Origin of the sequence: Pseudomonas sp. RGM2987 (assembly GCF_022952855.1) — a bacterium.
Taxonomy (GTDB): domain Bacteria; phylum Pseudomonadota; class Gammaproteobacteria; order Pseudomonadales; family Pseudomonadaceae; genus Aquipseudomonas.
Genome location: NZ_JALJDX010000216.1, coordinates 56,090 through 112,349, shown reverse-complemented (window position 1 = coordinate 112,349; position 56,260 = coordinate 56,090). Strand labels below are relative to the sequence as shown.

The 56,260-nt window shown below is 59.4% G+C and carries 53 protein-coding genes, 1 tRNA gene and 1 pseudogene (1 of these 55 only partly in view); 32 read left to right on the top strand and 23 right to left on the bottom strand.

The genetic code is table 11. The annotated features are described in order from the left end of the window. The 3 genes from RGM2987_RS22385 to RGM2987_RS22375 all read left to right on the top strand — a co-directional run. Positions 1-1,043, top strand: partial view of a DUF1329 domain-containing protein gene (locus RGM2987_RS22385; RefSeq protein ID WP_245144987.1) — the 3' portion only. Its footprint begins 322 nt before the window's first position; 1,043 of the gene's 1,365 nt are visible here — the last part of the coding sequence; its start codon lies beyond the left edge, outside the window; its stop codon occupies positions 1,041-1,043. A 373-nt stretch (positions 1,044-1,416) separates the two neighbouring features. Then, positions 1,417-4,152 (top strand): LuxR C-terminal-related transcriptional regulator, encoded by a 2,736-nt coding sequence (locus tag RGM2987_RS22380; protein ID WP_245144986.1) that lies wholly within the window; start codon positions 1,417-1,419, stop codon positions 4,150-4,152. A 193-nt stretch (positions 4,153-4,345) separates the two neighbouring features. After that, the gene (locus tag RGM2987_RS22375) at positions 4,346-4,846 is read left to right on the top strand and encodes a methylated-DNA--[protein]-cysteine S-methyltransferase (protein WP_245144985.1); all 501 of its coding nucleotides are present in this window, start codon (positions 4,346-4,348) and stop codon (positions 4,844-4,846) included. Positions 4,847-5,109: 263 nt separating this feature from the next. Here RGM2987_RS22375 and RGM2987_RS22370 read toward each other — a convergent pair whose 3' ends face one another. Together RGM2987_RS22370 and RGM2987_RS22365 are read right to left on the bottom strand one after the other, a co-directional pair. Next, positions 5,110-7,017, bottom strand: a complete 1,908-nt coding sequence (locus RGM2987_RS22370; RefSeq protein WP_245144984.1) for an alkaline phosphatase D family protein — start codon at positions 7,015-7,017, stop codon at positions 5,110-5,112. Between the two features lie 236 nt (positions 7,018-7,253). Further along, on the bottom strand, positions 7,254-8,249 hold the full coding sequence (locus RGM2987_RS22365) for a TRAP transporter substrate-binding protein (protein WP_245144983.1): 996 nt from the start codon (positions 8,247-8,249) through the stop codon (positions 7,254-7,256). A 376-nt stretch (positions 8,250-8,625) separates the two neighbouring features. Between RGM2987_RS22365 and RGM2987_RS22360 the strand changes: the two genes are divergently transcribed. The 7 genes from RGM2987_RS22360 to RGM2987_RS22330 all read left to right on the top strand — a co-directional run bounded on the left by RGM2987_RS22360 (position 8,626) and on the right by RGM2987_RS22330 (position 15,941). Next, the gene (locus RGM2987_RS22360; protein ID WP_245144982.1) at positions 8,626-9,780 is read left to right on the top strand and encodes a mandelate racemase family protein; all 1,155 of its coding nucleotides are present in this window, start codon (positions 8,626-8,628) and stop codon (positions 9,778-9,780) included. Between the two features lie 71 nt (positions 9,781-9,851). Next, a complete protein-coding gene (locus RGM2987_RS22355) occupies positions 9,852-11,474 on the top strand; it encodes an ABC transporter substrate-binding protein (RefSeq protein ID WP_245144981.1) in 1,623 nt (540 codons plus the stop codon). A gap of 34 nt (positions 11,475-11,508) precedes the next feature. Beyond that, the gene (locus tag RGM2987_RS22350; protein WP_245144980.1) at positions 11,509-12,549 is read left to right on the top strand and encodes an ABC transporter permease; all 1,041 of its coding nucleotides are present in this window, start codon (positions 11,509-11,511) and stop codon (positions 12,547-12,549) included. Further along, positions 12,546-13,454 carry an ABC transporter permease gene (locus RGM2987_RS22345; protein ID WP_245144979.1) on the top strand — a complete coding sequence of 303 codons (909 nt, stop codon included), beginning with the start codon at positions 12,546-12,548 and terminating at the stop codon, positions 13,452-13,454. Before RGM2987_RS22350 ends, RGM2987_RS22345 begins: the two co-directional genes overlap by 4 nt. 11 nt (positions 13,455-13,465) lie before the next feature. Next, entirely contained in the window at positions 13,466-14,305 is an 840-nt protein-coding gene (locus RGM2987_RS22340) for an ABC transporter ATP-binding protein (protein ID WP_245144978.1), read from the top strand. Positions 14,306-14,315: 10 nt separating this feature from the next. Continuing rightward, complete coding sequence (locus RGM2987_RS22335; RefSeq protein WP_245144977.1) at positions 14,316-15,083, top strand: ABC transporter ATP-binding protein; 768 nt, start codon at positions 14,316-14,318, stop codon at positions 15,081-15,083. A gap of 135 nt (positions 15,084-15,218) precedes the next feature. Next, positions 15,219-15,941 carry an oligogalacturonate-specific porin KdgM family protein gene (locus RGM2987_RS22330; RefSeq protein ID WP_245144976.1) on the top strand — a complete coding sequence of 241 codons (723 nt, stop codon included), beginning with the start codon at positions 15,219-15,221 and terminating at the stop codon, positions 15,939-15,941. Between the two features lie 211 nt (positions 15,942-16,152). On the opposite strand, the gene RGM2987_RS22325 is transcribed toward RGM2987_RS22330, so the two are convergent. Beyond that, positions 16,153-16,896 (bottom strand): FadR/GntR family transcriptional regulator, encoded by a 744-nt coding sequence (locus RGM2987_RS22325; protein WP_245144975.1) that lies wholly within the window; start codon positions 16,894-16,896, stop codon positions 16,153-16,155. 97 nt (positions 16,897-16,993) lie between these two features. Here RGM2987_RS22325 and RGM2987_RS22320 point away from each other — a divergent pair, with 97 nt between their 5' ends. Next, a complete protein-coding gene (locus tag RGM2987_RS22320) occupies positions 16,994-17,704 on the top strand; it encodes a FadR/GntR family transcriptional regulator (RefSeq protein ID WP_245144974.1) in 711 nt (236 codons plus the stop codon). 140 nt (positions 17,705-17,844) lie between these two features. On the opposite strand, the gene RGM2987_RS22315 is transcribed toward RGM2987_RS22320, so the two are convergent. After that, entirely contained in the window at positions 17,845-18,261 is a 417-nt protein-coding gene (locus RGM2987_RS22315) for a VOC family protein (protein WP_245144973.1), read from the bottom strand. Positions 18,262-18,437: 176 nt separating this feature from the next. Continuing rightward, positions 18,438-18,863 carry an EamA family transporter gene (locus RGM2987_RS22310; RefSeq protein WP_245144972.1) on the bottom strand — a complete coding sequence of 142 codons (426 nt, stop codon included), beginning with the start codon at positions 18,861-18,863 and terminating at the stop codon, positions 18,438-18,440. A 199-nt stretch (positions 18,864-19,062) separates the two neighbouring features. Here RGM2987_RS22310 and RGM2987_RS22305 point away from each other — a divergent pair, with 199 nt between their 5' ends. After that, positions 19,063-19,608, top strand: coding sequence for a DUF4256 domain-containing protein (locus RGM2987_RS22305; protein ID WP_245144971.1), 546 nt, complete (start codon positions 19,063-19,065; stop codon positions 19,606-19,608). 24 nt (positions 19,609-19,632) lie between these two features. On the opposite strand, the gene RGM2987_RS22300 is transcribed toward RGM2987_RS22305, so the two are convergent. Together RGM2987_RS22300 and RGM2987_RS22295 are read right to left on the bottom strand one after the other, a co-directional pair. Beyond that, the gene (locus RGM2987_RS22300) at positions 19,633-21,135 is read right to left on the bottom strand and encodes a hypothetical protein (RefSeq protein ID WP_245144970.1); all 1,503 of its coding nucleotides are present in this window, start codon (positions 21,133-21,135) and stop codon (positions 19,633-19,635) included. Between the two features lie 182 nt (positions 21,136-21,317). Continuing rightward, positions 21,318-21,722, bottom strand: coding sequence for a DUF488 family protein (locus tag RGM2987_RS22295; RefSeq protein WP_245144969.1), 405 nt, complete (start codon positions 21,720-21,722; stop codon positions 21,318-21,320). A 246-nt stretch (positions 21,723-21,968) separates the two neighbouring features. Between RGM2987_RS22295 and RGM2987_RS22290 the strand changes: the two genes are divergently transcribed. The 3 genes from RGM2987_RS22290 to RGM2987_RS22280 are packed head-to-tail and all read left to right on the top strand — an operon-like array spanning position 21,969 to position 27,512. Further along, a complete protein-coding gene (locus tag RGM2987_RS22290; RefSeq protein ID WP_245144968.1) occupies positions 21,969-22,760 on the top strand; it encodes a helix-turn-helix domain-containing protein in 792 nt (263 codons plus the stop codon). After that, positions 22,760-25,162, top strand: a complete 2,403-nt coding sequence (locus tag RGM2987_RS22285) for a 7TM-DISM domain-containing protein (protein ID WP_245144967.1) — start codon at positions 22,760-22,762, stop codon at positions 25,160-25,162. Before RGM2987_RS22290 ends, RGM2987_RS22285 begins: the two co-directional genes overlap by 1 nt. Position 25,163: 1 nt before the next feature. Continuing rightward, positions 25,164-27,512, top strand: coding sequence for a TonB-dependent receptor (locus RGM2987_RS22280; RefSeq protein WP_245144966.1), 2,349 nt, complete (start codon positions 25,164-25,166; stop codon positions 27,510-27,512). Here RGM2987_RS22280 and RGM2987_RS22275 read toward each other — a convergent pair. After that, positions 27,496-28,581, bottom strand: a complete 1,086-nt coding sequence (locus tag RGM2987_RS22275) for a sensor domain-containing diguanylate cyclase (RefSeq protein ID WP_245144965.1) — start codon at positions 28,579-28,581, stop codon at positions 27,496-27,498. The two genes, RGM2987_RS22280 and RGM2987_RS22275, sit on opposite strands and share 17 nt — an antisense overlap. Positions 28,582-28,932: 351 nt before the next feature. Here RGM2987_RS22275 and RGM2987_RS22270 point away from each other — a divergent pair, with 351 nt between their 5' ends. After that, entirely contained in the window at positions 28,933-29,163 is a 231-nt protein-coding gene (locus tag RGM2987_RS22270) for a DUF6429 family protein (RefSeq protein ID WP_245144964.1), read from the top strand. A gap of 118 nt (positions 29,164-29,281) precedes the next feature. On the opposite strand, the gene RGM2987_RS22265 is transcribed toward RGM2987_RS22270, so the two are convergent. Both RGM2987_RS22265 and RGM2987_RS22260 read right to left on the bottom strand, forming a co-directional pair. Further along, on the bottom strand, positions 29,282-29,536 hold the full coding sequence (locus RGM2987_RS22265) for a colicin E3-like toxin immunity protein (RefSeq protein ID WP_245144963.1): 255 nt from the start codon (positions 29,534-29,536) through the stop codon (positions 29,282-29,284). 8 nt (positions 29,537-29,544) lie between these two features. Further along, complete coding sequence (locus tag RGM2987_RS22260; protein ID WP_245144962.1) at positions 29,545-30,762, bottom strand: colicin E3/pyocin S6 family cytotoxin; 1,218 nt, start codon at positions 30,760-30,762, stop codon at positions 29,545-29,547. Positions 30,763-31,042: 280 nt separating this feature from the next. On the opposite strand from RGM2987_RS22260, the gene RGM2987_RS22255 reads away from it, so the two are divergent. Further along, positions 31,043-31,318, top strand: a complete 276-nt coding sequence (locus tag RGM2987_RS22255; RefSeq protein WP_245144961.1) for a DUF2442 domain-containing protein — start codon at positions 31,043-31,045, stop codon at positions 31,316-31,318. A 111-nt stretch (positions 31,319-31,429) separates the two neighbouring features. Here the strand turns inward: RGM2987_RS22255 and RGM2987_RS22250 are convergent, their stop codons facing one another. From RGM2987_RS22250 to RGM2987_RS22235, 4 genes are all read right to left on the bottom strand, one after another. Next, positions 31,430-31,651 (bottom strand): hypothetical protein, encoded by a 222-nt coding sequence (locus RGM2987_RS22250; RefSeq protein WP_245144960.1) that lies wholly within the window; start codon positions 31,649-31,651, stop codon positions 31,430-31,432. A gap of 81 nt (positions 31,652-31,732) precedes the next feature. After that, the gene (locus RGM2987_RS22245) at positions 31,733-31,987 is read right to left on the bottom strand and encodes a colicin E3-like toxin immunity protein (RefSeq protein WP_245144959.1); all 255 of its coding nucleotides are present in this window, start codon (positions 31,985-31,987) and stop codon (positions 31,733-31,735) included. Between the two features lie 7 nt (positions 31,988-31,994). Then, the gene (locus tag RGM2987_RS22240) at positions 31,995-33,218 is read right to left on the bottom strand and encodes a colicin E3/pyocin S6 family cytotoxin (RefSeq protein ID WP_245144958.1); all 1,224 of its coding nucleotides are present in this window, start codon (positions 33,216-33,218) and stop codon (positions 31,995-31,997) included. Between the two features lie 459 nt (positions 33,219-33,677). Beyond that, positions 33,678-34,655: an AraC family transcriptional regulator gene (locus RGM2987_RS22235; RefSeq protein WP_245144957.1), complete on the bottom strand. Its 978-nt coding sequence runs from the start codon at positions 34,653-34,655 to the stop codon at positions 33,678-33,680. A 408-nt stretch (positions 34,656-35,063) separates the two neighbouring features. Between RGM2987_RS22235 and RGM2987_RS22230 the strand changes: the two genes are divergently transcribed. Further along, entirely contained in the window at positions 35,064-36,026 is a 963-nt protein-coding gene (locus RGM2987_RS22230; protein ID WP_245145020.1) for an aldo/keto reductase, read from the top strand. A 30-nt stretch (positions 36,027-36,056) separates the two neighbouring features. Here RGM2987_RS22230 and RGM2987_RS22225 read toward each other — a convergent pair whose 3' ends face one another. Next, complete coding sequence (locus RGM2987_RS22225) at positions 36,057-37,124, bottom strand: SDR family oxidoreductase (protein WP_245144956.1); 1,068 nt, start codon at positions 37,122-37,124, stop codon at positions 36,057-36,059. A gap of 73 nt (positions 37,125-37,197) precedes the next feature. Between RGM2987_RS22225 and RGM2987_RS22220 the strand changes: the two genes are divergently transcribed. From RGM2987_RS22220 to RGM2987_RS22210, 3 genes are all read left to right on the top strand, one after another. After that, the gene (locus RGM2987_RS22220; RefSeq protein WP_245144955.1) at positions 37,198-37,587 is read left to right on the top strand and encodes a MerR family transcriptional regulator; all 390 of its coding nucleotides are present in this window, start codon (positions 37,198-37,200) and stop codon (positions 37,585-37,587) included. Positions 37,588-37,804: 217 nt separating this feature from the next. Continuing rightward, positions 37,805-38,500 (top strand): hypothetical protein, encoded by a 696-nt coding sequence (locus RGM2987_RS22215; RefSeq protein WP_245144954.1) that lies wholly within the window; start codon positions 37,805-37,807, stop codon positions 38,498-38,500. Positions 38,501-38,982: 482 nt separating this feature from the next. Next, positions 38,983-39,342 (top strand): DUF6124 family protein, encoded by a 360-nt coding sequence (locus tag RGM2987_RS22210; protein WP_245144953.1) that lies wholly within the window; start codon positions 38,983-38,985, stop codon positions 39,340-39,342. A 76-nt stretch (positions 39,343-39,418) separates the two neighbouring features. Here RGM2987_RS22210 and RGM2987_RS22205 read toward each other — a convergent pair whose 3' ends face one another. After that, positions 39,419-39,751, bottom strand: a complete 333-nt coding sequence (locus RGM2987_RS22205) for a type II toxin-antitoxin system HicB family antitoxin (RefSeq protein ID WP_072346904.1) — start codon at positions 39,749-39,751, stop codon at positions 39,419-39,421. Then, a complete protein-coding gene (locus RGM2987_RS22200) occupies positions 39,748-40,002 on the bottom strand; it encodes a type II toxin-antitoxin system HicA family toxin (protein WP_238961460.1) in 255 nt (84 codons plus the stop codon). Before RGM2987_RS22200 ends, RGM2987_RS22205 begins: the two co-directional genes overlap by 4 nt. Before the next feature lie 402 nt (positions 40,003-40,404). Here RGM2987_RS22200 and RGM2987_RS22195 point away from each other — a divergent pair. The 3 genes and pseudogenes from RGM2987_RS22195 to RGM2987_RS22185 form a co-directional block, all read left to right on the top strand. Further along, positions 40,405-40,758: pseudogene (locus RGM2987_RS22195) on the top strand (DUF6124 family protein); the annotation flags it as partial. Positions 40,759-40,995: 237 nt separating this feature from the next. After that, positions 40,996-41,334, top strand: coding sequence for a hypothetical protein (locus RGM2987_RS22190; RefSeq protein ID WP_245144952.1), 339 nt, complete (start codon positions 40,996-40,998; stop codon positions 41,332-41,334). An 84-nt stretch (positions 41,335-41,418) separates the two neighbouring features. Further along, entirely contained in the window at positions 41,419-43,710 is a 2,292-nt protein-coding gene (locus RGM2987_RS22185; RefSeq protein ID WP_245144951.1) for a GGDEF domain-containing protein, read from the top strand. Positions 43,711-43,947: 237 nt separating this feature from the next. Here RGM2987_RS22185 and RGM2987_RS22180 read toward each other — a convergent pair whose 3' ends face one another. The 5 genes from RGM2987_RS22180 to RGM2987_RS22160 form a co-directional block, all read right to left on the bottom strand. Continuing rightward, positions 43,948-45,285: a hypothetical protein gene (locus RGM2987_RS22180; protein ID WP_245144950.1), complete on the bottom strand. Its 1,338-nt coding sequence runs from the start codon at positions 45,283-45,285 to the stop codon at positions 43,948-43,950. A 107-nt stretch (positions 45,286-45,392) separates the two neighbouring features. Then, positions 45,393-45,887, bottom strand: coding sequence for a hypothetical protein (locus tag RGM2987_RS22175; RefSeq protein ID WP_245144949.1), 495 nt, complete (start codon positions 45,885-45,887; stop codon positions 45,393-45,395). A 1-nt stretch (position 45,888) separates the two neighbouring features. Beyond that, positions 45,889-46,182 carry a hypothetical protein gene (locus tag RGM2987_RS22170; protein ID WP_245144948.1) on the bottom strand — a complete coding sequence of 98 codons (294 nt, stop codon included), beginning with the start codon at positions 46,180-46,182 and terminating at the stop codon, positions 45,889-45,891. 50 nt (positions 46,183-46,232) lie between these two features. Next, a complete protein-coding gene (locus RGM2987_RS22165; RefSeq protein ID WP_245144947.1) occupies positions 46,233-46,562 on the bottom strand; it encodes a hypothetical protein in 330 nt (109 codons plus the stop codon). Between the two features lie 354 nt (positions 46,563-46,916). Beyond that, a tRNA-Leu gene (locus RGM2987_RS22160) sits at positions 46,917-47,001 on the bottom strand. Between the two features lie 108 nt (positions 47,002-47,109). On the opposite strand from RGM2987_RS22160, the gene queA reads away from it, so the two are divergent. The 6 genes from queA to RGM2987_RS22130 all read left to right on the top strand — a co-directional run bounded on the left by queA (position 47,110) and on the right by RGM2987_RS22130 (position 53,195). Then, positions 47,110-48,159 carry a tRNA preQ1(34) S-adenosylmethionine ribosyltransferase-isomerase QueA gene (gene queA / locus RGM2987_RS22155; protein ID WP_245144946.1) on the top strand — a complete coding sequence of 350 codons (1,050 nt, stop codon included), beginning with the start codon at positions 47,110-47,112 and terminating at the stop codon, positions 48,157-48,159. Between the two features lie 14 nt (positions 48,160-48,173). After that, a complete protein-coding gene (tgt, locus tag RGM2987_RS22150; RefSeq protein WP_245145019.1) occupies positions 48,174-49,289 on the top strand; it encodes a tRNA guanosine(34) transglycosylase Tgt in 1,116 nt (371 codons plus the stop codon). A 43-nt stretch (positions 49,290-49,332) separates the two neighbouring features. Beyond that, a complete protein-coding gene (yajC, locus tag RGM2987_RS22145; protein ID WP_003197982.1) occupies positions 49,333-49,671 on the top strand; it encodes a preprotein translocase subunit YajC in 339 nt (112 codons plus the stop codon). Positions 49,672-49,736: 65 nt separating this feature from the next. Beyond that, positions 49,737-51,605: a protein translocase subunit SecD gene (gene secD / locus RGM2987_RS22140; RefSeq protein WP_245144945.1), complete on the top strand. Its 1,869-nt coding sequence runs from the start codon at positions 49,737-49,739 to the stop codon at positions 51,603-51,605. A 9-nt stretch (positions 51,606-51,614) separates the two neighbouring features. Beyond that, entirely contained in the window at positions 51,615-52,529 is a 915-nt protein-coding gene (secF, locus tag RGM2987_RS22135; RefSeq protein WP_245144944.1) for a protein translocase subunit SecF, read from the top strand. A gap of 117 nt (positions 52,530-52,646) precedes the next feature. Beyond that, positions 52,647-53,195 (top strand): glycine zipper 2TM domain-containing protein, encoded by a 549-nt coding sequence (locus RGM2987_RS22130; protein WP_042728003.1) that lies wholly within the window; start codon positions 52,647-52,649, stop codon positions 53,193-53,195. Positions 53,196-53,701: 506 nt separating this feature from the next. On the opposite strand, the gene suhB is transcribed toward RGM2987_RS22130, so the two are convergent. Next, positions 53,702-54,520 carry an inositol-phosphate phosphatase gene (gene suhB / locus RGM2987_RS22125; protein ID WP_003185165.1) on the bottom strand — a complete coding sequence of 273 codons (819 nt, stop codon included), beginning with the start codon at positions 54,518-54,520 and terminating at the stop codon, positions 53,702-53,704. A gap of 144 nt (positions 54,521-54,664) precedes the next feature. On the opposite strand from suhB, the gene trmJ reads away from it, so the two are divergent. Together trmJ and cysE are read left to right on the top strand one after the other, a co-directional pair. Beyond that, positions 54,665-55,435: a tRNA (cytosine(32)/uridine(32)-2'-O)-methyltransferase TrmJ gene (trmJ, locus tag RGM2987_RS22120; protein WP_245144943.1), complete on the top strand. Its 771-nt coding sequence runs from the start codon at positions 54,665-54,667 to the stop codon at positions 55,433-55,435. Between the two features lies 1 nt (position 55,436). Further along, complete coding sequence (gene cysE / locus RGM2987_RS22115; RefSeq protein WP_245144942.1) at positions 55,437-56,213, top strand: serine O-acetyltransferase; 777 nt, start codon at positions 55,437-55,439, stop codon at positions 56,211-56,213. The last annotated feature ends 47 nt before the right edge of the window (positions 56,214-56,260 follow it).

Genomic DNA, 56,260 nt, shown 5'->3' with positions numbered 1-56,260 from the left:
ACCCGGAAACCTTCAAGATGCCGGTCTACCCGACCCATCGTGGCGCCACCGTGCCGGATGAGGTGTACGCCTCCATCAAGAAAAACGCGGTCAACACCAAGCTGGTTTCCGGCGGCAACGGCCTGGAGAACTTCGAGACGGCCGTTCCGTTCCCGATCCCCCAGAGCGGCGTCGAGGTGATCTGGAACCACATCACCCGCTATCGCGGCGGCAGCGTGACGCGCCTGGTGACCCAGGCCACGCCGCAACCCAACGGCTCCTACAGCCTGGTGTACTTCCGCGACCAGTTCGTGTTCCGCGACAAGATGAAGGACTTCGATCCGGCCAACCCTGGCAACATCCTGTTCTACTTCAAGCAGCAAGTGACCGCGCCGGCGCGCCTGGCCGGTGGTGTGCTGCTGGTGCACGAAACCCTCGACCAGGTGAAGGAACCGCGTTCGGCCTGGGTCTACAACGCCGGCCAGCGCCGTGTGCGCCGGGCGCCGCAAGTGTCCTATGACGGGCCGGGTACCGCTGCTGACGGCCTGCGTACTTCTGACAACCTGGACATGTATAACGGCGCGCCGGACCGCTACGACTGGAAACTGGAAGGCAAGAAGGAGCTGTACATCGCCGCCAACAGCTACAAGATCGACTCGCCGCAACTCAAGTATGCCGACATCCTCAAGGCCGGCCACATCAACCAGGACCTGACCCGCTACGAGCTGCGTCGCGTCTGGCACGTGACCGCCACCTTGAAGGAAGGCCAGCGCCACATCTACGCCAAGCGTGACTTCTTCATCGACGAGGACACCTGGCAAGCGGCGGTGATCGACCACTACGACGGTCGCGGCCAACTGTGGCGCGTCGCCGAGGCCCATGCCGAGAACTACTACGACAAGCAAGTGCCGTGGTACGCCGTGGAAACCCTCTACGACCTGCAATCGGGCCGCTACCTGGCGCTGGGCATGAAGAACGAAGAAAAATCGGCCTACGACTTCGGCTTCACCGCCAGCACTGCCGACTTCACCCCGAACGCACTGCGTCAGGACGGCATCCGCTAAACTGCTTGACCCCGAGGCCGCATCCTCGAATAAACGCCCCGACTGGTTCGGGGCGTTTATTTTCTACCTGCAAACACCGCCTCCTGTGGCGAGGGAGCTTGCTCCCGCTGGGTTGCGCAGCAACCCCTATGGCAGGCAACCCTTGTTTTGACATACCCTGGCAGCGCCAGATCTCGGGGCTGCTTCGCAGCCCAGCGGGAGCAAGCTCCCTCGCCACAATGGGGTTTGCAGCAAAAAAATAGAGGGTCTTGGCAGCCCTGCCAACGTGTAGTCTTTTTGTAGCCATTTGTAGCACTCCCTTCAATACCTCCTTGTTTACCGCTAGTCTGCGGACATCTGCTACGCCGCCATCCGCATTTCAAAAGAGCCGGCCATGACTGATTTGTCCTCACTTCCAGATACAGCCCGCGCAGCCGTCGCGGCACAGGACGGGCGTTTTTATCGCCCGCCCTTGCCTGACGGTCACGTTCTGCGGCCGCGGTTGTGCGAGCGTCTGAAGGCGGGGCTCGGCGGCCGGTTGCTGTTGGTGAGTGCGCCGGCAGGGTTTGGCAAAAGCTCTCTGGCGGTGGAGTTCTGCCAGAGCCTGCCGGCGCATTGGCAAAGCCTCTGGCTTGGTCTAAGCGCCCGGGACAACGATCCGGGGCGCTTCCTCGAACGGTTGCTGGAGGGGCTCCAGGCATTCTTTCCGCAATTGGGGCGTCGGGCGCTGGGGTTGCTGAAAATGCGCCAGCGGCATCAACCCTTTGCTTTTGAAGAATGGCTCGACGGCCTGCTGGATGAACTGTCGAGTCACTTGTCGCCCGCTGATCCGCTGCTGCTGGTGCTCGACGATTATCATCTGGCGCAGAGCCCGGTGCTGGATCGCTGCCTGCAATTTTTCCTCAACCACCTGCCCGAGGGATTGCTGGTGCTGGTCACCAGTCGCCAGCGCCCGGACTGGCACCTGGCACGCCTGCGCCTGTCACGGCAATTGCTGGAACTCAATGAGCAAGACTTGCGCTTGACCCATGACGAGGCCCTGACCCTGCTGCAGCACCACAGCAGTTCGTTGCGCGGCGAGGCCCTGGAAAATCTCATCCAGCGCAGCGAAGGCTGGGTGGCAGGGTTGCGCTTCTGGCTGTTGGCGGCGTCCGAAGCTGGCACCGAAGGCTTGCTGCCCCAGGCCTTGCACGGCGGGGAAGGGCTGATCCGCGATTACCTGCTCGAGGAAGTCATCGATTGCCTGCCCGCCGAAGTACAGGCGTTCCTCTACGACACCGCGCCCCAGGATCGCTTTTGCAGCGAGCTGTGCGACGCGGTGCGCGAGGCTCACGACAGTGCCGAGATCCTGCGTTATCTGGCGGCTCATCAGGTGTTCCTGGTGCCGCTGGACGAGCATGGCCACTGGTATCGCTACCACCATTTGTTTTCCGACCTGCTGCGAAGTCGCCCCAGCGCGCCAGCCGTGGTGCCGGCCGCGACCCTGCACCTGCGAGCCTGCCGCTGGTTCAATGCCCAGGGTCTGATCGACGAAGCCGTGGAACAGGCGCTGCGGGCCGGGCACCTGGATGTGGCGGCGAATCTGGTGCAGAACCTTTCGGAAGAGCAGTTGCTGGCCGAGCAGAACGTTGGCATGTTGCTGCGCTGGAAAATGGACTTGCCCGACAGCCTGCTTATCAGCACGCCGCGGCTGATTGTGCTGTACAGCTGGGCGCTGGGGCTGGCCTGTCAGTTGGACGCCGCCGAAGAGCTCGCCGCCCACCTGAGTCGGTTCCTGCCGGCGCCTTCAGCTACCGCGCAAAAATCCATGCTCGCCCAATGGCTGGCCCTCAGAGGGATCGTCGCCCGTGGCCGTGGGGATCGCGAAGCCACCGTGCGGTATTGCACCGAAGCCCTGGAAAGCCTGCCGCACAAGCGCTACGGCCAGCGGTTGATGTGCTTGTCCACCCTGTCGAATCTGGCGATTGCCGACGGCGACCTGTGGCGTGCCCGCAACCTGAATCGTGACTCCCTGGAGCTGGCGCAGCGGGTCGGCAATCCGCTCTTCGAGGCCCTGGCGCATTACGACCGTGCCCGAGTGTTGCAGGCGCGGGGCGAGATTTTGCGGGCGCTGGATGAAGTTCAACAGGGGCTGCAACGCTTGCACAAACTATCGCCCCAACGGTTGTATGCGGTGCGGGCGCGGCTGATTCTCTACGAAGGGTTTTTGCTGACCTTGCGCATGCAGCCCCAGGCCGGGTTGGCGCGTTTGCAGGCGGGCCTCACCGAAGCCCGCGCCTGCCGTGACATCAGCGTGCTGATCGGCCATTGCGTGATCGCCCGTATCGAAGGCTACGGCGGCGAATTCGCCCGGGCCTTTGCCGAACTGGCCGAAGCCGAGCGGCTGATGCACATCTGGGATGTCCCGCCGATCTACTACCTAGCGATGATTACGCTGGTCAAATGCGAACTCTGGCTCGCCCAGGGTCGCACCGACCTGGCTGAAGCCTGGCTGGCGCGCTTGGGTCAGACCTACACCGGTGAGCGGGCGGCGGCACCGCCGGAATTCCATCCGCAACTGCCGCTGCATGTCGAACTGCAGCAGGCGGTTCTGGAGTCGATCCGAGGGCAACCAATGTTGGCCGAAGGGCGGCTCAATGCCTTGCTTGAGCACGGCCAGCAGACCGGCCGGCAGATGCTCAGCGTGATGGCGCTGAACCAGAAAGTCGCGCTGCTGCTGAGCGTCGGACGCGAAGCCGAAGCCCGTCGCACCTTGGCCCAGGCTTTCGAAGCGGCTGCCGGTGGCGTGTTGCAACCTTTCGAATGGTTGTTGGGCGAGCAGCGTGAATGGCTGCGCGAGCAACTGTTGCAGGCACCGCCCAGCCAGTTGCGCGAACACCTGCTTGAGCGCTTGCCCTCAGCGCTGGCGCAACCTGCCGATCCATCGGTGCCTGTCGAAACCCTCAGCAGCCGCGAACGGGCGGTGTTGCAGTTGATCGCCCAAGGGTGTTCGAACCAGGAGATCAGCGAGCAGTTGTTTATCTCGCTGCACACCGTCAAGACCCACGCCAGCCACATCAACAGCAAGCTCGGCGTGGAGCGCCGTACCCAGGCGGTAGCGCGGGCGAAGGCGTTGGGGTTGTTGGGGTAGCGGTGATTTTTGACCCAGTGAGGCCCCCCTGTGGCGAGGGAGCTTGCTCCCGCTGGGTTGCGCAGCAACCCCCATGACGGCGAACATGTGTGCCCGGTATGCCGTATCGTGAGGCTTTGGGGGGCGCTGCGCACCCCAGCGGGAGCAAGCTCCCTCGCCACAAGAGCGGTTGACCTGCGACCTGGAGTTTTTTGTGCTACCCCAATACAAAACCATCCAATCCCCCGTTGGCCAGTTGATCCTCGTCGCCCGGGATACCCGGCTGGCGGCCATCCTCTGGGAAAACGAGCGGCTCAACCGGGTGCGCCTGGGGCCTCTGGAAGAGGACAACCAGCACCCGGTCCTTCAGGAAACCGAGCGTCAATTGCTGGAGTATTTCGCCGGCCAGCGCAGCCGCTTCGAACTGGAGCTGGACTTCGCCGGCACCGATTTCCAGGTCCGGGTCTGGCAGGCACTGCTGACCATCCCGTTCGGCCAGACCCGCAGCTACCGCGACATCGCCATCCAGATCGGCCAACCGACAGCCGTTCGTGCAGTCGGCGCAGCCAATGGCCGCAACCCGATCTCGATCATCGCCCCTTGCCACCGCGTCATCGGCACCTCCGGCAGCCTCACCGGCTTCGCCGGCGGCCTGGCGGCCAAGCAATACCTATTGAGCCTCGAAGGCCAGCAGACTTTGCAATTGGCCTTCTGACCCAGGCTCACCTCTATCCCTTATGGGAGCGGGCTTGCTCGCGAAGACGGCGGCACATTCAGCAAAGACGCAAGTTGATCCACCGCTTTCGCGAGCAAGCCCGCTCCCACAGTTTTACCGAGTGATTGCCGATATCGCGCCTATGCGCTTACCCCCCTGTGGGAGCGGGCTTGCTCGCGAAGACGTCGGCACATTCAGCAAAGATGCAAGTTGATCCACCGCTTTCGCGAGCAAGCCCGCTCCCACAGTTGCCACCGCGGTTCTCAGGGTTGGGATGGTTTGGGCGGCAACATCCGCGTCGGTGGTTTGCCGTTGGCGTTGTGTTGGTAGATCTGCGCTGGCTGGCCCTGTTCGTTGAAGAACACCTGGCCAATCCCCGCGCTGTTCCACAGGCGCTCGCCGGCTTTGGCGTGTTCCGGGGTGTGGGGAATGATGCGCATGCTGCGGCGTTTGGTGAACCAGTTCAGGGGCGAGCGAGGGGAATAGAGCCAGCGGTTCAGGCGGTCGAACCATTCCAGCAGTGCCGGCGGGAATTCGTTCTTGATGCCGCTGCTGGTGATCTGCCAGAGGCGCGGGCCGCCCTTGCGGTGTGGGATCAACACCTCGTAAACGAAGGAATAATGCACATCCCCAGACAGCACCACGTAATTACCCGGTGTACGCGAATGTCGGAAAATGTTCAGGATCACCTGGGCCGCACCGCGATGGGCCATCCAGTTTTCCGCATCCACCAGCAGCGGATAGCCGCACCAGCTGAACACCCGCTGCACGGTCTCGATCAGCTTCACGCCGAAGATAGGTGCTGGCGAGACGATGATCGCCGACGGATGATCCAGCAGCTCCTGCTGCAGTTCGCTCAGGGCTTCCCAATCCAGCAGGCCGGAAGGCTGCTTGAGGTTGTTCTCGCTGCGCCAGCGGCGGGTGCGGGTGTCGAGCACGACCAGGGCTGGCGTGCTCGGCAGCACGTAATGCCATTGCTGAAAACCCAGCAGCGTGTCGATCAGTTTGTCTTGCGGTGCGCTGTCGAGGTAACGGTCCTGGGCCGTTTCGCTCAACGCCTGGGTTTGCTCAATCACGCCACTGAAGGCGTCCGGGTTGTTGCCCCAGCCCTGGCAAAGCATATAGGCAATCAGGGCATTGCCAATGATGCGCTTGGAGAACGGATGACCGTAGGCCGTTTCCTCCCACTGGGCGGATAAATTCCAGTCGTCGGTGATGTCGTGATCGTCAAAGATCATCAGGCACGACAAGTGCGCAAACACCCGCGCCACGCCGCCCAACCCGGTCTTGAAGGCGTCGATGCGTTGCTGTTCCAGCTCGTAGCGCTGGCGTCGCTCGACAGTCAGTTCCGGTGGCTGCACTTCGATCAACGTCCATGGCACCGGCGACCACACCAACAGGTACATCGCCATGACTTCGGCGAACGTCACCAGGTGATTGTCGGCACTGCTGCTGGTGAAAATCGGCTTGCGCGCACCGCCGAAAAATCGCTCGCGCAGGGTTTCGTTGCTCTCAAGCGCCGGTAACAAATCGGCGCGGTGATAGTAACTGGCCGGGTGTTGATAGAGCCTGGCGCTGTCTTCCACCACTGCACCGTCCAGGTATTCCTCGAACAGGCCCAGGCGCTCGATCAAGGCATGGATTGCTCGCAACATGGGGCCCGCGACATCGTCGGCATACACCTGGTCGCCACTCATCATCAGCAAGGCCGGTCGTTGCGCCGGGTCTTGTGCCAACAGGCGGTCGACGCAGAGCAGGCCGTCATTGGCCGGGTAATGCGGTTTGCGGCAAGAGCCGTGGACCAGTTGCTCGATGCGCGAGTGCAGCATGAAGCAGGGATGCTGCGTCTCGTTGTACAACAGATGCGGCGCCCAGTCGGCAATGGGTGCACCGTCCACCCGCAGGTCATAGCCGATCACCACATCCTCGGGCAGCGGCGTGTCGAGTTGCACATCGATCAGATGTACAAACGCCCGTTGCCCAACCGGCACCACGCTGCAGCGCGTCGTATCCAGCGCAATGTCGCCCACACCTTCTACCCACAGCGTCATCGCCAGCGGCCGGGTGCCCACCAGCCACATCACCAGCCGCGCAGCTTCCAGCCGCCGCAACAGCGGGCCGACCAGGACGGGGGGCAAGGCAGGGGTGGCGTTGGGTGTGGACGACGACATTTGCGGGTAAAGCTCTGTTCGGGATGAGGCGGGGATCATAGCGCAATGTGCCTGGCGTCTGGGTCAGGCAAGGTGTTGCGCTTTTTGTGGCGAGGGAGCTTGCTCCCGCTGGGGTGCGAAGCGCCCCTGGGAAGAACCTGACACTACGTTGCGTCAGGTCAGCCATTGGGGCTGCTGCGCAGCCCAGCGGGAGCAAGCTCCCTCGCCACGGGGTTGAGTTCAGGTAGTTGATATCATCATTGGCCCGTGTTGGACGCTTGCGCAGCCTTGATCAGCTCCGGCCCGATCACCTGTTCAAACTTCGCCCACACCGGCTTCATCTGGTCGCGCCAGGCGTTGCGTTCTTCAGGCGTGAGTTCAATGATTTCGGTGCTTTTGGCATCCAGCACCAGTTGCCGGTCCTTCTGGTTCAGGCGCAGCGCTTCGTTGTTCGCATGGGCCGTGGCCTCGACGACGATTTTTTCCAGCTCGGTCCGGATATCCGGTGGCAGGCCGTTCCAGAAGTCCGAGGTGGTGATCAGCATGTAGTCAAGGATGCCGTGGTTGGTCTCGGTGACGTATTTCTGCACTTCATTGAGCTTCTGGTCGTAGAAGTTCGAGTAAGGATTCTCCGTACCGTTGACCACGCCGGTACGCAGGGCCTGGTACACCACCGAAAAAATCATCGGCTGCGCCTTGGCCCCCACTGCGTTGAACTGTTCCTCCAGCACTGCAGACGTCTGAATCCGAAAGTTCAAGCCGCGGGCGTCCTCGGGCTTGCGCAGAGGCCGGTTGGCCGACAGCTGCTTCATGCCGTTGTGCCAATAGGCCAGGCCGGTGATGTTCTTGCTCTCCATGGACTTGAGCAGTTTCTGACCTTCGGGACCCTGCTGGAAACGGTCCACTGCGCCGATGTCATCGAACAGGAACGGCAGGTCGAACAACTGGACCGTCTTGGTGTACTGCTCGAACTTGGCCAGCGACCGCGCGATGATCTGCACGTCCCCCAGCAGCAATGCCTCCATTTCCTTGTCGTCGCCATACAGGGTCGAATTCGGATACACCTCGACCTTCACCCGTCCCGGCAGTCGTTCTTCCACCAGCTTCTTGAACATCAACGCGCCCTGGCCCTTGGGCGTCTGCTCACCGACCACATGGGAGAACTTGATGACGATCGGCTCCTCCGCCAGGGCAGTGCCCAGTGCACTCAAGGCCAGCAGACAAATGAACGTTTTGCACAGACGTTTAAGCATTGCGAGGTTCCCTTTGCGTTCTTGTTAGGCGTGCGGGTGTTTCACCGGCGAGACAGCTGCAAGTCTAGGAGAGAACTGCCGTTTGCGCTGACGACGGTGCGTTTCCCATCCCCGTTCAGACAGGCTGTTATCGCCTACAGGCTGGGCCTGATCAGCAGATTGCTGCGCTTCGTTGCCCTGTGCGAAGTCATCCAGAGTGACGCGTTGTGGTATGACGACATTTTTAGTGGTTATGTCAGTGTTTTGGGGATGGCTCCTGTATTTCTGATTATTTATTGAATTTTCCGTTGACAGTCTGGCGGAAACGTCAGAATAATCGGCGCATGTTGTATGACGACATACAAATTTTAATAACAAGATACGGTGCTCCCCTCCTATGAGAATCACAGGCGTTCACGTCGACATCTTTTCCACCCCTTCGCGCCGCGCCCAGGACAGCGCCGGTCATGCCCACCCCGGCGATGAGGTCATGATCAAGATGGCGCTGTTGCGCATCGGTTGCGACGATGGCAGCGAGGGGTATGCCTTCGGACCGCCTGAATTGATCCGCCCACACATCATCGAATCCTTCGTGCGCAAGGTGCTGATCGGGCGCGATCCAATGGATCGGGAGAGCATCTGGCAGGACCTGGCGCACTGGCAGCGTGGCAGTGCCGGGCAGTTCACTGATCGGGCGTTGGCGCTGGTGGAGCAAGCTCTGTGGGACCTGGCCGGGCGCAAGCTCAAGCTGCCGGTGCACAAGTTGATTGGCGGTTACCGCGACAAGGTCCCGGCCTACGGTTCGACCATGTGCGGCGACGATCTGCCGGGCGGGTTGTCCACACCGGATGAGTACGGCCAGTTCGCGGAGAAGCTGGTCCAGCGCGGCTACAAGGCGATCAAACTGCACACCTGGATGCCGCCGATTTCCTTCGCGCCGAACCCCCGGATGGACATCCAGGCCTGCGCCGCCGTGCGTGAGGCGGTGGGGCCGGATATCGCGCTGATGCTCGACGGTTATCACTGGTACAGCCGCATGGACGCGCTGACCATCGGCAAGGCGCTGCAGGAATTGAATTTCGCCTGGTTCGAAGAACCGATGATGGAAGACTCGGCGGAATCCTACGCGTGGCTGGCGGCCAACCTGGACATACCGGTGCTGGGCCCGGAGAGTATCGCCGGCAAGTTCCACAGCCGCGCCAGCTGGGTGACCCAGAAATCTTGTGACATATTGCGCGCCGGCGTGGCCGGGGTCGGTGGCATCGGCCCGTGCCTGAAGGTGGCACATCTAGCCGAGTCGTTCGGCATGGACTGCGAGGTGCACGGCAACGGCGCGGCGAACCTGGCGGTGGTCGGTGCGATCAGCAATTGCCGCTGGTACGAGCGCGGCCTGCTGCACCCGTTCCTCGACTACGAAGAAGTGCCGGCGCACCTCAACAGCCTTGTCGACCCCATGGACGCCGACGGTTTTGTGCACCTCTCGGATCGCCCCGGTTTGGGCGAGGACATCAACTTCGCGTACATCGAGGCGAACACCGTGTCCCGACATTGAGCCTGCGCCCCGTCCGGGGTCGATAGTGGCCCGGACGACAAGTCTTTATAAATATAAGAAAGGACTGAACCATGAATCTCTGGCCCAAGCGCCTGATACGGCTGCTGTGTGTCACCGCGGCCCTGTGCACGATGCCGGTGCCCGTCAGCCTGGCTCAAGGCGAAACGCCCCCCGACCAACTGGTGGTGGGCATGAGCATGATCAATCTGCTGTCCCTGGACCCTGCCGCCGCGACGGGGCTGGAAGTCGCCGAAGTCAACGCCAACGTCTATGACATGCTCCTGGAGCAGGACGCGGCGCAGCCGGACACGCTGGTCCCGGCCCTGGCGAAAAGCTGGGACATCAGCCCCGACCGCCTGCGCCTGACCTTCCAGTTGCGCGATGACGTGCGTTTCCACTCCGGTGCGCCGCTCACCGCCCAGGACGTCGCCTGGTCGTTGCAGCGCGTGGTCACCCTCAACCGCGCCCTGGCGTCCACCTGGAAAGCCTACGGCTTCAGTGCCGACAACGTCGCCCGGCTGATGCGCGCCGAAGGGCCGCACACCTTTGTCATGGAATTGCCCCGCAGCACCGATCCGATGCTGGTGCTCAACACCCTGGCGACGTCCCCCAGCGCGTTCATCATCGACCGCAGCGTCGCGTTGCAGCATCAGGTCGGTGACGATCAGGGGGCGGCGTGGCTGGCGACTCATGCGGCCGGGTCCGGTGCGTTCAGGCTCGACATCTGGCGTGCCAACGACGTGATCCTGATGAGTCGCAACGACGACTACTGGCGCGGTGCGGCGAAGTTGCGCCGGGTGATCATGCGCAACATGACCGAGTCCCAGGCGCTGCGCCTGATGGTCGAGCGTGGTGACCTGGACGTTGCCCGCGGCATGGCGGCCACCGACATCAAGGCGCTGGGCAAGGTCGATGCGGTGCGCATCCAGAGCATCGCCCGCGGCACCCTGTACTACGTGGCGATGAGCATGCAGCAGCCGCTGTTCCAGGACGTCCGGGTGCGCCAGGCCATCCGCCTGTTGATCGATTACCAAGGCATCAACGAAGTGGTGATGCCGCATTACGGCGTGCTCAATCAACGACCGTTGCAACTGGGGCTGCCGGCACGCCTGCCAGACCCCGGTTATCGCCTGGACGTGGCCGAGGCCAAGCGCCTGCTGGCAGCGGCCGGGCATGCGCAAGGTTTCAAGGTCAGCATCCGCTCGCTCACCGACCCGCCCTTCATCAACATCGCCACCAGCCTGCAAGCGACGCTGGCCCAGGCCGGTATCCAGGCGACGATCATCACCGGTACTGGCAACCAAATCTATGGAGCGATGCGCGACCGCCAATTCGACATCCTCGTCGGGCGCGGCGGTGGCGGGGCAGAGCGTCATCCCCATTCCAGCCTGCGCGCCCTGGTGTACAACCCGGACAACCGCACCGAGGCCAAGCTGAGCAACTTTCAGGGCTGGCGCACGTCGTTCTTCGACCCGCAGCTCAATCAGTTGATCGAGCAGGCCGAACGCGAGCGCGACCCCGAGCGCCAGCGTGAACTCTACGGGCAGATCCAGACCCGGTACGACCAGCAAGCCGGGGCCATCATGCCGGTCTCACAGATGGTGGATGAAGTGGTGACCCACGCGGACGTGCGCAACTACATCGGCCACACCGCCGCCACCACGCGTCTTCGGGACGTCTACAAGCAGCGCTGAATCGACGGCCAAAAAGGCCAAGGCAGGAATGAATATGTCGACTGCATCCTTTTCAATCTGGACCACCCGGGCCGCTTCGGCGACCCGGCGCAGCGGCTCGGTGGCGGTCACGCTGCTGGGGTTGCTGCTGCTGACCTTTTTCATTGGCAGGGTGATGCCCCTGGACCCGGTGCTGGCGATCGTCGGCCCCGACGCCGATGCCTCGGCCTACGCCCAGGTGTACCAGGAACTGGGCCTGGACAAACCGCTGTGGAGCCAGTTCGCGATCTACCTTGGCGACCTGCTCCAGGGGGATTTCGGCATGGCCTTGTTGACCGGCAACCCGGTCATCACCGACATCGCCCGGGTGTTCCCGGCCACCCTCGAACTGGCAACCCTCGCGATCCTGTTCGGTGTGCTGGCGGGCTTGCCACTGGGCGTCTACGCCGCGACGCATAAGGGCCGTGCCGGTGACCACGTTGCCCGCCTGATCACCTTGTTCGGTTACTCCACGCCGATTTTCTGGATCGGCATGATGGCCTTCCTGGTGTTCTACGCCTGGCTGGGTTGGGCCGGTGGCGTCGGGCGGATCGGCCTGGCCTACGACGGGCTGATCCCCAGGCATACCGGTCTGCTGTTGATCGACACCGCCTGGTCCGGCGAGTGGGAGGCCTTTCGCAGTGCGCTGCGGCACATCCTGTTGCCGGCGGTGATCCTGAGCTTCAACTCGGTGGCCTACATCAGTCGCATGACCCGCAGTTTCATGCTCGAGCAGTTGTCCCAGGAATACATCATCACCGCCCGGGTCAAGGGGCTGTCCCAACGGCGGATCGTCTGGGGGCATGCCTTCGGCAACATCCGCGTGCAACTGCTGACCATCGTCGCGCTGGCCTACGGCGGCCTGCTGGAAGGCGCGGTGCTGATCGAAACCGTGTTCGCCTGGCCGGGCTTCGGCCAATACCTGACCAGCAGCCTGCTGCTGGGCGACATGAACGCGGTGATGGCCTGCGTGCTGTTGATCGGCCTCATCTTCGTGACGCTGAACCTGATCAGCGATGCGCTGTACAAGATCTTCGACCCGAGGACTCGCACATGAACCTGCCCCTTGCTTCCAGCGCAGCCGGCGATACCGCGCTGCCCGCTTCAAGCGTCGCGGCACTGGCCGCCAGCACCTTGCGCCTGCTGCGATTTCTGCTGCGCAACCCGATGACCTTCGTCGGTCTGATTGTCGTTTCGACCTTGATCCTGGTGGCCGCCATCGCACCGTGGATTGCCGGTCACGACCCGCTGTTGCAGAACCTCGCCGGGGCCTTGCAGGCACCCAGCAGCGTGCATTGGTTCGGCACCGATGAGTACGGTCGGGATGTCTTCGCCCGGCTGGTCTACGGCTCGCGCATCACCTTGTACATCGTCTTGCTGGTGACCGTTATCGTCGGCCCCATCGGCCTGCTGGTCGGGACCGTTTCCGGTTACTTCGGCGGTTGGGTCGACAACCTGTTCATGCGCATCACCGACATCTTCATCTCGTTCCCCAGCCTGGTCCTGGCGCTGGCCTTCATCGCGGCCCTCGGCCCGGGCCTGGAGCACGCGGTGATCGCCATCGCACTGACCGCCTGGCCGCCGATTGCCCGTCTGGCGCGGGCCGAAACCCTGCCGTTGCGCAACGCCGATTTCGTGGTGGCGGTGCAGCTCCAGGGCGCATCGAGCACCCGCATCATCCTGCGCCATATCATCCCGATGTGCCTGTCGTCGGTGATCATCCGCCTGACCATGAACATGGCGAGCATCATCCTCACCGCCGCCGCCCTGGGCTTTCTCGGCCTCGGTGCCCAGGCACCGCTGCCGGAGTGGGGCGCGATGATTTCCACCGGACGGCGCTACATGCTTGAAAGCTGGTGGCTGGTGGCCGCGCCAGGCGTGGCGATCATGCTGGTCAGCCTGGCCTTCAACCTGCTGGGCGACGGCTTGCGTGACGTCCTCGATCCGCGCAGCCAATCCTGAGGAGCAACCCCATGACTGAGATAAAACTGGCGGTACAGGACCTGTGCGTGGAGTTTCGCAACGCCGGCAAAACGTCCCTGGCAGTGCGAGATGTGTCGTTCACCCTGGGCCGGGAAAAACTCGCCATCGTCGGTGAGTCCGGCTCCGGCAAATCCACCGTCGGCCGCAGCCTGCTACGCCTGCACCCGCCAACGGCACGAGTCACCGCCAAGACCCTGCGCTTTGCCGACATCGACCTGTTGGCCGCCAGCGAGAAGCAGATCCAGGCGATCCGTGGCGCACGCATGTCGATGATCATGCAGGACCCCAAATACTCGCTGAACCCGGTGGTGCGGGTCGGCGAGCAGATTGCCGAGGCGTACCTGGCCCATCACAAGGTGCCGCGTCGCGAAGCCCGCGAACGGGCCCTGGACATGCTCGCCAAGGTTCATATCCGCGACCCGCAGCGGGTCTATGACTTGTACCCGCACGAAGTCTCGGGCGGCATGGGCCAGCGGATCATGATCGCGATGATGGTGATCACCGATCCCCAGGTGATCATTGCCGACGAACCGACTTCGGCGTTGGACGTGTCGGTGCGCCGGCAGGTGCTCAACGTGTTGGAGGAGCTGGTCAGCGAGCGTGACCTGGGGCTGATTTTCATTAGCCATGACCTGAACCTGGTGCGGCATTTCTGCGACCGCGTGCTGGTGATGTACGCCGGCCGCGTGGTCGAGTCGATTGCCGCCGCCGACCTGGACCAGGCTGCTCACCCCTACACCCGTGGCCTGCTGGCCGCACTGCCCAGCCTGGACCATCCGCGTGCCACCTTGCCGGTGCTGCAGCGTGACCCACTTTGGTTGAATGCTTGAGGAGCCTGTCATGAGCATGATTGAAATCGCCGGCCTTAACCTCAGTTTTGGCACCGGCGCGGCACTGAACGCGGTATTGCATGACGTCGACCTGAGCGTGGCCGAGGGCGAGGCTTTCGGTCTGGTGGGAGAGTCGGGTTCGGGCAAGACCACGGTGCTGCGCTGCCTGGCCGGGCAGTACCAGCATTGGACCGGACAGCTGCGCATCGCCGGCCAGGCGGTGACCCGCAACCTGCCGCTGAACCACTACCGCACGGTGCAGATGGTGTTCCAGGACCCGTACGCATCCTTGCATCCACGCTACACCGTCGACGCCGCGCTGCAAGAGCCGCTGCGCATCCATGGGATCGACGGGCGCGGGCAGAAGGTCAGCGAGATCCTGCGCAAGGTCGGTTTGAACGACAGCTTCCGCTTCCGTTATCCGCATCAGTTGTCTGGGGGGCAGCGCCAGCGCGTGGCAATCGCCCGTGCGTTGATCCTGCGGCCACGGGTGCTGTTGCTGGATGAACCGACCTCGGCGCTGGACGTCTCGGTCCAGGCGGAAATCCTCAACTTGCTAGCCGACCTGCGCCGCCAGGAAGGGCTGACTTACCTGATGGTCACCCACGATCTGGCAGTGGTCGCGCATTTGTGCGACCGGCTGGCAGTGATGCAGCAGGGCAGGGTGGTAGAGACGCTCGACAGTTGTTTGTTGGCGAGCGACGGAGCAACGCACGCCTATACCCGTTTGCTGGTACAGGCCAGCCGCGACATACAGCGCGTCCCCATAGCGGTCTGACTCACGCTTCAACCCGGTTGTCATTGTTTTAACCCGCAGAAGACGTTGAAGCCGCAGTTTCAATGCCGCGCCCGCGCTCGCCTGCGATTTGACGTTTCACCCAACTAACCCCTTCAACTAACAAGAATAAAAAACATGAAAAAGACACTCGTATCCGTTGCTCTCGCTTCGTTGTTCGCTTCGTTCGTTGCCCAGGCCGATACCGGCTACATCAACGTCCGCCACCAATATGCGGAGCAAACCCGCATGCACGCAGACCGCGCCAAGTTCGGCATGCGACTGGACAATGGCGTGGGCTTGGAAGGCGAACTCAAATACAAGACCGGCGGTGATCGTGAGGACGTCGCCTTCGACAATACCGTCGGCGCCGGCCATGAGTTCACCGTCAACTATCAGCACAAGCTCAATGACCGCTGGACGCTGACGCCGTCGTTCGCCATGGAAAGCGACGAGGAATCCACGACTTACAAACTGGGTATGCGCCTGGGCTATCGCATCACCAAGGAACTGAGCATCGCCGGTCGCTACCGTTACGACTCCTCCAAGCTGGACCGCGACCAAGTCGACCGAGACGTGCCCCGGAACGGCAAGGACGATCAGAAAATCAATCGCTACGACGTCTACGTCAACTATGCGGACCAGGGGCCGTGGGCTTACGAGTATCAACTGACTTACTTTGATGCCGACTACATTCGCTATGACGGCGGTACTGACGACTATGAGCAGAATGTCGTGGTCAAGTACAAGTGGGATAAACGCTGGGCACCGTTCTTTGAAGTGGGCGATATCAAAGTCAACTCCGTGGACAATGATCGACAGCTGCGTTTGCGGGTTGGCATTCAGTACAACTTTTTCTAAGTTGCAAGAACAAGTTCCCACAGCCAGCACTGCTCATTCAAGGTCGGATAAGTCCGTGGCGAGGGAGCTTGCTCCCGCTGGACTGCGCAGCAGGCCCATTTTTGTGAGCGCTTCGCACTGGAACGCCAGCCCGGTCAAGCGGGAGCAAGCTCCCTCGCCACAATGAGCCAAGTGAGGCTTAGGTGAACGGCATTGCCAGAGGGGGCGGGGCCTATTCGTTGTAGAACGCCTGGCGTTGTTGGGTTTCGCGCAGGCGCATGCGGCTGTTGCTCAGGTGCAGGAACATCGCCGCCCGCGCTGCATCGACATTGCGGCTGGCGATTGCGTCGAAGATCTGCTGATGCTCGGCGTTGATCCCTTGCAGGTAAGCGCTGCGGTCACTCTGCCCGGAGTAGGCGGAGTTCATGCGGGTGCGCGGGATCAGCTTGGTGCCCAGGTGCTTCATGATGTCGATCAGGTAATAGTTGCCGGCGGCCTTGGCAATTTTCAGATGGAACTGGAAATCGGCATTGATTGTGGTGCCGGACTTTTCCGGCCCTTGCAGCAACGCCTCCAGTGCCTGGGCCAGCTCGGCCAGGGCTTCGGGCGTGGCGCGCTCGGCAGCCATGCCGGCAGCCTGGACTTCCAGGCTCAGGCGAAACTCCAGCAGGTTGAGCACATCCGACAGCGTGGCAATCGTCGCCGGCCCGAGGGTAAAGCCCTCGGGTGCCGGCATGTCCAGGACAAAGGTGCCGACCCCGTGCCGCGTCTCCACCAGCCCCGCCGCCTGCAAGCGCGACAGCGCCTCGCGCACCACCGAGCGGCTGACGCCTTCTGCCTCCATGATGTGCACTTCGGTGGGAAGTTTTTCGCCGCACTTGAGAATGCCGTCACGCATGCGCTGGGCAAAGCGGTCGACCAGGGTTTCGGCGAGGCGGCGCGGCTTGTTCAGTGGAGATAACGCTTGGTCCGTCATCGGCTTGCTCTAGTGTGATCAGCGGGCATTATAGTGCGTTTTGTCGTAAGGTCGCGGCTATAATGCCGCGATCGTCTGGCTTTAATGGATAGGTTCAATGGACCGTGTCACACCTGATCGACGCCTGAGCATGACCCAGCAACTGGTGGTCGACCTGACGCAACAGATACTGGCCGGCGAACTGCCTGCGGGCAGCAAGCTGCCCACCGAGCAGGTCATCATCAAGGAGCGCGGCGTCAGTCGGACAGTGGTTCGCGAGGCCATGTCGCGGCTTCAGGCCGAAGGCTTTGTGGAGACGCGCCATGGCATCGGCACCTTCGTGGTGGACACAGCGCGGCCGGGTGATTTCCAGGGCGAAAAACACGTCAAGGGCGGGGCGTATGACGCGTTGGCGGTGATTGAACTGCGCCTGAGCCTGGAAGTGGAAGCCGCCGGCATCGCCGCGCAACGGGCCACCTCGGAACAACTGCAGGCCATGCGCGAAGCGCTCGATGTAGCGAATGCACTTGATGCCTCGGACAGCGAAAGTGCGCGGAGGGATTTCGAATTCCATTTGCAAGTCGCCCAGTGCACCGGCAACAGCTTCTTTATCGATGCCATGACTCATGTGGGCAACACGCTGATCGCCGTGGTGCAACAGGCCGGGCCTGCGGTAACGGCTGAAAACCGTGCCCTGGTAATCCGCGAGCGCGAGCAGGTATATGCCGCGCTGGCACGGCGCGATGCCGAGGCGGCACGGGCGTCGATGCGCTTGCACCTGATCAATATGCTGCAACGGATCCGGAGCATGACTGAGCTGACGCCGTAACAGCCACCGCCCATCTCCTGTGGGAGCGGGCTTGCTCGCGAAGGCGGCGGCACATCCAACATTACCGCTCCAGGCAGGCCGCTATCGCGAGCAGGCTCGCTCCCACAGAGGCTTCTTTTGCAAGGCCTGCCAAGTAATGTTCAGGCCTCCACCGCCGGTCCCTTCAACTCAATCTGGTTATCATCCGGATCGAAACAATAGATCGACCACCCGTTGCCCTGGGCGCCGTATCGCATCTCGGCTTTCTCGGCGCTCAGGCCGTGCGCAGCCAGATGGGCCAGGATGGCTTGCTCGTCAAAAGGCTCAACGCGCAAGCAGAAATGATCGACATTGCGCCCCTGCCTACTGGCCGCCGCCCCACCCTGGCGCCCCAGCGGCCCCTCGACAGCCACCAGGTCAATCATCGATGCCCCGGTGCTGAGATGAAGCATCCCAAGGTCATCCCGGCGCTTCTTCAGTTCGCAACCGAGTACCGAGGTGTAGAACGTGAGACTGCGCTCCAGGTCTTTTACCCGCAGGACAATGTGATCGATGTGCTGGACTGTGAAGTTGCTCATACAAGTCTCCCGAGCTTGGCGGTCAGTGACTTCACAATAGCGGACAACGCAACAGTTTCGCCCCACCGACCAGCCGTAGCCACGCGAAACCTGAACAACTCTGTGGGAGCGGGCTTGCTCGCGAAGACGCCGGCCCGTCTACCACAGGTACCCAGGCCAGGTACGCTGCCCAAGCCTCACTGTTTCCTGGCAATAACCACCAACCCACCGACGATCAACGCCGCGCCGATGAGCGTGCGCACCGTGATCACCTCCCGCAGCACCACCCAGGCCAACAACATAGCGACGATGACGCTGCCCTTGTCGATCAATGCGACGGTTGCCACGTCACCGACTTTTAACGCCTTGTAATAGAAAATCCACGACAGCGCGGTGGTCACACCGGAGACGCCAAGCCACAACAGGTTCTGCTGACTGACCTGGGTGATCTGCTGAACCGGCACGGCCCAGGCGGCGAACAGCAACACGAACAGGCACACGAACAACGTGCGGACGGTCAGGCCAAGCTCCGCTGAAATCCCACTGAGGCCCATTTTGGCTATGACCGAGGTGAAGCCGGCGAAGAACATCGAGATGCAGGCGTAGATGACCCATTTTTCCATGGTCTGATTCTCTGGTTTAGCTGGCTGGAACAGATTTTTTCCACGCTATCAGTGTGGCTGATACCGTGCGGAAAAAAGTGGGTAAAGCGAGACAACCGATTTCAGTTGTGGCGAAAGAGATCCGACTACCGTTGCGCCAGCGCCCCGGCTTCGGACTGACTATCATTGATCCACCGATCACTCAGGGACGCCCCGTGCCATGAAAAAACAAGAACAGGAAAACCTCCTCCAAACCCTGAAAACCCGCTTCGAACAACACCCGCATCGCCATCCCGATCTTTCATGGGCCGACGTCCAGGCCCGGCTCGAAAACAACCCCACGGCCCTGAAATCCCTCCAGGCCATGGAAGCCACCGCAGGCGAGCCCGATGTCATCGCTCACGACAAGCAAACCGGTGTCATCACCTTCTGCGATTGCGCCAAGGAAAGCCCCTCCGGTCGTCGCAGCCTGTGTTACGACCGTGCGGCCCTGGATGCGCGCAAGGAGAACAAGCCGAAGGGCAGCGCCATCGAGATGGCCGAAGAGATGGGCATTGCGCTGCTGACGGAGGAGCAATACCGAGGGTTGCAGACGCTTGGCGAGTTCGATGCGAAGACCTCTAGCTGGCTGGCAACGCCTCCTGAACTTCGCGCCCTCGGCGGGGCGTTGTTCGGTGATTTCCGCTATGGCCGCACGTTCGTCTACCACAACGGCGTGCAGTCGTATTACGCGGCGAGGGGGTTTCGTGGCGTGCTGTGTGTTTGAGGCGGGCGTGGTGTAAAACTTCTCTCACTCAAAACCCAAAACCTCACCGCCCTTGGCCTCGACCATCTCGTCGAACCCCGGCAACCGCGCCACAAACTCGGTCTCGAACGCCAGATACCGATCCTGCGCCGGCAGGTAACGGATCTGCGGCTTGACCCGGGCGATGTCCTTGCTCGACAGCTTCAGTACTTCATGGCTGCACTGGTTCCAGAACCACGCCAGGGTATGGGCGCCGAAGGTGTTGGTCTGGTAATTCCACACCCACCAGTCGCCATGCCCGCGGGCGATGTGGAGCTGCCCGTGGAACGTGCGCATGGTGATGACTTGCTTGGGTTGGGTGACGAGCATGCGGGTGTCCTGGCGCACCTCGCTGCCGAAGCCGTCGAGCAGCGCCTGGGTCGTGGCGCCGGTGACGAAGTTGAAGCGCCAGGCCCGCAGCACGGTTTCGCGGAAGCCGGAATGCTCGAGGTTCTGTCGCCCGTCTTCGCTGAACAGCAAAATCTCATCGCCTCCCAGGTATGCAGTGGAGGCCCTGAGCTTGAAACCGTCGGCCGGCAACGGCTTGGCGACGCTGGCTTGATGCGGTGGGTCCATGGACCAGATCCAGCACTGCGGGCCGTTATCCTGCATGAACAGCAAACGGCGCGGGCCGATGGGCAGGATCGTCAGGTCGGATGGATGCTCGAAAATGACTTCGCTGGAATGCGCGGTGATTCGCCAGATCCGGGTTTTGTGCTCTGGCTGGTAGATGACCTGCCGCTCGAAGATTTCTCCATCCACCACCACGCAGGGCTGGTCAAACTCCGGCCACTCCATCTGCGCCGGGCCGAATTCCTGAATATCGTCACCTTGGCGCCGTTCGTAGCGATAGCGATCATCGGAACTGTAGGCACCGGATTTAACTCGCCGTCGCCACAGGCTGCCCAAGGCATTGGCGTCGATCAGCGCCAGGTCCGCGCCGTCCACGCCATCGGTGCGCTGTTCGAGCATGTCCTGTTCAGCGGGCGGCCACTGGTTGTAATCGATCAGGAAGCACAGCCACTGCTCCTCATCCTGCTCGGTGATCGCCGCCCAGCCGTTGCGGTAGTTGAAGTCATCGACATAGGTGGGGCCAGGATAGTCATGGGCTTCCTGTAGCCAGTTGAGCTTTTTGCGTTTCGGCTTGGCCGGTTTTCGCTCGGTGGCGGCAGGCTTCTGCGGCTCGATCCACTGCGCCGTGAACCCGTCGTCTTGCGCCTGCCAATACTGGGCAAACGCCTCGCGCTGATCGATCGGAACGATCACCGGCCAATAATCATCGCCGCCGGAATCCAGGTTCCACAGATCGAAGCCGTCCCGCGCCAACACGGTCGCCAACGCCTGGAAACAAATCTCGGGCATCTCATTGCAGAGCTCATCCAACAACGCCTCGAACGCCGCGCCGCTGAACGCCCCGAGGTCGGGATAGTAATGCCGCAACAGCCCAAGCAAGTCAGCGCCTGGCGTCTTCCAATCGATATGTACCAACGGATCAAACTGCGACTGCATGGCGCCTGCCTTCCCTGTGATTTCCTAAGCTGCGCCATCTTAGCCGCACCGCGAAACAAATTACGCCGGCCACGTCACAACAAACACCAGCCACTTCAGACAGCCTCCAACCTGTGGCGAGGGGATTTAGCGAAACGTCGCACCGCCCCGCTGGGCTGCGAAGCCGCCCCAACCGGCCTACCTCACATCTCCGAAAACCCCGACAAATAACAAACCGGCGAACTCCCCTCCGCCCGCTTCTCCACCTCATCCTCCAACCACTGCGCCAACACCACAGCATTATTCTCAACAGTCGATTTAGCCGCATAAACCAACGTCAGAGTCCCACCCTGCGCCACATCCACCAACCGCCACCAATGCTCCGGCCGCGCCGCCAGCTCCCGTCGATACGCCGCCCTGAACGCGTCAAAGGATACCGCCCCCGCTTTGAACGCCTTGCGCAACTCATGGGACGGCGCCACCTCCGGCAGCCATTCAGTTATCAGCAACGCATCCTTGCGACAGTTACGCGGCCACAACCGGTCAACCAGAATACGGACGCCATCCTCGGCGCTCGCTGCTTCATAGGCGCGTTTGCACTGGATCATCAGGACCTGCCATTCGTAAGGGATCGCTTGAGTCTAGGTCGATAGCGCAGGGGCGACCATGGTCTATCCGACGTCTTCAAGTCTTCGCAGGACCTGCCGCTATGGGTATAACGATTAATACCGAGCCATCGATGGGCTTTGCGATACCTTTGCCTTCTGGCAACGACTTGGCGGCGGCACGATAAGAGAACGCAGCGAATGGACGACGGACGATACGAAGGACGGGCAGCCGTGGCGGGAGGCGCAATGACGTCATCCGGCCCGCAGCCGCATATTCTGCTTATCGATGATGTTCCAGAGGACATCCGCGCCACGCTCGTCCTGCTCAAGGCGCAACCCTGGCGCATCTCCCTGGCCAGCGATGCCCACCAGGGCTACCAGCGTGCACTGGCCTTGCGTCCGGACCTGATCGTGCTGGATGTGCACATGCCGCACATGGACGGCTTCAGCCTCTGCCGGCTGCTGCGCGAGGCGCCCGCGACCCGGCACACGCCGATTCTTTTTCTGTCCTCGGCCAACAGCACCTTCGAGCGTCTGGAAGGGCTGACCGTGGGTGGGGTCGATTACATCCCCAAGTCCTGCGCGCCCGAGGAAGTGCTGGCGCGCATCAAGATCCATCTGCAATTGACCTGGCGCGCACCGCCAGCCAGCCAGGACAGCCCGGCGGAACCGGAGCCGGAAGGCGACGAGATCGTGTTGCGTGCCGCGATGCGACTGATTGAAAACCAGCTCGACGAGACACCCTCGCTGGCGCAACTGGCGCACAAGGTCGGCACCCATGAAAAGCGCCTGTCGCGGATATTTCGCGAGCACCTGGGCCTGACCGTGTTCGCATACATCCGCGATGCGCGGTTGCGGCGCGGCCAGGCGTTGCTGGCCGAAAGCGCCATGAGCGTGCAGGACGTCGCCGAGCTGATCGGCTTTCGCAATGCCTGCAACTTCACCACGGCTTTCCGCCAACGAATCGGCATGACGCCCAGCCAGTTTCGCCAACAAACCCTGGGCGTCGCCGATGCAGAGTCGGCCGGGCGCGCCTGATGCGGCTGCTACAGGTTCTGTTGTTGGCGATGGCGTTGCTGTCCGCCGGACTGTTGCGCGCAGCGCCTGTGGATATCTGCCGGTCTGAGCAACTGGACCTGATGCCGGCGGTGCAGATTGTCGAGGACATCCCGGCAAGGTTGAGCGTGGAAGCAGTCGCTCAACTGCCCGAAGCGCGGTTCAATCCCGCGTCCTCCGATTGGCCGGGCCAAGGCTACAGTCGCTCGGCCTTCTGGTTGAAGCTGCCACTCATCAACTCAAGCGATTCCGCCTGTTCGCGCCTGCTGGTGATCGGCGCGCCGCGCCTGGAAGACCTACGGGTCTATCAATATGCCGATGGACGCTGGCGCGAGGCCCATGCCGGCGGCGCTTATCCCCTGGCCGAATGGCCCCAGCCGCCGGCGCGTCAGCCAGCGTTCCCGGTCGCGCTGGCGGCGGGGCAGAGCACCACGTTATTCGTGCGGGTGACGAGCAGCTTCCAGCTGTTGCTGGAGCCGCAGCTGTGGTCGGAACCGGCATTGCTGCGGGCGCAACAGCAGACTTACCTGAGCGACGGGCTCACCCTGGGCATTGTCCTGCTGGTCGTGCCGTTCGGGCTGATCGTCGGCGGGATCCTGCGCTCCCGGCTGCTGACCGTAAACGCGAGCGCAGTCCTCAGTTATATCCTGCTGACCTGCCTGGTGAACGGCTACCTGATCTACTGGCCCACGGCGCTCGGCTGGACGCGCGAGCTGCTGGCCGGCACCAGCGTGATCTCGTTCATCCTGTTTCTTGCCTATATGCGCGTGTTGTTGCAGGTCGCCCGACTGCCCAAAATCATCGGCTGGAGCTATTGGCTGCCGCTGTTGGGATGCGCCGTCGGCCGGTTCTGGTGGTTGCAGGTCGATCCGGTCCAGGGCGCGCAGTTCATCCAGTTGTCGCTGCTGAGTTTCTATGCGGTGCTGCTCGCCACGTTGTACATGGCCTGGCGCAAACGGCTGCGCTACAACTGGATGGCATGGCTGGTGCCGGGGTTGCTGCTGGGGCAATTGCTGATGCGCTATTTCTTCCCGCAGGAGCAATTGCCCTGGCAGTCGCCGCAAAGCAAACACAGCTTGTCCTCGACCCTGCCGGGTGTGGCGCTGCTGGTGTGCACCTTGATCATGGAAGTCAGCCGCAGCCGCCAGCGGGAAAAGCACGCGCTGTCGACTCTCGACCAACAGCGCCAGGCCGAGCACGAGCGCCTGGAAAGCACCGTGGCGCTGCGCACGGCACAGTTGCGCGAATCCCTGGCGGCCCGCAGTGCCTTGATGGCCCGCATCAGCCACGACCTGCGCTCGCCGCTGGTGCGCATCATCGACTATGCGCGGCTGTTGCATGGGGCGCCGAACCGCGACTACCAGGCCATCATCGAGCGCAATGCCCGCCAGCAACTGGAGTTGATCGACGAGATGCTCGAGTTCTCCCGTGGCGAGCTGGAGCAAATGCAATTGAGCCTCGCACCGGGCTATCTGTACGGCTTTCTGAAGGAGATCGCCGAGGAGGCCGGTTTCCTCGCCGCACGACAGGGCAACACGTTTGAGTCCGCCGTGGCCGACGACCTGCCGGCGCTGGTCGAGGCCGATTTTAAACGGCTGCGGCAGATCCTCATGAACCTGTTGGCGAACGCCGCGAAATTCACCCGTGACGGCCTGATCCGCTTTGAAGTGAGCGCTCGCCCGGGCGCCAACCCTGACACCGTCGAGCTGTGCTTCAGCATTGTCGACACTGGCATCGGCATTGATCCGCAAGAATTCGAACGGCTGCTGCAACCGTTCCAGCGCGGGCGCAATGCGCAACGCTACGAAGGCAGCGGCCTGGGTTTGTCGATCGTCACGCAACTGCTGGAGCGCATGGACAGTCGGCTGGAACCGCAGGCCACCGGGGAGGGCGGCAGCCGTTTCAGTTTTCGTCTAAAGCTTAAATGTGCCCAGGAACAGGACTTGGAAAACGGCATTATCGATAACCATGCCGCGCCGTTTGATGGGCAGGGCAAGCACGTGCTGCTGGTGGATGATGTCGAGCAGAACAGCGAATGGCTCTACGACCTGCTGGCCGGCTACGGCTTTGACGTGAGCGTCGCGGCTAACGGTGAGGAGGCCTTGGCCTGCCTGGCAGAGCAGCCGGTCGACCTGTTGATCAGCGACCAGATGATGCCCGGCATGGACGGCTGGGAACTGCTGCGCCAAGTGCGCGAGGGTTGGGGCGATCTGCCGGTGATGCTCTATTCGGCGGTACCGGCGCGCCGGCCGCCGGAATATCCGCAAGGCCTGGCATTCGATGCCGTGTTGCTCAAGCCCGCCGACAGCCGCGAGCTGCTGGGGTGGGTCAAGACGCTGATTTGCCCGGACCCGGTGCATCGCCCGATGGCGCGGGAGCACTAGCGTGCGCGCTTCGAAATACTGGCTGCTGTTGCTCGGCAGCTTGTCGGCTCTACCTTGGGCATCGGTCAGTGCCGAGCAAGCGCCCAGCGCTATTGTCCTCGACCCCACCACCGTGACCGCTCGACGCCGCGAGGAAGATCCGCAACAGGTGCCGATCCCGATCAACGTCCTCTACGGCGAGCAACTGGACGAGGCCGGCCTGCACACGCTGCAAGACATCCAGCAACGCGTGCCGGGGCTGGTGGTGTCCGGGCATGACGCCCGCTATGCCGGCTTCGGCCTGCGCGGCTTCGGCGCGACCGCCTACAACGATGGCCTGGAAGGCAGTGTCGGCACCTACGTCGATGGTGTGTACCAGGCGCGCCAGGGCATGGCGTTCACCGAGCTGATGGACATCGAGCGCATTGAAGTGCTGCGCGGGCCCCAGGGCACTTTGTTCGGCAAGAACACCACCGCGGGCGCGCTGAACATTATCACCCGCGCACCGACGTTCCAGCCCGAGGTCAACCTTGAGGCCAGCTACGGTGAGCGCGGGTTGCGTGAATATCGCGGGACGATTTCGGGAGCGCTGCGCGACGACATCTTGGCCGGGCGGCTGAATGTCTTCGAGCGCTCGGAGGAGGGGCAAGTGGAAAACCTCGAAGACGGTTCGCGCCTCGGTGACGCCGACAGCCAAGGCCTTCGCGGACAGCTGCTGTGGACACCGAATACAGACTTCAGTGCGCGCCTGATCGCCGACCATGTCCGGCAAAACGAGGCCGGCAACGTGCTGCTGGTCAATCACTACAGCCAGCAAACCCGCAAGCGCGCCCGGTTCCTCGGCTATCCACTGGCGGAGCCCGATCCGTATCAACGCGAGATCCGCATCGACGCACCGGGGCGTCCGCAAACCTTGCAGAACGGTGTCTCGTTGGAATTGAACTGGGACCTGGACGAGGCGCTGCGCTTGACCAGCATCACCGCCTACCGCGATTGGGACTACCACGCCACTCGGGATGGCGACAGCACGGCGCTGTTGGTCGCCCAGTCCGAGACCGAGCTGGGGCACCGACAGTTCAGCCAGGAATGGCGGCTGTCCGGCACGGCGGGCTCGTCCATCGACTATGTCGCCGGGCTCTACTATCTGCGCCAGCAACTGGACCGGGACATCGACGTCCAATTCGGCAAGGACGCCGCGCCTTGGTTCGTCGGCGACCAGTTGCAGCAACTGCAAAAACTCTACGGCATCACCTTCACCGACCCGAGGCAGGTGCCGGCGCAGTTGTTGGACGGCGCCCGGCAACACTACGATGGCCAGCAGAAGGGCGACAGCCGGGCGATTTTCGGTCAACTTTCCTGGCGCCCAGTCGACCCGCTGGAACTGACCGGTGGCCTGCGCTACAGCCAGGAGCGCAAGGACGGCTGGGTCTCGCGCGACGTCAGTAACCTTGCGCCGCTGACCGGCTTGCCATCGATCTTCCAGGCCGGCGGACAATTGCTGCGTGACATCGCCCTCGGCGGTGGTTATTACCGCGAGGATTCGATCGAAGAACACAACCTCTCCAGCCTGCTCAGCGCCAGCTACCGCTTCAGCGATGCGGTGATGGGCTACGTCAGTTGGTCGCGAGGCTACAAGGCCGGCGGCATCAATTTCGACGTGGTCGGCCCGTTCACCGCACCCACCTTCGAGCCGGAGCGCGCCACGTCGCTGGAACTGGGCCTGAAGACACGCTTCTGGAACGAGCGCGCCATGCTCGACCTCGCCGTCTACCAGACCGATGTCGATAACTACCAGGCGCTCACCTACAGCCCGCCGACCTCGATGTTTGCGCCACCGCTGCGGGACAACCTGATCAACGTCGGCAAGGTCCGCCTGCGCGGCGTCGAACTGGATTCGGCCTGGCAGCTTTCTTCACGGCTCACCGGGCGCCTCGGCCTGGCCTGGAGCGATGCGCGCTATCGCAGCTTCCCCAACGCACCGTGCCCGCCGGAGACCGGCCAATGGACCTGCGACCTCAGCGGCGAACGCCTCTACAACGCGCCGCAATGGAACCTCAGCAGCGGCCTGGACCACACCCATCCGCTGCCCGATGGGATGGAGGTCTACAGCGGCGTCGACTACAGCTTCAGGACCGGCTACTACGGCACCCTCGAAGGCGGCGAGGGCAGCTATCAACCGAGCTACGGCCTCACCAACCTGCGCCTGGGCCTGCGTAGCCAGGACCGTGGCTGGGAAGTGGAAGGCTGGGTGCGCAACGCCTTCGACCGGCACTACATCACCGCCGTTTACTCATTGCTGGGCGCCGGCGACTACGGCGTCATGACCGGCAGCGAAAGAACCCTCGGCACCACCCTCAGGCTTCGTTATTGAGCGAAATAAAACGCGTCGGACAAAACGCCAGGCGATTACCACCGGCCTTTTTCGACAAGTACATGGCCTTGTCCGCCTTGCTGATCAGCGCATCGACCTCCTGACCATGCTCAGGGAAAAACGCCACCCCGATACTCGCGGCAATCTCCACCGTCTGTGCGCCAATCAAAATCGGCGCGTTGGCCGCTTGCAGCATGCGCTTGAGCAACGGCTCGCATTCCTCCACCTCCTGCAAACCCACCAGCGCGGCCACAAACTCATCGCCACCGAGCCGCGCCAACGTATCGCTCTCACGCAGCGTCGCATTGATCCGCGCCGCGACAATCTGCAACACCCGGTCACCCCAGTCATGACCGTAACTGTCGTTAAGCGCCTTGAACCCATCGAGATCGATAAACGCGATGGCGACTTTCTGCTGATGGATCCGCGCCGTGCCCAACGCCTGCCGCATCCGTTCGGCCAACAGCAGTCGATTGGGCAACTGCGTGAGCGCGTCAAAACGAGCGTCGCGCTCCAACATCTGAAGTCGCTGCTTCACCTGTGTCATGTCACTGAACAGCACCACGTAATGCTGAACATTGCCGTGACGGTCATGCACCGCGCTGATGCTGATGCGCGACGTCATCTCCCGCCCATCCTTGTGGCTGCTCTGGATTTCACCGGACCAATGGCCATGGAAATCCAGCGCATTCTTCATCGGCGCATAAAACGCCGCGAGCCGCTGCACCATCCGATGGGAATTCAAATCCCGGCCCACCACCTCGTCCTGCCTATAACCGGTAAGCCGCGTGAACGCCTCGTTCGCGCTGATGACCCGACCATAAGCGTCCACCAGAACAACCCCCTCCCGCGCATGACTGAACACCGTTGCCGCCAACTCCGGACAAACACCGGTACCGCGCCGCTCCAGTGCGTCCGCGTCACGGATTGCCGGCAACGTCCGCGAATCGAAGCCCTGCTGCGCCAGGTAACCGGCCAGGAACGACAACGCCCGGTGCAGCCGGGTCAACGCGTTCGTAGCGAGCCTGGAATCGAAGCAATAGCTACGGATGAAAGTGCGTAGGTTCATTTGGGTTTATGTGAGGCTGGCGGGTAAGGGGAATGCGAGTGAAGGGGATTATCGCGGGGCGAATTTGGCGGCGACTTTGCTGGAGCGGATGGGAGCTTTGCGCGAGGGGATTGAGGGAAAAGATTTTTGCTGGCGAGGATGAGCGCCGCTAGCCGGGATTACCCTAGACCTAAAGGAAAAACACAACCCCCGTGGCGAGGGAGCTTGCTCCCGCTGGGCTGCGCAGCAGCCCCAAACCGCCGGACGCAGTTCATCGGAAGAAGATCACCAAGTCTTTTGATCAGATAAAGTTCAGGGAGCGCAGATGCATAAAATCGACACCATCGGCTAAACATGAGCGGAGTAACGACCATGGATTACGACGACACATTGATAGAAGATGCCGTGCTTGCCTTGCTGGCAGCCTTCAGTTCCGACGATGGCAACGCCTGGAAAGGCTTCGACTTCGAGGTCATGAACCGATTGCATGAACAAGGCCTGATCAGCGATCCGGTAAACAGGAACAAATCGATCTGGTTGACGGAAGAAGGGTTGGAACGAGGACGGCAGATTGCTGATCGGTTATTCGGGAAGGGGAGTTGAAGTTGCCCTAGGCCCAAAGGAAAACACAATCCCCGTGGCGAGGGAGCTTGCTCCCGCTGGGCTGCGCAGCAGCCCCACATCGCAAGAGTGAAAAATGGATTAGATGATTAGGTCAGTTTCACCACTTGGTTCGGTATCGAAATGCAATCTGATAGTCGAATTTTTCTGGATCGATTGGATGATCAAAGAAGGGCTGGATGATAGGTATCCATCCAGCAAGCACATCAAAGCCTCCGTCATATATTTCCGGTTCGCTTTCCAGATCCAACTCAGAGATCACCGACAAGTCATCTTCCATGTCCTTCGAATATTCTTTGCCTCCAGCCAGGTCGGTTTCTTTGTCGTACCAATCCAATCTAAGCTTCAAGCCCATTGAGATCCTCACAAATACTTTTTAATGCTGCGGTTTTTTCTAGCCTGACTTACTTGATGACCCGTTTCGTGATCGAACGCGCCTAAATGGCTTCCATCGCTTGCTCGGTATGCCTCGAGCTCACCATGTCTGGAGTCCCATTCATAAATTGTCCTTCCTTTAGGATCAACCCACCGCTCTCTCAGGCCTGCCCCTGCTTGTTTTGGTGTTTTCTTTTTTGCGGCTTTGAGATCTGGAAAACCGGTAATTTCTTCGGTATCTGGCGCTGGATGATAGTCATAATCAGCATTACTGCTTCGTCTGACAGAGGCAACCACATAAACCGGCCGAACCCCCGAATCCGCCGGAAACACCAGAATAAAATCCCTGTACTCCGACGGATAAATCGGGTCGACAATGATGCTGTCAGCCATCGGTGTCGGCGGATAAATCCATACGGGAGGAGCCTGGGGCGCAGCCTCCAGAGCAGGGATACCAAGAGTGTCGGAAGGATCGGTGGCCGGTGTCCAGATCAGTTCGATGCCATCACCCAGATCGGCAACGAACTGGTCAGCTCGTGGAGTGAACTGGACAACATCGACCATCTCCCAATCGCGATTCTGACCCGTATAGAACCCATAACCTTTGAGACTGCCATCGGCCTGCTGCTCAATACTCAGTCGCATACGGCTGCGGGCTTGCTTAAGGTTACGTAACTGATCCTCACTGTAGAGCGCGCTGTCACCCAGGCTGGAAGGCCAGAGCAGGGCCACGACGCCTGCCAGCAGAGCTGCGCCAACGGTGCCGCCGGCAGCAGCCGTCGAAGCTGCCGAGCCACCCAGCGCGAACCTGCCCAACGTAACGGGAACCGTACCCGCGCCGATCCGCTTGAGGGGGACCGCGCCGGACGGGGCGGCACCGCGCCCGCCGAGCCACATCAGATCGCCGAACTGCTGGACCAGGTCCGCCGGTACGTAGCCATTGGGGTTGCAGTAATCGATGATGCCATTGGGAAGCTTGCAGCTCTTGGCAAACACGCACCCGGCTACCCCGGGTAGCGGTTTGTTGTCCACCGAAGCCCAGCGCGCTTGTTCATAGGCTGCTTGCCGAGCCAGCATGGCTTCATAGTCCCGCTGTCGAACTTCGCGCTCGGCCAGTTCGCTGGCGGTCATGTCCCTGTAAGTGACGTGATGCCCATCGCCGGCGGGTGGGTTTCGGACCTGGGGGATGTCTTGTTTGCGTGTCACAGCGTTGTGAGTCTCGTCCGATAAAGGCAGGACGAACGCTAACGCGGGAGATAAAGGGAAGGTTGTAGGAGGTTTCTGGGAATGGTTGGTCCGTTTTCCTCAATGCAGGTAGGGGCGGATGATTAGGGAGTTCGATCTTGATGTGAGATTACCTAACGAACCCCCACCCCGTGGCGAGGGAGCTTGCTCCCGCTGGGCTGAAGCAGGCAAAAGGGGCGACGCCAAAAACACGGTTGTCCTGCAACGCGTGTGAAATGAACAGAACCGGGGTAGCTGACGCATGATCAGCAAAGCCAAAATCAAAAGCGTGAAACCTGTCCTCGGCAAACTTGCGCTGCAGGTGGTGTTCGTCAACAGAGATCACTACGACGTGGGCCTGCGTGAATACATTCCCCAGTTTCCGGTATGCAAGCCTCTGGAAAGCCTCTCGTTGTTCGCCACTGCCCAAGTAGGCGAATGGGGTTTCGATGTTACCTGGGGCGATGACTTGGAATTGGCAGCAGGCACCCTGCATCGGCTGGCGGTGGAGCAGGTCGGGAGCGTCATGTTGACTTAGTGCTTAACGTGTTCAACCCGTGGCGAGGGAGCTTGCTCCCGCTGGGCTGCGTAGCAGCCCTAAACCATCCAACGTAGTTCATCGGAAGAGCATCATGAGCACTGCTGCCAATTAGCTACTGGTCAGGAAAAGCAACAAGTTGCGAGGAAGCTCGATTGAGCAAGCTTTCTCCAAGGCTTCAATTTGAGCTGCGCTCAGCTCATGGTCGTGCAAGTGATCTTCTTTCTGCCTCCAGTTCATTATTTTTTCTAGGGCTTCGCCGTCAATGCCAAGCGTTGTTTCGTATGTGGCGAAATCGTCGCCGTCAACGACACCCATTATTTTGTATTTCATGGTTCTGTCTCGTTGGAGGGATTGGCTTTTGTTTTTAAATATAGGTGAGGGTTGGGTATGCATTGAATGATCGTCGTGTATCTACCAGTTGTCTCGATAATCGAACGAGACTTGATAGATGTAGGTGGCCCAGTCAATTGAATGCTTAAAGTAAGGTTGGAGGGTTTTTATCCATTCCTGGGGAACATTGAAGCCTCCGTTGTTGATGTTGTTTTCGAATGGAATCCCCAGGGCTTCAATGACAGAACCGTCCTCGCCCAAATCGTTCGAGTGTTCCTCTCCTTCGTAGAATTCGGTTTTCTTGTTAAACCATTCGAGTCTAAGTTTGAGTCCCATTTAATCCTCACAAATATTTTTTGATATTACGATTTTTTTGGGGGCCGTCTGTCTGCTCGCCAGTAATATGGTCGAATGCGCCTAAATGGCTTCCATCACTTGAACGATAGGCTTCCAATTCGCCATGTGAAGAATCCCATTCATAAATTGTTCTGCCTTTAGCATCAAGCCAGCGATGCCGTAGACCCCCACCTCCTTGCACGGGTGTCTTTTTTACGCCTGTTTTCAATCCAGGGAAGCCAACAATTTCGTGGGTTTTTGGGGCAGGATGATAGTCGTGGCCGGTCTCGGCCAAGCCCTTTCGGCGAACACTCAAAACCACATAAACCGGCCGAACCCCCGAATCCGCCGGAAACACCAGAATAAAGTCCCTGTACTCCGGCGGATAAATCGGGTCGACAATGATGCTGTCAGCCATCGGTGTCGGCGGATAAATCCATACGGGAGGAGCCTGGGGCGCAGCCTCCAGAGCAGGGATACCGAGGATGTCGGACGGATCGGTGGCCGGCGTCCAGATCAGTTCGACGCCGTCACCCAGGTCGGCGATGAACTGGTCAGCTCGCGGAGTGAACTGCACAACATCGACCATTTCCCAACCACGATTCTGCCCCGTGTAGAAACCATAACCCTTGAGACTGCCATCGGCCTGCTGCTCAATGCTCAGGCGCATGCGGCTGCGGGCCTGCTTGAGGTTTCGTAGCTGATCCTCGCTGTAGAGCGCGCTGTCACCCAGGCTGGAGGGCCAGAGCAAGGCAACGATGCCCGTCAGCAGAGCTGCGCCGACGGTGCCGCCTGCAGCAGCCGTAGACGCTGCCGAACCACCCAGCGCGAACCTGCCCAACGTAACGGGAACCGTGTTCGCGCCGATCCGCTTGAGGGGCACCGCGCCGGACGGGTCGGCACTGCGCCCGCCGAGCCACATGAGGTCGCCATACTGCTTGACCAGGTCCGCCGGTACATAGCCGTTGGGGTTGGCGTAATCGATGATGCCGTTGGGGAGTTTGCAGCTCTTGGCAAACACGCATCCGGTTACCTCGGCTAGCGGTTTGTTGTCCGCCGTGGCCCAGCGGGCTTGTTCATAGGCTGCTTGTCGGGCAAGCATGGCTTCATAGTCCCGCTGTCGAGTTTCGCGCTCGGCGAGCTCGCTGGTGGTCATGTCCCTGTACGTGACGTGATGCCCATCGCCGGCGGGAGGGTTTCGGACCTGGGGGATGTCTTTTTTGCGTGTCACAGCGTTGAGAGTCTCGTCCGATAAAGGCAGGACGAACGCTAACCCGGGAGCTGAAGGGAGGGTTGTAGGAGGTTTCTTAGAATAGCTGGCCCGTTTTCGCTAAATGCAGGAATAGGCAGGTGATCCAGATCACGATGGGCATGACGACATGCCGCTTAAAGGGGCAGCAGGCGATTACTGGCCTGGGACAATGACCGTTTCGACGCACACCGGTGCTGATTTTCAGGGCCTCATCGCGAGCAGGCTCGCTCCCACAGTGGACTGTGTTGGTCACGCAATTTGTGTTTAACATCATTCCCTGTGGGAGCGAGGCTGAACTCGCGATGGGCCGCTACCGGCGCCGAGCAGAGTGAGCCGTTGGCGCAATCGGACATTGAAGAGGTGACCTAAGCAAACCACCCCCGTGGCGAGGGAGCTTGCTCCCGCTGGGCTGCGCAGCAGCCCCCATCATCCCCTCAATCAAACCGCTCCCCCATTCTCCCGAGCCTGCTTAATCTCCCTGGAAGGCGGCGCCCCAAACCGTCGCGCATACTCCCGGCTAAATTGCGCGACGCTCTCATAACCAACCCGCAACGCCGCAGTGTTCACATCCACCCGCTCAGTCAACATCAAACTACGCGCCGCTTGCAGCCGTAACGACTTCTGATACTGAACCGGGCTCGTACCCGTCAACTTGCGGAAGTTGTGATGCAACGTGGAGGTCGCCATCCCCGAACGTTCAGCAAGGTCGGCCACGTGCAGCGGTTTCTCGTAATGGAGTTTCAGCCATTCAATGGCCCGCACGATGCCTTTGTCCCGATAACCATCGCGGGCGACGCTACGCAGCCACGGACCGGCACTACTGAGCAGCAGCCGAACACAGATCTCGCGTTTGATAAGGTCGGCCATCAAACCCGCTTCAAGTGGCCGTTCGGTCAGCGTGGCGAGTCGGGCGAATGCATCGAGCATTTCAGTCGATGCCGCTCCGGAGGCGAAACCCCGGGCATTGGAGCTGACTTCCTGTTTCGGCGGTTCCAGGCTCTGGATCACTTCGTTGAGTATCGAAAGGTCCAGCTTCAACACCACGGATAAATAAGGCGTCTGCTCGCTCGCCGCCGTCATCCGCGCCAGCGTCGGAATATCCACCGATGTCACGAAGAACGATCCCTGCCCGAACTCACGGGCCTCCTCGCCGAAGGTTATTTCCTTCGCGCCCTGCAGAATGATCGCCACGCACGGCTCATAGATGCAGTAAGTGGGCGTACCCAATCCGGTCATTCGATAAAAGGTCAGGCCGGGAATCGATGTTTTGCCAACCTCGCTCGAACCCATCTGCCCGCTGACTTTATCGATAAGCCGCCGCAGTGCCTGGAGGCGTTCGCTGGGTTGTGCGGGTTCGCTCAAGGCGATGGAATGCACCTGGCCGAAACCCAACGGCGAAGAGGAACTGTTGGTCATCACATACGCCCCTGTTTGCGGAATGTTCGAGTCTGCTAAGAGCGCAACGCCGGCACAAGTGCATCGGCAGGATTGTGCAAAAGATCGGGCGCATTAGGGTCACCCGGCCAACTCGCGTTGTTCTAATTTTCCAATCTCAATGGCTTTCGATTAGCCATACACCCTCAGTCGCGAAAGGAACGCTGGATGGACAGACGAGAATTTCTTACCTATTCGGCGGCTGGCGCGTTGGCGACTGCTCTCTTGCCCAGCTCGGGTTTCGCCAGTTCGCTGGTTGCAGCGAAGATACCCGCGGCCCTGACGGAGCGCGGCAGTGTGATGCGCACAGAGGGGCCGCTGGTGCGCGCTAGCTTGCCGGTCAACGTGCCGACGACCGCCGTGCGCTACGTCACGCCCCAACGCTTCGGCATGGGCGGGACGCAGATCGGCAACATCTTCGCGCCCATCAGCGACGAGCAGGCGAATGAGGTACTGCAGGCGGCCTGGGACGCCGGGGTTCGGCTCTTCGATACTTCGCCGTTCTACGGGTTTGGCCTGAGCGAATATCGGCTGGGTCGCTTCCTACGCAGCAAGCAGCCAAACGACTACGTGGTGTCCACCAAAGTCGGACGCATCCTGACCGCCGCCGGTGGCCCGCGCGCCGACCACGCCATCTGGAAGTCCCCGGCGCCGTTCAACTATCGCTACGACTACACCGCCGCCGGCGCCCGCCGCTCCGTGGAAGACAGTCTGCAACGCCTGGGCCTGCCGCGCATCGACATCGTTTATATCCACGACCTCTCGCCCGACAACACCGAACTGGACGGCGGCTGGGAAGCGGCCTATCGAATCGCCCGGACCGGCGCGATGGTCGAACTGGAAAAGATGCGTTCAGAAGGGCTGATCAAAGCCTGGGGCTTCGGCGTCAACACCCCGAACGCCGTGCTCCAGGCCGCGACCAACGACGACCCGACCCCCGACATCGTCCTGCTCGCCTGCCAGTACACCCTCCTGGACCACAGCGACGCGCTGCACCGCACCCTGCCGGCGTTGAGAAAGAAAGGCACCAGCGTGGTGGTCGGAACACCTCTGAACGACGGCTTCCTCGGTGGCCGCAGCCGCTACAACTTCAGCCAGGACCTGCCCGCCGGCGCGGTAGAAAAGCGTGCGCAGATCATGGCGGTCGCCAGCCGACACGGCATCGATCTTCACACCGCCGCGCTGCAATTCGCGGCGGCCCATCCGCAAGTGTCCGCGATCATTCCGGGGGCGCGTACGCCGGGGCAGATCGTTTCCAATGTGCAGGCGATGAAAGTGGGGATTCCGGCGGCGTTTTGGGGGGAGCTGAAGAGCCAGGGGTTGATTGAGGGAGAGGCGCCGGTGCCTCTTTGATTCCTCCCCTGAGGGATAAGTCAGCGTGCCTTATCTTCTAGGCAATATTGAGTGGACGAACGTTGCAGTGTTCTGCAAAGACTGCCGTATATCCGGTTTGGCTATTCCATGCCGGTTGGCAAATTGCTCGACCGCCGCCGTATCAAAACGCGTGGTCTGGATAAAGTCCAAGGCTTCGGCGTTGGTATTCATGAACCGCGCGACGGGAGGAATCTTCAGTAGCCACTTCAGCAATCGCAGCGGCATGTAATGCTTGGGAGACTTCAGGCCAATGGGTTGCGCCACCTCTGCCAGGAGTTCTCGCAAGTTGGGCGTCTGGGCATCCAGCGCCAACAGTTCCTGGCCCGCCATGGCAGGATCAAAAGCACTGACCGCCACCAGCTCAACCAGGTAATCCACGGTGACCATCGGCAGCCAGTGCTCGGCGGTACCGGGCACTGCGGTCAGCTTCCCCTGCACCAGATTGCGTATTAGCGCCACCAGCGGCTGACCGTCAAGGATATGCCCCGTGCGGCTGTGGCCACACACGGTCGAGGGGTGGACCACGGTCATCTCCCCGCCCTGGACGGACATGAGCGCCAGGGTCGCAAAATGCGCCTCCAGCTTGCTCGCCTCGTAACTACCGACACGCCGATAGACCGCAGGCCAATCCGTCAGCTCTGGACAACGAGGATCTATGCCGATGCGTTGCAGATGTTCAAGATTCTTCAGCATGTAGCCGCCGATCATCACCAACCGGCTGTTTTGCTCAGCCGCCAACAGCGCTACGCGCTTCGCCCCTTCCACATTCACCGCCCGAGCCTGCTCCAGTGACAGCCCCCAAGCGAAGTGCGCGCCCAGGTGGAACACCACTTTGGCCTGCCTGAGCACTTCCCGGTCAGCAAGACTCAGCCCGAGGTTGTCCTGTTCCAGATCACCAGCCACGGCAAATACCCAGGATGCGTCCCCGCCCAAATAGTCGACTTGCTCGCGCAGTGCCGCCAGTCGCTCCGGGCGACGCATCAACACCCAAACGGTGTGACCTTTGGCACTCAGGTTCGCCACCAAATGCTGACCAATAAAGCCGGTACCCCCCGTGACAAAGCATTCCACGCTCATTTCCTTGCTCCTGGTTAAGGTGAGAAGCCAAGCGTAAACTGTCGACCCAACTCTACAGTCAAGCGGTGTTTTCATGAAAATCGGCGAACTCGAAGCCCGCAGCGGCGCCAGCCGCCATACGCTGCGTTACTACGAGCAAATCGGTCTGATCTCACCACTGCGGCGAACCAACAACTATCGCGATTACTCAGCGCAAACCCTGCAAGACCTGGACTTTATCCAGCGCGCCCAAAGCATGGGATTTTCCTTGGGGGAAATAGGCGAGATCCTGAATGCGCAGCGCAACCAGCTAATCGACTGCGCTGACGGTGCCAAGCTGATTGAAAAGAAGATGGCGGAGATCAAACAGAAAATCGCCAGCCTTCAAGACATTTATCAGTATCTGGATCAGGAGCGTGCGAACCTTGAGGCCAGTGCTGCCAGGCAGCTTGAGCTTCAGCAGATGAACAGCGCTGCCAACTGAACGTTGTTCTTCAGAAGGCCCGCACCTATCCTGCACTCGATGGTGGCTGTGCGCAGGGCGTCCCCGGACGCGCCGGTTTCTTGTTTCCCCGGTCTGCTAACCTGCGTCCAGTCGCCTCCCATCCCATCGTTTAGCCGCCAGCGGGTGAGTCCGATCTAACTCAAGAAAGCCCTTATTGGGACGATACTTCAGCTACCTACCAATGACGTCCAATCAAATGAAAAAGCTAATTTTCGCAGTGCTTGCCCTCGCATTACTGTCGGGGTGCGTAACCAAGAACTTGAGTGTTGAAGATCGTCAGCAGATCAAAACAATCAAGATCCTTCCGGTGTATTTTGCGGTGGATAACTTCAAGTACACCAGTATGACCCAGGCGTGGGGCGCAGGCTTGGGCGCGGGAACTGGTGCAGCAACCGGTATGGCTGCTGGTGCTTCCAGCGCGGGCACAAGCGCATTGGCCGGTGCGGGTTCTGTAGCGGGGACCAAGGTAGCCGACGGTGCGACAGCTGATATTTCTCAAGCGATCCTGAATAACCTGCGGGCTCATGACATAGATCTGGGCAAATTGGTCCGTGCAAGCTTTGAGGAGCGCATAAAACGCGAGCGTCTCTTTACCATTGTGGCTGAGAGCGAGAAAGCGGACGCCGAAGTTGAAATTCTCGTGATGCAATGGGGGCTGAGCCTGAAAAATTTCAGCACCGTGCTTTACCCTGTTGTCGGCGTGAACGGTTCCATGAAACGTGACGGTACATCGGTGTGGCGCAACTTTGATACCGTCTCGGCTTTCACTGAGGACAACACCATCGCCTATACCCCCGAGCAATACGCGACCGATCCCGAAGCGGCCCGTGCAGCCTTTACGCATGTGGCTGATTTGGCTGTCAGCAAGCTCGTGGAGCGGATGAAACAGTGATCGGTCAGGAACTAGCCGACCGGGCTACCACTTGAGCTTCAGCAGATGAACAGCTCTGCCAACTGAACGTTGCCCTTCAGAATGCCCGCAAATCATCGCTGACGCCCGTCGAAGAGAAAGCAGCGTCAGAGTTGGCTGACGTCCGTGGCGCCATCAGCTCCTTCCTCCCACGCGCAGCCGACATCGCCTTGCGCCTTTGCCTACAACTACGCCAGAATCCGCCGGCTTGTGCGCCCTGGGCTGCGTCGGTAGTTTGATTCCCGTCACTGCTCATCAGTGATCGGGTTTAGTCGCCCAGTGTGAAACAGGTTGTGCAAGGCGTCATCCAGTCAGGATTCCCATCCTGCACTCGATGGTGGCTGTGCGCAGGGCGTCCTCGGACGCGCCGGTTTCTTGTTTCCCCGGTCGACTAACCTGCGTACAGCTGCCTCCCATCGTTTAGTCGCGAGCGGGTGATGGCTCCAACTACAGGAAGCAAGACGATGGCAAAAGTTACTCCATATCCCCCAGGGACAGACGAAGCTGTATCCCGCGTCCAGTCCGCCCGGAAAAAAGAACTCGACGACGCAGCTACGCGAGCGTTGGATCACTACCTCAAGCCCAAGCCTCAGAAAGAAACGTCTGACAATCCCAACACTATTTTTCGCATCGCGGCTGATGTGGATTCTGAGTGTTTGCTTGCCGGTCTCAGTGAGAACCTGGCTTCGGCCAATGCCATGCTCGGTGACTTGGCGTCTGATCTGGACGGATCGCGACGGCGTGTGGCGTTGGGGATTCAGCAGGTGATTGAGCTGAGTGAGCTGATGGCGAATCGGGCGTTGGATATTGTTGAGGTGAGGTAGCGGGCCGGCGGCGTTCAGCAACAAGAAGAAAGGTCTTGCTCGGCAAGACCTTTTTCAATCAATCCGTGTACCTACGTTAGACGTGCGCTGCGCGCTCAAACACCTCATCAGCCCACTGGTTCAGGCTTTTACCGGCGGTTTGAGCTGCAATGGTAGCGGCAGCATGCACCTCAGGACGAATGCGCAGCATCACCTTGCCGGAGGCAGGCTTCTCAGGGCTGACGCCTTGCTCGGCACAGTCCGCCAGGTAATCCTCAACGGCACTGGCAAACTCGGCGCGTAGCTCGGTCACGGAATCAGCGTGAAAACTGATAATGTCCCGCACGCCCAGAATCCGACCGACGAAGATGTCGTCACGTTCATCAAACTCAATTCGGGCTGTATAGCCCTTATAGGTCATGCTGTTCATAGCTCAACTCCTGCCCGCTGGAAAAATTCGCGAGCCTCTTCTACCTGATATTTCTTGGCCTCTTTCCCTGGGTGTGGCCGATGGCAACGCCATTGGGCCCCACCCAGCACCAGCTTGATTCGCGAACCTTCGCGCTCCAGCACTTGGCCACCCAAATGAATCACCAAGGCTTCAATGTCAGCAAACACTATCGCCGCGCTCGTTGGCGTGCGGTGGATCGCTTCAAGGGTTTTCCGGTGCCTGTTTTTCATGCGTCTGATGCTATCAAAAGAAGATAGCACTATCTAGCCAGTTCGGAAGTCAGAATATCCGCGTCGATCCGGCTTTCGCCTTATCGCCCGACATCGCCTTGCGCCTTTGCCTACAACTACGCCAGAATCCGCCGGCTTGTGCGCCCTGGGCTGCGTCGGTAGTTTGAGTCCTGTCACTGCTCATCAGTGATCGGGTTTAGTCGCCCGTCTCAACCTAAGGCGTATCACGCCCCTGTCCGTCAGGCTTTGCTGTTCCTGTATCGATGGTGGCTGTGCGCAGGGCGCCCTCGGGCGCGCCGGGATTCTTAGGTTCACCGGTCGACTAACCTGCGTACAGCTGCCGCCCCCTCGTTTAGTCGCGAGGAGGTTTCAGCCTCACCTACAGGAACCTAAGTAGATGGCAAAGTTACTCCAAATCCCCCAGGGACAGACGACTCCGTATCCCGCGTCCAGTCCGCCAGGAAAAAAGAACTCGACGACGCAGCCACGCGAGCGTTGGACTTCTACCTCAAACCCAAGCCTCAGAAAGAAACGTCTGACAATCCCAACACTATTTTTCGCATCGCGGCTGATGTGGATTCTGAGTGTTTGCTTGCCGGTCTCAGTGAGAACCTGGCTTCGGCCAATGCCATGATTGGTGATCTGGCGTCCGATCTGGATGGATCGCGACGGCGTATGGCGTTGGGGATTCAGCAGGTTATTGAGCTGAGTGAGCTGATGGCGAATCGGGCGTTGGATATTGTTGAGGTGAGATAGGGCGGCAGAGCTACGTGCCGCCCGGATTAAAAAAGGTCTTGCCCAGCAAGGCCTTTTTTGTATCCGAGGGAGGTTGAGTGCTTCAGCAAGCCTGAGGACTCAAAGGTCCGCATTCTTCATCCATGCGAGCTTTTTTCCTGCTAGCTGAGGTGTGACAGATGTTCGCAGGGCAGCAGTGGCTTTTTGCTGCTATACCTCAGTCGATCATATTCGGCGCGGTGCAGACAGGAGTTCAGGATGAATATTCTTGCAGGGTTGGTCGCGGGGTTGATATTAGCCATTCTTGTTTCGACAGTTGTGGACATTGCCGTGGCTGCATCACCAAGAGCTGGTGGAGGGGCTGGCGCAATTGTTTTCTTCGTAACATGGATTCTTGCACTCGCAATAGCCGTCTCCGCTCCCACTGCTGGCAAGACATGGCGTCGACTTTTGGTCACGTCGGGTATCGCTGCGTTCATTCTCCCCTTGGCTAGTTTTTTTGAGGACCAATTTGGCTCCCTATGCCTAGCCCAAACATCCATGACCCCAAGTACTCCCCGTATGTGGTTTTTTGCAAGAAAGTTGAAGTGGCTATAATTAAATAAATTCTTCTTTTGCGTGATGTCTAGTAAGGTTGTCTCTAAAAATTAGGTGCGTGGGCAGTCTGTTAAAGGTGATGGCATGAAGTTAGATAAGTTAAAGTCTCTAAAATCAGAGTTGGTGAAAGAGCTTTCTCAGTATTCTGTTAAGTGTGCTATATATTATGAAGAACAGGACCAGTGGCGGGAGCTAGAAGGCGGGGCTGTAACGGGGGCGGTCGTTCAAGGATTAGATCGTTCTAAAGGTGAAAAAGTTGCTTATCATACTGCAGGCAGCTTAACTGCAAGGTACTATCTTAGAGATTATGATGCAGTTGTATCCCTGACGTTTAAGAAAACGCCACGTTCCGAAACTCGGAAAAAATTCAGAAGCATAATAGAGAAAATCCAAGAAGGTGCTTCTAATGCTTATAGAGTGTCACATCATTCTTTGACGCATTTGCTCGCGAAAGATGCCTTTAGAGAAATTTTAAGAGGATTATTGATTAAAACTGAAGGCGCTTCATTATCAAGTTTTGAAGCCCAAGAAAGTGAGCTGCCAAAAATATTGGCTGTAATGGCTCTGGATATAGACTATTTCAAACAAGTAAATGATACTTGGGGGCATTTATATGGTGATCAGGTGCTGAAAATTTTTGGCAAGCGCCTTGAGTCGTGTGCGTCGCGTATAGAGGATATCACGTCAGAAGCTACGATTTATATCGGTCATCCCTCTGGTGAGGAATTTCTTATTGTAATGGTGGCAAGTGCGACTAAAGATCAATTCTCAATGTGGGCGAATCAATTTAGAGCTTGCATATGTGATGATGTGCTTCCAACTGATGTGGAATGGCAATGGCTTTGCAAGAAAGATAACTTGTCCGCACTTACTCCGCCTCCTATTCCAGATCGTGGGGTTTCAACAAGTATCGGAGTTGCACTTCATACTAGTATCATTCAGAAAGATACCGGGGAAGATGTATCCGCTGGACTATTGGACTTGGCCGATACGGCCCTCTATCGAGCTAAAGCAGCTGGGCGGAATCAAGTTATATTTTATGATGAAATTTTGTCTAGTTGCGGAAGGGTTGTTGAGCATGACTTTAAAACAGGGGTGGTTGCGATTGATATAGGTTCTAATGTTGGTGTTAGCATAGGGCAAGAGTTTAAGGTTTATCATCCTACGTTTACAGGGAAGAAAAAATTTCTTGTAAATGACGGGCGAACCACGCGGACGCTCGGGGTATATCCGCGAGTCGAAAGTAGCAGAATAGTCGTTTTTAATACTCAGCCTGAAATATCTTTTGCGTTCGTTGACGTATCTGAGAATTTAAAGGCTGAGCTTGAAGTGGGATCGCATTTAGAGGCTATTCCGGCAGGAAGTATCGGGCATCTACTTCCTAATACTTCCAAGTATTTACCGTACGGTCCTGAGTCATTGAAAAGTGCTGATATACATACTCTGCAAGAGTTTGTGGAAAAAAAATCCGATGATTCCGAACCCCCTTTTGCTGTAGTTGTAAGATTCACGCGTGAGACTGAGTATTTGCGAAAGTATGGTACGGCAGCTCTTAATAAAGCATTAGCAAGGTTGTACAGAGGAGCGCAGGTTTCATTTGCAAGCGATAATGTTGTAGCGGTATTAGATAGCGGGTCAATATGTATTGTAGGTGTCGATGAGTCGTATAGTGAATCAGTGATATCTGAATTTGCCAAAGAGATTTCAATGGAGTTTCCTGCGCTAGAAGTTGCAGTGGGTATTTTTTGTTCTGTAGATATTCAAGAAATTCAAGAAAGTGAGGGTGTTGTCCTCGATCCAAAAGGTGCAATAGAGTTGGCGCGATTTTCTGCGTCGGAGTTCGCGAGAGGAAAAGATAGTTTGACGTGTCACTTTAGCTTAACTGTTGCCATGAAGACGCTTCAGGAGCTGCGAAAATTGCAATCGTACGATGTTGCTTATGCGGATTTCAATCGCCTAATAAAATTGGGTGTCGACTCTGCGTCTATATTTAATATTGGAGGGCTAATAGCTGGTAATTTGGGGCTTGATCAAAAAGCTCTGGAGTACCATCAGGAAGCCATAAATAAAGATTCGTCTAAAATTATATATAAGTCAAATTACGCAACGGTTGCTTTGAAAATCGGGGAGGTTGAATTGGGGTTAAAAATGCTTAGTGGTTTTACTGACGTGGCTTTGCAACAGCTTGAAAAAATTCATGCCTACGGTTATTTTGCTTATGCGATCTTGTTGGCTAGAGCAAAACTAACGGGTTCTCATTTCTTCGATGAGGATAAATTTTCCAGAATTGCACCGCGTGCTATTGATTTGTCTGTGGCGAAGCAGCTCCCATATGCTGTAAACGAAATTAAGATGGCGTTGATTGCGTCAATCTAGTAAAAGCTTCCATGCGTATCATTAGCTTTTTTGCCAGTCGATGATCCAATAACAAGAAAAAGGGGACTGAATTGAATGGCACTTCCTTAGCGGCTAAGCGCTTGAACTGACAGAATAAAAAGAGGACGGATTTATTTTCGTTGGTTGAAGCTAGCTTGGCTTCTTCGCTATGTAGATTCGCTTTTTGCAGCACTCCCGCCGCCCAGCGCGTCTAAGCAGATTGTTCGCCCCGCAGTGTTATCCGCGTTTGAGCAGCTGGAATACGCGTATCGCAGCAAACCATGCCAATTGACCGAAACCAACCAACAGGCGCCTCAGGGCACGAACGCACTGCCCCAGCCTTTGCCGTGCAACCCTTAAAACTCGACGCCTATCAGCCGCAGGCCGTGCATCAATCAAACATAACTTGGTAGTAGCAAGCGCCACTTTTGCTCCGACCGCTACGGCGACAGCAAGGAAATACAGCCAACGATGATTTTTGGCCTTGTCATGTTGGCTGACTAGCGCCGACAACTGCTTCAAGGAAGGCTTGGCACCGGCGAGCCAGGGAACGATGCATTCGCTGGCCAAGGCGACGGTGTGACTGCTGATATTTTTATCCACAAGACCCGCTGGACCATCAGGATTGACCGAGCAATAGCCACGGGGGACGTACTCGCAGGTGCTGGAGAGTGGAGAAGAGCGCGAGATGACATTGGAAAAGTACTTCACGGGGCACAACCGTAGGTTGTAGTCGTTGATCTCTTTGCGAATGGCGATCACGTCCTCATCGCTTATGGTTTTTCTATTCGCGGCATAGAACCCTTTGGAGTCGTCCGGTGCGTAATCCATGAAGTAGCTGGCTTCACCTTCCTTGATGTGAGTAAAGGTCCACTGCGAATCGCTGCTCCATTGGCACGACTTCAGTTTATCCAGGCCGTTAGCCTTGCAGTAATCATCGTAGCGCTTGATTTGACTTAGCAGGAACGCGCTGGCGTCCTGGATGCTCGCTGTTGCCTCCTTCAGCAATGCAGCGTCTTCATTGGCGCCGTTGTCCGCCACAAAGAACACCGCCGCGACCAATGCCAGCGGAAACCAGAAGTGATCGTATAGCTGTCGGAAGCGTTCGGTGAGGTTGAGGTTGTCATAGATAAGAACCATGAGACCCCACCCGGTGAGGGCGCAAAGCATCAACAGGGGAATCAGACCGACTTCGCTGCCCAGCTTTCCAACGCCGTTGATGGTGTAGCGTATGGGTAGGTAATTGATGTTGGGAAAAAGGCCCAGGCAGTTCAACGCACCCGGCAGGAGCAACAGCGCGAAGAAAATGAACACGCCTCGCTTCTTGCCCACCGTATAGGCCGCTGCTGCCAGCAAGGGAATCAGCAGAGTGGACAGCATCATCAGATAGCCAAGCGTGATCACCATGGCTTCATCTGGGGACCAGTAGGTTCCGATGAATTTTCCGGCGTCGTCACGCCCGTTGAAGGTCGATGATACGACGTCGAGGCCTTCCAGGATTTGGTGTAGGTTGTAGGCGGCGCCGTGGAAAAATTTTACGTAAGGATAGAAAAAGTCGCCTGTCGAAATCGACATCAGTTTGAGTCCTTCAATTCTTTTGCCATTCCGTGGTTTCGTAGGTGAGAGCGTGGAAAGCGGCCTGATTATTTGTGAATCATCAAAGGCGGAGCGCCTGCTCGACCCTAAGACGCAAGTGCTCTTATCATCGCTAGTGAGTAAACGTTTCCCTCGCCAGATCCCCATAATAGAGGGGATAGCCGGTCGTCGGCGGTGAATATCAAATGAGTGGATGATAGCTCTATCAGTTTCGAGTCAGTCAATCCAAATTGTGGGAAGTAAGGATTGTGCAAATCGTCGTTGAGATTGGAGTCTATCTCTTTGAATGTTCCAAAAATGGTTCTGGCAATTTCAAAGGCTTTCTCTTGTGCATAACCTTTTAAATCTAGAAGGTTGGAGACCTCTGCGGCAATGTATTTCGTTGTGTAACCCTCTCCAAACGGTTTGATGGCTTTAAGCAACAAATCATAGTCGCCAACGCTAAAGTCTTTCAGTCTCTTCGAACTAGAGATGAACCTGCCTTCTTCTACGCTGCCAATTATCAGCAGCAGCAAAAGATTGGTGTCGATAATTATGTCTCTTTTGTAATTAGGTGCTGATCCTTTTTTACTTTTTGCCATGTTATTGGCCTTTGTAACGCTTAAAACCTTTGAGCGCTCCATCTTTAGATGAAACTAAAAAAGTCTTGTACTCTTTCCGCTTGCCCAGAACAGTGGCTAATTCAAATAGCGGCGTTCTAGTGCGAGTTTCTGTGAGCGATGAAGGGGTTCGGTCGACATCGTAGCTAAAGGTAACCTCATACCGTGAATTGTCATCTGAAATGACAATCTCCTCCAGAACTATGTTGCTGGCTCCCTTTACAAAATCATCGAAGCCATTGCGGGCGGCCGCTTCAGCCATTTTAAAGTCGATCATGATTCCCTCCTGTCTGACCAGTCAGCGTAAATAGATATGTCATGTCCTGCTCAAAGAACATCCCGCAGATAATCCTTCAGAAGGATAGCTTGAGCATAAAGCCCGTCCGTCGTCTCTGCAGCACCAAAATTCTTTGCTAAACGATGCAGCTCACAGCCAAGCACCGTATCCACCCCACCAACCGCCGCCAACGCCAAATCCAAGCATCGACCAATCTCACCCTGAATCCCACTCACATCCCCTCGCCGAATCAACAACCCAAACACCTCCCGATCACATCCGCCCATCAACGGATCATCCCGCAGGATCGGACTGTGGGCCTCTGTTTCATAAGCCAGTTTGAGGGAGTAAAGAGCGACTGTTTCCAGTAGCAATTCCATGGGGTGAAGTCCTTTGTCAGCGGGAGAGGAGGGGCGGTGGGTTAACTGGGTGTCGCAAGGCGGAGCATCGGTGGGGGCAGTGGTGTTTTTGTGAGCGCTTTGCGCTCAAGCGGGAGCAAGCTCCCTCGCCACGGTTTCTCACTAGCCACAGGTTTTCACTAGCGGCAGGTTCTCACTAGCCACGGATTCTTCCTTGTCACGGGTTCGGTATTTGGGGCCGCTTCGCGGCCCAGCGGGGATGAATCCCCTCGCCACAAAGGGGTTGGGGATTGGCTGAGATTTGCTTGGGTCATGGCCAATCACTTTCCTGCGGGCGAAAAAAAAGGCCTTGCAAAGCAAGACCTTTCTTAATTTTGGTGCCCCGAGGGAGACTCGAACTCCCACTCCTTTCGAAAACGGATTTTGAATCCGCCGCGTCTACCAATTCCGCCATCAGGGCTCAATGGCGGCGAAGTATAGAGAGGTGACTACCGTTGGTCAATCACGTTTCATGGTCAATTTTTGATATTTCCGCTAGACTTTCCGGCCCTGCTAGACGAACCCCATCATGCGTGTTGCTGACTTTACCTTCGAACTCCCTGATTCGCTGATCGCTCGCCACCCTCTGGCGGAGCGTCGCGCCAGTCGACTGTTGACCCTGGACGGGGTCAGCGGTGCCATGGCTCACCGTCAATTCACTGATTTGCTTGAGCATTTGCGCCCGGGCGATTTGATGGTGTTCAACAATACCCGGGTGATTCCGGCGCGGTTGTTTGGCCAGAAGGCCTCCGGCGGCAAGCTGGAGATTCTGGTGGAGCGGGTGCTGGACAGTCATCGCGTGCTGGCCCATGTGCGCTCCAGCAAGTCGCCCAAGCCGGGTTCGTCGATCTTGATCGACGGCGGGGGCGAGGCGGTGATGGTGGCGCGGCATGATGCGTTGTTTGAGCTGAAGTTTGCCGAGGAAGTATTGCCGCTGCTCGACCGCGTCGGGCACATGCCGTTGCCTCCTTATATAGATCGCCCGGACGAAGGTTCGGACCGCGAGCGTTACCAGACCGTGTACGCCGAGCGCCTGGGGGCGGTGGCGGCGCCGACGGCGGGGCTGCATTTCGATCAGCCGTTGCTGGAGGCGATTGCCGCCAAGGGCGTCGAGACCACCTTCGTGACGCTGCACGTCGGCGCCGGGACGTTCCAGCCGGTGCGGGTCGAGCGCATCGAAGACCACCACATGCACAGCGAATGGCTGGAAGTCAGCCAGGAAGTGGTCGATGCGGTGGCGGCCTGTCGCGCCCGCGGTGGTCGCGTGGTGGCGGTGGGGACCACCAGCGTACGTTCCCTGGAAAGCGCCGCCCGTGACGGCGTGCTCAAGCCGTTCAGTGGCGACACCGATATCTTCATTTACCCGGGCCGGCCGTTTCATGTAGTCGATGCCCTGGTCACCAATTTCCATTTGCCTGAATCCACGCTGTTGATGCTGGTTTCGGCGTTCGCCGGTTATCCCGAAGCCATGGCCGCCTACAAGGCCGCCGTCGAGCATGGATACCGCTTTTTCAGCTACGGTGATGCGATGTTCATCACCCGTAACCCCGCGCCACGCGGACCCGAGGAAACAGTATGAGTCGCACCTGTCGCATGTCCTTCGAGTTGCTCGCCACCGATGGCAAGGCTCGTCGCGGTCGTCTGACCTTCCCGCGCGGTACGGTGGAAACCCCTGCGTTCATGCCGGTGGGCACTTACGGTACGGTCAAGGGCATGCTGCCACGGGACATCGAGGCCATCGGCGCGGAAATCATCCTGGGCAACACCTTCCACTTGTGGCTGCGTCCGGGCATGGAAGTGATCAAGGCCCACGGCGACCTGCACGATTTCATGCAGTGGAAAGGCCCGATTCTGACCGACTCCGGCGGCTTCCAGGTGTTCAGCCTGGGCGCCATGCGCAAGATCAAGGAGGAGGGCGTGACCTTCGCCTCGCCGGTGGACGGCTCCAAGGTGTTCATGGGCCCGGAAGAGTCGATGCAGGTCCAGCGCGACCTGGGCTCGGACATCGTGATGATCTTCGACGAATGCACGCCGTACCCGGCCGATGAAGACGTGGCGCGGGTGTCCATGGAGCTGTCGTTGCGCTGGGCCCAGCGCTCGAAGAACGCTCATGGCGACAACACCGCCGCGCTGTTCGGCATCGTCCAGGGTGGCATGCACCAGGACCTGCGCATGCGCTCGCTCGAAGGCCTGGACAAGATCGGCTTCGACGGCCTGGCGATTGGCGGCCTGTCGGTGGGCGAGCCCAAGCACGAAATGATCAAGGTGCTGGATTATCTGCCGGGCCAGATGCCCGCTGACAAACCTCGTTACCTTATGGGCGTTGGCAAACCGGAAGATCTGGTTGAGGGTGTGCGCCGCGGGGTGGACATGTTCGATTGCGTGATGCCAACCCGTAATGCCCGCAATGGGCATCTGTTTATCGACACGGGTGTGCTGAAGATCCGTAACGCGTTCCATCGCCATGATGATTCGCCGCTGGATCCGACCTGCGACTGCTACACGTGCCAGAACTTCTCCCGCGCTTATCTGCATCATTTGGACAAGTGCGGCGAAATGCTCGGTAGCATGTTGAATACGATCCACAATTTGCGTCATTACCAGGTACTTATGGCTGGTTTGCGCGAGGCTATTCAACAGGGTACATTGGCCGCCTTCGTCGAGGCCTTCTATGCCAAGCGCGGGTTGCCTGTACCGCCCTTGGACTGAGTTTTCCGATCCTAAGATTCAATACTTGCAACTGGAGTGCTAAATGAGCTTTTTTATCTCTAACGCCATGGCTGACGCGGCTGCACCTGCTGCTGCCGGCCCTATGGGTGGCGGTTTCGAGTGGATTTTCCTGGTCGGCTTCCTGGTCATCTTCTACCTGATGATCTGGCGTCCACAGGCCAAGCGCGCCAAAGAGCAGAAGAACCTGCTGAGCAACCTGCAGAAGGGCGACGAAGTGGTCACCACCGGCGGCATCGCTGGCAAGATCACCAAAGTGGCGGACGATTTCGTGGTTCTGGAAGTGTCCGACACTGTTGAAATGAAGTTCCAGAAGGGCGCTATCGCGGCCACGCTGCCAAAGGGCACGCTGAAAGCGATCTAAGGTTTTCAACTTCTCTTCAATCGACGGGGCGCGCAAGGCGCCCCGCGTCATAAGCGGGCGGCGTGATGCTGAACAAATACCCTCTGTGGAAATATGTACTGATCCTGGCGGTGCTGGCGGTCGGTCTGATTTATTCCGCTCCCAATCTCTACCCGGATGACCCGGCCATCCAGGTCAGTGGCGCAAGCACTGCCTTGCAGGTCACCCAGGCGGATCTGGACCGTGCGAGCGCTGCGCTCAAGGCTTCCGGAATCGAAGTCAAGGCGGCGTCCATCGCCGAAAACGGCAAGGGCGGCCTGTTGCGCCTGGTCAAGGCTGAAGACCAACTGCCGGCCAAGGACGTGGTACGCAAGGCCATGGGCGACGATTACGTTGTAGCCTTGAACCTGGCCCAGACCACCCCGCAATGGCTGCGCAAATTCGGCGCGCACCCGATGAAACTCGGCCTGGATTTGTCCGGTGGTGTGCACTTCCTGTTGGAAGTGGACATGGACAAAGCCCTCGACGCGCGCATGAAAGTCTACGAAGGCGACGTCAAGAGCCTGTTGCGCAAAGAGCGCGTGCGCTACCGCAGCCTGCCGGCCTTCAACGGTGCCATTCAGCTGGGCTTCAGCGATGAAGATACCCGCGAGCAGGCCCGTGCACTGATCCGCAAGACCTTCAACGATTTCGACATCGTGCCGGCCGACCTCAATGGTCAGGCGGTGCTGCGTCTGGCGATGACCCCGGCCAAGCTGGCGGAAATCCGCGAATACTCCATCAAGCAGAACTTGACCACGGTCCGTAACCGCGTCAACGAGCTGGGTGTGGCCGAGCCGATCGTGCAGCGCCAGGGCGCCAACCGCATCGTGGTCGAGCTGCCGGGCGTGCAAGACACCGCCGAAGCCAAGCGTATCCTCGGCAAGACCGCCAACCTGGAGTTCCGCCTCGCGGCCGAACCGGGGGCTTCCAAGGCGACTTCCGAGAGCTTCGAGTTCCGTGAGGGCAATCGTCCGGCGGCGCAGATCGAGCGTGGCCTGATCATCACCGGTGACCAGGTCACCGACGCCCAGGCGAGCTTCGACGAGCACGGTCGTCCACAGGTGAACATCCACCTCGACGGTCACGGCGGCGAACTGATGAGCCGCGCTACGCGCAGCAACGTCGGTCGCAGCATGGCGGTGATCTTCATCGAGCAGAAGCCGACCACCACCTACACCAGGCAAGTGGTCAACGGCGTCGAGAAAGACGTGCCGGTGCAGACCTTCAAGGAGGAGAAGAAGATCATCAGTCTGGCGACCATCCAGTCGCCACTGGGCAGCCAGTTCCGCATCACCGGCCTGAACGGTCAGGGCGAATCTTCCGAGCTGGCCCTGCTGCTGCGTGCCGGTGGTCTGGCCGCACCGATGTACTTCGCTGAAGAGCGCACCATCGGCCCGAGCCTGGGTGCCGACAACATCACCAAGGGCATCGACGCTTCGCTGTGGGGCATGCTGTTCGTGTCGCTGTTCATCATCGCCATCTATCGCTTCTTCGGCGTCATCGCCACCGTCGCGCTGGCGGTGAACATGGTGATGCTGCTGGCGCTTATGTCGCTGCTGGGGGCCACGCTGACCCTGCCGGGTATCGCCGGTATCGTATTGACCATGGGTATGGCGGTGGACGCCAACGTGCTGATCTTCTCGCGGATCCGTGAAGAGATCGCCGCGGGCATGTCGATCCAGCGGGCAATCAACGAAGGCTTCGGCCGGGCATTCACCGCGATTCTCGACGCCAACCTGACCACGTTGCTGGTCGGCGGGATTCTCTTCGCCATGGGCACCGGCCCGGTGAAGGGCTTCGCAGTGACCATGTCCCTCGGGATCTTTACCTCGATGTTCACGGCCATCATGGTGACCCGCGCAATGGTCAACCTGATCTTTGGCGGTCGTGACTTCAAGAAGTTGTGGATTTAAGGGGCTGCCATGTTACGTACAATCAACTTCATGGGCGTTCGCAACGTTGCGTTCGGCGTCACATTGTTCCTTACCGTACTGGCGTTGTTCAGCTGGTTCCACAAGGGCCTGAACTACGGCCTGGACTTCACCGGCGGTACGCTCATCGAGCTGACCTACGAGCGTCCGGCCGACGTCACCAAGGTGCGTGAGCAACTGGCGACGTCCGGTTATCACGAGGCCATCGTGCAGAGCTTCGGTGCAACCACCGACCTGCTGGTGCGCATGCCGGGCGAAGACCCGCAACTGGGTCACCAGGTTGCCGAGGCCTTGCAGAAAGCCGGTGGCGACAACCCGGCGCAGGTCAAGCGCGTCGAGTTCGTCGGCCCGCAAGTGGGTGAAGAGCTGCGCGACCAGGGTGGCCTCGGCATGCTCATGGCGCTGGGCGGCATCCTGATCTACCTGGCTTTTCGCTTCCAGTGGAAGTTCGCGGTGGGTGCGATTGTCTCGCTGATCCACGACGTGATCGTGACCGTGGGTATCCTGTCGTTCTTCCAGATCACCTTCGACCTGACGGTGTTGGCGGCGGTGCTGGCCATCATCGGCTACTCGCTCAACGACACCATCGTCGTATTCGACCGGGTGCGTGAGAACTTCCGGGTGCTGCGCAAGGCTTCGTTGATCGAGAACATCAACATCTCGACCACCCAGACCCTGCTGCGGACCATGGCGACATCGATCTCCACCTTGCTGGCGATTGCTGCGCTGCTGTTCTTTGGCGGCGACAACCTGTTTGGTTTCTCCATCGCGCTGTTCGTCGGTGTGTTGGCGGGTACCTACTCGTCGATCTACATCGCCAACGTGGTGCTGATCTGGCTAAACCTGAGCACCGAGGATCTGATTCCTTCAGCGGCCACCGAAACCCAGGTGGACGACCGTCCGTAAGGTTAGGCTTCCCGCCCGTCACCCCTCGAAAGGCGCGAGTTGAACTCGCGCCTTTTTTTATGCTCCAAGGCTGGGAGAAGCGCGGATTATTCCGCTTGTGATGGCCAGGAGGTTCAAGTGAACAAATCGATGCTGGTTGGTGCGGTATTGGGTGCTGTCGGTGTAACTGCCGGTGGTGCGGTCGCCACCTACAGCTTGGTGAAAAGTGGTCCTGAGTATGCGCAAGTGTTGGCTGTGGAACCGGTCAAGACACAAATCAAGACCCCGCGTGAAGTGTGCAAGGATGTCACCGTGACCCGGCAGAAACCGGTCCAGGATCAACACCAGATCGCCGGCACCGTGATCGGCGCCTTGGCGGGTGGCCTGCTCGGTAACCAGGTCGGCGGCGGCACTGGCAAGAAAATCGCCACAGTGGCCGGTGCGGCCGGTGGTGGTTATGCAGGTAACAAGATTCAGGAAGGCATGCAGGAACGCGACACCTACACCACCACCCAAACTCGCTGCAACACCGTCAACGACATCAGCGACAAGGTGGTTGGCTACGACGTACGCTACATGCTCGACGGCAAAGAAGGCAAAGTCCGCATGGACCGCGACCCGGGCAACCAGATCCCGGTGAGCAAGGAAGGCCAACTGATCCTGGGCCAGAACGAACCGGCGCAGTGATCCCCGCGATATGAAAAAGCACCCTCAGGGGTGCTTTTTTTATACCTGGATTCCTGCACTCACCACTAAACCCCTGTGGGAGCGAGCCTGCTCGCGACAGCGGTGGGGTCAACTTGCATCAATACTGAATGTGCCACCGAATCGCGAGTACGCTCGCCCCCACAGGGGAGGCTTGGTGGACATAAATCTTGTGTCCGTCCCAAGTTTTCTGTGGGAGCGGGCTTGCTCGCGAATGCGGACTGACATTCAAAATACATATCGACTGACCCACCGCTTTCGCGAGCAAGCCCGCTCCCACGCTGGATCTTCAACACCCACAAATGCCATGCCCAACCCAAGCCCCCTGTGGGAGCGAGCTTGCTCGCGATAGCGGTGAATCAGCTTGCACCAATGTTGGATGTGCCATCGAATCGCGAGCAGGCTCGCTCCCACGGGGTTGGTGGTTGGCTACAAAATCCGGGCACAAAAAAAGCACCCCGAAAGGTGCTTTTCCCATAACCGGGCGCTTAGCGCTTCAGCGAAGCCGGCAGGTGTGGCTGGATGGCGGTCAGCACAGCCTTGAAGCATTTGGTGTTGCCGGCAACGATATGACCCTTCTCAAGGAAGTCATGGCCGCCAGTGAAGTCGCTGACCAGGCCGCCGGCTTCCTGGATCAGCAAGGCGCCTGCGGCCATGTCCCATTCGGACAGGCCCGACTCCCAGAACGCATCGAAACGACCCGCCGCCACATAAGCCAGGTCCAGGCTCGCAGCGCCGGCGCGGCGGATGCCGGCGGTCTGGCCGACCAGGGCGCGGAACATGCCCAGGTAGTTGTCCAGGTTGTCCATCTGGTCGTCACGGAACGGGAAGCCGGTACCCAGCAGGGCGCCGTCCAGGCTGGTGCGGCCGCTGACGCGCAGGCGACGACCGTTCAGTTGGGCGCCACGGCCACGGCTGGCGGTGAATTCTTCCTGGCGAACCGGGTCCAGCACGACGGCATGTTCCAGGCGACCACGGTATTTGCAGGCGATGCTGACAGCGAAGTGAGGGATGCCGCGCAGGAAGTTGGTGGTGCCGTCCAGTGGATCGATGATCCACAGGTACTCTTCGCCTTCGATGCCAGTGCCGGCGTGCATGCCGGTCTCTTCACCGAGGATGGAGTGGTTCGGGTAAGCCTTGCGCAGGGCGTCGACGATTTTCTGTTCGGCGGCGCGATCGACCTCGGACACGTAGTCCTTGGCGTCTTTTTCATCGACCTTGATGGTATCCAGGCGCTCGATGGAGCGGAAGATCAGTTCACTGGCGCTGCGGGCGGCGCGCAGCGCGATATTCAGCATGGGCTGCATGGATGTGTCACCTAAGGTTGTTAAAGAAAGCCGCGTATTCTATCAGAAAGTTTTCACAGGAGAAGGTTGCTGTTCGCTTTCATAGCTTAACGGTAGGTGCTTATGTAAGATTTGCTCCCTTTATCGTGTTCGAGAGCGCCTCCCTTGTTGCAGAACATTCGTGTCGTCCTGGTCAATACCAGCCATCCGGGTAACATCGGCGGAGCTGCGCGGGCCATGAAGAACATGGGCCTGTCGCGCCTGGTGCTGGTCGAGCCGCGGCTGTTCCCTCATCACGAAGCCGACGCCCGGGCGTCCGGCGCCGGTGACATCCTGGCCAACGCGCAAGTCGTCGCGACCCTGGAAGACGCCTTGGTGGGCTGCAATCTGGTGCTCGGCACCAGCGCCCGCGACCGTCGTATTCCCTGGCCGTTGCTCGATCCCCGCGAATGCGGGACCAAAGTGGTCGAGGAAGCCGCGCAAGGTTCTGAAATCGCCCTGGTGTTCGGTCGTGAAGACTCCGGCCTGACCAATGAAGAGCTGCACCGATGTCACTTTCACGTGCATATCCCCTCCGACCCCGGGTTCAGCTCCTTGAACCTCGGGGCCGCGGTGCAGGTGTTGAGCTATGAAGTGCGCATGGCCTGGCTGGCTGCCGAAGGCAAGCCTAGCAAGGTCGAAAAAACCGAGGTGACGTCGCCGCGCAGTGAGACACTGGCGACCATGGACGAGCTGGAACGATACTTTGAACACCTGGAGCAGACCCTGGTGGACATCGAGTTCCTGGACCCGGAGAAACCGCGACACTTGATGGCGCGCCTGCGTCGGTTGTACGGACGAAGCTCGGTCAGCCGGGCGGAGATGAATATATTGCGCGGCATCCTCACGGAAACCCAGAAAGCGGCCCGTGGCGAGCTGATTAAGCGGAAGAAATAAAATGTTCGAACGTTTGCGTGAAGATATCCAAAGCGTTTTCCATCGTGACCCGGCGGCGCGCAATGCCTTTGAAGTGCTGACCTGCTACCCGGGGATGCACGCCATCTGGATCCATCGCCTGTCCGGCGCCTTGTGGAACATGGGCTGGAAATGGCTGGCGCGTCTGGTCTCGAACTTCGGCCGCTGGCTGACCGGGATCGAGATCCATCCGGGCGCCAAGGTCGGCCGCCGGTTCTTCATCGATCACGGCATGGGTATCGTCATCGGTGAAACCGCCGAGATCGGCGACGACGTGACGCTGTACCAGGGCGTGACCCTTGGCGGCACCAGTTGGAACAAGGGCAAGCGCCACCCGACGCTGGAAGATGGTGTGGTGGTGGGTGCGGGCGCCAAGGTGCTCGGGCCGTTCACGGTCGGGGCGGGGGCGAAAGTCGGCTCCAACGCCGTGGTTACCAAGGCTGTGCCGCCGGGCGCGACGGTGGTCGGCATTCCTGGGCGGATCATCGTCAAGTCCGATGACGAGCAGGACGCCCGCCGCAAGGCCATGGCCGAGAAGATCGGCTTCGATGCCTACGGTGTCGGCGAAGACATGCCCGACCCGGTGGCCCGCGCCATCAATCAGCTGCTCGATCACCTGCAAGCCGTCGATGGACGCCTGGAGGGGATGTGCGGTGCCCTGAAAGACCTGGGCAGTAATTACTGCGCCAAGGAACTGCCTGAACTGCGCGAAGAGGATTTTGCGTGTGTGAAGGATAAAGATCAGAGTCAAGCCAGCTAGACCGAGCTGGCTTCTTCGCGAGCAAGCCCGCTCCCACATTTTGATCC

Excerpts from the sequence above, each read along its gene's own strand:
- queA (WP_245144946.1), top strand. The coding sequence starts at position 47,110 with ATGCGTGTTGCTGACTTTACCTTCGAACTCCCTGATTCGCTGATCGCT.
- secD (WP_245144945.1), top strand. The coding sequence starts at position 49,737 with ATGCTGAACAAATACCCTCTGTGGAAATATGTACTGATCCTGGCGGTG.
- RGM2987_RS22225 (WP_245144956.1), bottom strand. The coding sequence starts at position 37,124 with ATGAGCGTGGAATGCTTTGTCACGGGGGGTACCGGCTTTATTGGTCAG.
- RGM2987_RS22220 (WP_245144955.1), top strand. The coding sequence starts at position 37,198 with ATGAAAATCGGCGAACTCGAAGCCCGCAGCGGCGCCAGCCGCCATACG.
- RGM2987_RS22230 (WP_245145020.1), top strand. The coding sequence starts at position 35,064 with ATGGGCGGGACGCAGATCGGCAACATCTTCGCGCCCATCAGCGACGAG.
- RGM2987_RS22175 (WP_245144949.1), bottom strand. The coding sequence starts at position 45,887 with ATGGCAAAAAGTAAAAAAGGATCAGCACCTAATTACAAAAGAGACATA.
- RGM2987_RS22200 (WP_238961460.1), bottom strand. The coding sequence starts at position 40,002 with ATGAAAAACAGGCACCGGAAAACCCTTGAAGCGATCCACCGCACGCCA.
- RGM2987_RS22325 (WP_245144975.1), bottom strand. The coding sequence starts at position 16,896 with ATGACGGACCAAGCGTTATCTCCACTGAACAAGCCGCGCCGCCTCGCC.
- RGM2987_RS22330 (WP_245144976.1), top strand. The coding sequence starts at position 15,219 with ATGAAAAAGACACTCGTATCCGTTGCTCTCGCTTCGTTGTTCGCTTCG.
- RGM2987_RS22255 (WP_245144961.1), top strand. The coding sequence starts at position 31,043 with ATGATCAGCAAAGCCAAAATCAAAAGCGTGAAACCTGTCCTCGGCAAA.
- RGM2987_RS22235 (WP_245144957.1), bottom strand. The coding sequence starts at position 34,655 with ATGACCAACAGTTCCTCTTCGCCGTTGGGTTTCGGCCAGGTGCATTCC.
- RGM2987_RS22180 (WP_245144950.1), bottom strand. The coding sequence starts at position 45,285 with ATGTCGATTTCGACAGGCGACTTTTTCTATCCTTACGTAAAATTTTTC.
- RGM2987_RS22170 (WP_245144948.1), bottom strand. The coding sequence starts at position 46,182 with ATGATCGACTTTAAAATGGCTGAAGCGGCCGCCCGCAATGGCTTCGAT.
- RGM2987_RS22345 (WP_245144979.1), top strand. The coding sequence starts at position 12,546 with ATGAACCTGCCCCTTGCTTCCAGCGCAGCCGGCGATACCGCGCTGCCC.
- RGM2987_RS22370 (WP_245144984.1), bottom strand. The coding sequence starts at position 7,017 with ATGTCGTCGTCCACACCCAACGCCACCCCTGCCTTGCCCCCCGTCCTG.
- yajC (WP_003197982.1), top strand. The coding sequence starts at position 49,333 with ATGAGCTTTTTTATCTCTAACGCCATGGCTGACGCGGCTGCACCTGCT.
- RGM2987_RS22290 (WP_245144968.1), top strand. The coding sequence starts at position 21,969 with ATGACGTCATCCGGCCCGCAGCCGCATATTCTGCTTATCGATGATGTT.
- RGM2987_RS22305 (WP_245144971.1), top strand. The coding sequence starts at position 19,063 with ATGAAAAAACAAGAACAGGAAAACCTCCTCCAAACCCTGAAAACCCGC.
- RGM2987_RS22165 (WP_245144947.1), bottom strand. The coding sequence starts at position 46,562 with ATGGAATTGCTACTGGAAACAGTCGCTCTTTACTCCCTCAAACTGGCT.
- RGM2987_RS22340 (WP_245144978.1), top strand. The coding sequence starts at position 13,466 with ATGACTGAGATAAAACTGGCGGTACAGGACCTGTGCGTGGAGTTTCGC.
- RGM2987_RS22205 (WP_072346904.1), bottom strand. The coding sequence starts at position 39,751 with ATGAACAGCATGACCTATAAGGGCTATACAGCCCGAATTGAGTTTGAT.
- RGM2987_RS22270 (WP_245144964.1), top strand. The coding sequence starts at position 28,933 with ATGGATTACGACGACACATTGATAGAAGATGCCGTGCTTGCCTTGCTG.
- RGM2987_RS22275 (WP_245144965.1), bottom strand. The coding sequence starts at position 28,581 with ATGAACCTACGCACTTTCATCCGTAGCTATTGCTTCGATTCCAGGCTC.
- tgt (WP_245145019.1), top strand. The coding sequence starts at position 48,174 with ATGTCCTTCGAGTTGCTCGCCACCGATGGCAAGGCTCGTCGCGGTCGT.
- RGM2987_RS22380 (WP_245144986.1), top strand. The coding sequence starts at position 1,417 with ATGACTGATTTGTCCTCACTTCCAGATACAGCCCGCGCAGCCGTCGCG.
- RGM2987_RS22360 (WP_245144982.1), top strand. The coding sequence starts at position 8,626 with ATGAGAATCACAGGCGTTCACGTCGACATCTTTTCCACCCCTTCGCGC.
- RGM2987_RS22355 (WP_245144981.1), top strand. The coding sequence starts at position 9,852 with ATGAATCTCTGGCCCAAGCGCCTGATACGGCTGCTGTGTGTCACCGCG.
- RGM2987_RS22350 (WP_245144980.1), top strand. The coding sequence starts at position 11,509 with ATGTCGACTGCATCCTTTTCAATCTGGACCACCCGGGCCGCTTCGGCG.
- RGM2987_RS22315 (WP_245144973.1), bottom strand. The coding sequence starts at position 18,261 with ATGAGCAACTTCACAGTCCAGCACATCGATCACATTGTCCTGCGGGTA.
- RGM2987_RS22295 (WP_245144969.1), bottom strand. The coding sequence starts at position 21,722 with ATGATCCAGTGCAAACGCGCCTATGAAGCAGCGAGCGCCGAGGATGGC.
- RGM2987_RS22190 (WP_245144952.1), top strand. The coding sequence starts at position 40,996 with ATGAATATTCTTGCAGGGTTGGTCGCGGGGTTGATATTAGCCATTCTT.
- secF (WP_245144944.1), top strand. The coding sequence starts at position 51,615 with ATGTTACGTACAATCAACTTCATGGGCGTTCGCAACGTTGCGTTCGGC.
- cysE (WP_245144942.1), top strand. The coding sequence starts at position 55,437 with ATGTTCGAACGTTTGCGTGAAGATATCCAAAGCGTTTTCCATCGTGAC.
- RGM2987_RS22245 (WP_245144959.1), bottom strand. The coding sequence starts at position 31,987 with ATGGGACTCAAACTTAGACTCGAATGGTTTAACAAGAAAACCGAATTC.
- RGM2987_RS22320 (WP_245144974.1), top strand. The coding sequence starts at position 16,994 with ATGGACCGTGTCACACCTGATCGACGCCTGAGCATGACCCAGCAACTG.
- RGM2987_RS22365 (WP_245144983.1), bottom strand. The coding sequence starts at position 8,249 with ATGCTTAAACGTCTGTGCAAAACGTTCATTTGTCTGCTGGCCTTGAGT.
- RGM2987_RS22335 (WP_245144977.1), top strand. The coding sequence starts at position 14,316 with ATGAGCATGATTGAAATCGCCGGCCTTAACCTCAGTTTTGGCACCGGC.
- RGM2987_RS22210 (WP_245144953.1), top strand. The coding sequence starts at position 38,983 with ATGGCAAAAGTTACTCCATATCCCCCAGGGACAGACGAAGCTGTATCC.
- suhB (WP_003185165.1), bottom strand. The coding sequence starts at position 54,520 with ATGCAGCCCATGCTGAATATCGCGCTGCGCGCCGCCCGCAGCGCCAGT.
- RGM2987_RS22285 (WP_245144967.1), top strand. The coding sequence starts at position 22,760 with ATGCGGCTGCTACAGGTTCTGTTGTTGGCGATGGCGTTGCTGTCCGCC.
- RGM2987_RS22215 (WP_245144954.1), top strand. The coding sequence starts at position 37,805 with ATGAAAAAGCTAATTTTCGCAGTGCTTGCCCTCGCATTACTGTCGGGG.
- RGM2987_RS22185 (WP_245144951.1), top strand. The coding sequence starts at position 41,419 with ATGAAGTTAGATAAGTTAAAGTCTCTAAAATCAGAGTTGGTGAAAGAG.
- RGM2987_RS22265 (WP_245144963.1), bottom strand. The coding sequence starts at position 29,536 with ATGGGCTTGAAGCTTAGATTGGATTGGTACGACAAAGAAACCGACCTG.
- RGM2987_RS22250 (WP_245144960.1), bottom strand. The coding sequence starts at position 31,651 with ATGAAATACAAAATAATGGGTGTCGTTGACGGCGACGATTTCGCCACA.
- RGM2987_RS22300 (WP_245144970.1), bottom strand. The coding sequence starts at position 21,135 with ATGCAGTCGCAGTTTGATCCGTTGGTACATATCGATTGGAAGACGCCA.
- RGM2987_RS22310 (WP_245144972.1), bottom strand. The coding sequence starts at position 18,863 with ATGGAAAAATGGGTCATCTACGCCTGCATCTCGATGTTCTTCGCCGGC.